General features: G+C 67.3%; 39 protein-coding genes and 9 pseudogenes (1 of these 48 only partly in view). 31 read left to right on the plus strand and 17 right to left on the minus strand.

Annotated elements, in window-relative coordinates; all coding sequences use genetic code 11:
* Positions 1-760, plus strand: a pseudogene (locus tag AB8O64_RS35930) (AAA family ATPase); its annotated part reaches 77 nt to the left of the window's first position; the annotation flags it as partial.
* A gap of 198 nt (positions 761-958) precedes the next feature.
* On the plus strand, positions 959-6,457 hold the full coding sequence (locus tag AB8O64_RS35935) for an alpha/beta hydrolase (RefSeq protein ID WP_370424162.1): 5,499 nt from the start codon (positions 959-961) through the stop codon (positions 6,455-6,457).
* A gap of 416 nt (positions 6,458-6,873) precedes the next feature.
* On the opposite strand, the gene AB8O64_RS35940 is transcribed toward AB8O64_RS35935, so the two are convergent.
* On the minus strand, positions 6,874-7,056 hold the full coding sequence (locus AB8O64_RS35940) for a hypothetical protein (protein WP_370424163.1): 183 nt from the start codon (positions 7,054-7,056) through the stop codon (positions 6,874-6,876).
* A gap of 229 nt (positions 7,057-7,285) precedes the next feature.
* Positions 7,286-7,597: a hypothetical protein gene (locus AB8O64_RS35945; protein WP_370424165.1), complete on the minus strand. Its 312-nt coding sequence runs from the start codon at positions 7,595-7,597 to the stop codon at positions 7,286-7,288.
* Between the two features lie 232 nt (positions 7,598-7,829).
* On the opposite strand from AB8O64_RS35945, the gene AB8O64_RS35950 reads away from it, so the two are divergent.
* Positions 7,830-9,455 carry a hypothetical protein gene (locus tag AB8O64_RS35950; RefSeq protein ID WP_370424166.1) on the plus strand — a complete coding sequence of 542 codons (1,626 nt, stop codon included), beginning with the start codon at positions 7,830-7,832 and terminating at the stop codon, positions 9,453-9,455.
* A 213-nt stretch (positions 9,456-9,668) separates the two neighbouring features.
* Here the strand turns inward: AB8O64_RS35950 and AB8O64_RS35955 are convergent.
* Positions 9,669-11,852 (minus strand): annotated as a pseudogene (locus AB8O64_RS35955) (ATP-dependent Clp protease ATP-binding subunit); the annotation flags it as partial.
* A 448-nt stretch (positions 11,853-12,300) separates the two neighbouring features.
* Here AB8O64_RS35955 and AB8O64_RS35960 point away from each other — a divergent pair.
* The 15 genes from AB8O64_RS35960 (at position 12,301) to AB8O64_RS36030 (ending at position 30,816) form a co-directional block, all read left to right on the plus strand.
* Complete coding sequence (locus AB8O64_RS35960) at positions 12,301-13,902, plus strand: phage tail sheath family protein (RefSeq protein ID WP_370424167.1); 1,602 nt, start codon at positions 12,301-12,303, stop codon at positions 13,900-13,902.
* Between the two features lie 53 nt (positions 13,903-13,955).
* Positions 13,956-14,414 (plus strand): hypothetical protein, encoded by a 459-nt coding sequence (locus tag AB8O64_RS35965; protein WP_370424168.1) that lies wholly within the window; start codon positions 13,956-13,958, stop codon positions 14,412-14,414.
* 32 nt (positions 14,415-14,446) lie between these two features.
* The gene (locus AB8O64_RS35970) at positions 14,447-14,884 is read left to right on the plus strand and encodes a hypothetical protein (RefSeq protein ID WP_370424169.1); all 438 of its coding nucleotides are present in this window, start codon (positions 14,447-14,449) and stop codon (positions 14,882-14,884) included.
* A gap of 2 nt (positions 14,885-14,886) precedes the next feature.
* Complete coding sequence (locus tag AB8O64_RS35975) at positions 14,887-15,060, plus strand: DUF6760 family protein (protein WP_370424170.1); 174 nt, start codon at positions 14,887-14,889, stop codon at positions 15,058-15,060.
* 5,524 nt (positions 15,061-20,584) lie between these two features.
* Positions 20,585-21,082, plus strand: coding sequence for a phage tail protein (locus AB8O64_RS35980; protein ID WP_370424171.1), 498 nt, complete (start codon positions 20,585-20,587; stop codon positions 21,080-21,082).
* 38 nt (positions 21,083-21,120) lie between these two features.
* Positions 21,121-21,603, plus strand: coding sequence for a hypothetical protein (locus tag AB8O64_RS35985; RefSeq protein WP_370424173.1), 483 nt, complete (start codon positions 21,121-21,123; stop codon positions 21,601-21,603).
* Positions 21,600-21,812: a LysM peptidoglycan-binding domain-containing protein gene (locus tag AB8O64_RS35990; protein WP_370424174.1), complete on the plus strand. Its 213-nt coding sequence runs from the start codon at positions 21,600-21,602 to the stop codon at positions 21,810-21,812. Before AB8O64_RS35985 ends, AB8O64_RS35990 begins: the two co-directional genes overlap by 4 nt.
* A 54-nt stretch (positions 21,813-21,866) precedes the next feature.
* Positions 21,867-23,666: a VgrG-related protein gene (locus AB8O64_RS35995; RefSeq protein ID WP_370424175.1), complete on the plus strand. Its 1,800-nt coding sequence runs from the start codon at positions 21,867-21,869 to the stop codon at positions 23,664-23,666.
* A gap of 48 nt (positions 23,667-23,714) precedes the next feature.
* Complete coding sequence (locus AB8O64_RS36000) at positions 23,715-24,008, plus strand: PAAR domain-containing protein (RefSeq protein WP_370424176.1); 294 nt, start codon at positions 23,715-23,717, stop codon at positions 24,006-24,008.
* A gap of 87 nt (positions 24,009-24,095) precedes the next feature.
* Positions 24,096-24,542, plus strand: coding sequence for a GPW/gp25 family protein (locus AB8O64_RS36005; protein WP_370424177.1), 447 nt, complete (start codon positions 24,096-24,098; stop codon positions 24,540-24,542).
* Positions 24,529-26,487: a putative baseplate assembly protein gene (locus tag AB8O64_RS36010; RefSeq protein ID WP_370424178.1), complete on the plus strand. Its 1,959-nt coding sequence runs from the start codon at positions 24,529-24,531 to the stop codon at positions 26,485-26,487. Before AB8O64_RS36005 ends, AB8O64_RS36010 begins: the two co-directional genes overlap by 14 nt.
* Before the next feature lie 37 nt (positions 26,488-26,524).
* On the plus strand, positions 26,525-27,166 hold the full coding sequence (locus AB8O64_RS36015; protein WP_370424179.1) for a phage tail protein: 642 nt from the start codon (positions 26,525-26,527) through the stop codon (positions 27,164-27,166).
* On the plus strand, positions 27,166-28,827 hold the full coding sequence (locus AB8O64_RS36020; protein ID WP_370424180.1) for a hypothetical protein: 1,662 nt from the start codon (positions 27,166-27,168) through the stop codon (positions 28,825-28,827). The genes AB8O64_RS36015 and AB8O64_RS36020 overlap by 1 nt, the downstream gene beginning before the upstream one ends.
* A complete protein-coding gene (locus AB8O64_RS36025; RefSeq protein WP_370424181.1) occupies positions 28,824-30,161 on the plus strand; it encodes a hypothetical protein in 1,338 nt (445 codons plus the stop codon). The genes AB8O64_RS36020 and AB8O64_RS36025 overlap by 4 nt, the downstream gene beginning before the upstream one ends.
* 4 nt (positions 30,162-30,165) lie before the next feature.
* A complete protein-coding gene (locus AB8O64_RS36030; RefSeq protein ID WP_370424182.1) occupies positions 30,166-30,816 on the plus strand; it encodes a DUF4255 domain-containing protein in 651 nt (216 codons plus the stop codon).
* A 239-nt stretch (positions 30,817-31,055) separates the two neighbouring features.
* Here AB8O64_RS36030 and AB8O64_RS36035 read toward each other — a convergent pair.
* From AB8O64_RS36035 to AB8O64_RS36045, 3 genes and pseudogenes are all read right to left on the minus strand, one after another.
* Positions 31,056-31,181: pseudogene (locus tag AB8O64_RS36035) on the minus strand (IS5/IS1182 family transposase); the annotation flags it as partial.
* Between the two features lie 223 nt (positions 31,182-31,404).
* Positions 31,405-31,626, minus strand: a complete 222-nt coding sequence (locus tag AB8O64_RS36040; protein ID WP_370424183.1) for a hypothetical protein — start codon at positions 31,624-31,626, stop codon at positions 31,405-31,407.
* 104 nt (positions 31,627-31,730) lie between these two features.
* Positions 31,731-32,501: a transposase gene (locus AB8O64_RS36045; protein WP_370424184.1), complete on the minus strand. Its 771-nt coding sequence runs from the start codon at positions 32,499-32,501 to the stop codon at positions 31,731-31,733.
* Between the two features lie 470 nt (positions 32,502-32,971).
* Between AB8O64_RS36045 and AB8O64_RS36050 the strand changes: the two genes are divergently transcribed.
* A protein-coding gene (locus AB8O64_RS36050; protein ID WP_370424058.1) for an IS5 family transposase occupies positions 32,972-33,768 on the plus strand; the annotation gives its coding sequence in 2 pieces (ribosomal slippage) (positions 32,972-33,317 and positions 33,317-33,768; 798 coding nt in all).
* Here AB8O64_RS36050 and AB8O64_RS36055 read toward each other — a convergent pair.
* Complete coding sequence (locus tag AB8O64_RS36055) at positions 33,747-35,117, minus strand: hypothetical protein (RefSeq protein ID WP_370424185.1); 1,371 nt, start codon at positions 35,115-35,117, stop codon at positions 33,747-33,749. The two genes, AB8O64_RS36050 and AB8O64_RS36055, sit on opposite strands and share 22 nt — an antisense overlap.
* Before the next feature lie 364 nt (positions 35,118-35,481).
* The gene (locus AB8O64_RS36060; protein WP_370424186.1) at positions 35,482-36,246 is read right to left on the minus strand and encodes a transposase family protein; all 765 of its coding nucleotides are present in this window, start codon (positions 36,244-36,246) and stop codon (positions 35,482-35,484) included.
* A gap of 248 nt (positions 36,247-36,494) precedes the next feature.
* Between AB8O64_RS36060 and AB8O64_RS36065 the strand changes: the two genes are divergently transcribed.
* Positions 36,495-36,713, plus strand: coding sequence for a hypothetical protein (locus tag AB8O64_RS36065; protein WP_370424187.1), 219 nt, complete (start codon positions 36,495-36,497; stop codon positions 36,711-36,713).
* A gap of 296 nt (positions 36,714-37,009) precedes the next feature.
* Here the strand turns inward: AB8O64_RS36065 and AB8O64_RS36070 are convergent, their stop codons facing one another.
* The gene (locus tag AB8O64_RS36070; RefSeq protein WP_370424189.1) at positions 37,010-37,933 is read right to left on the minus strand and encodes a sensor histidine kinase; all 924 of its coding nucleotides are present in this window, start codon (positions 37,931-37,933) and stop codon (positions 37,010-37,012) included.
* Positions 37,934-38,432: 499 nt separating this feature from the next.
* Here AB8O64_RS36070 and AB8O64_RS36075 point away from each other — a divergent pair, with 499 nt between their 5' ends.
* A complete protein-coding gene (locus tag AB8O64_RS36075; protein WP_370424191.1) occupies positions 38,433-39,185 on the plus strand; it encodes a response regulator transcription factor in 753 nt (250 codons plus the stop codon).
* Positions 39,186-39,192: 7 nt separating this feature from the next.
* On the opposite strand, the pseudogene AB8O64_RS36080 reads toward AB8O64_RS36075, so the two are convergent.
* Positions 39,193-39,960: pseudogene (locus tag AB8O64_RS36080) on the minus strand (transposase family protein).
* A gap of 678 nt (positions 39,961-40,638) precedes the next feature.
* On the opposite strand from AB8O64_RS36080, the pseudogene AB8O64_RS36085 reads away from it, so the two are divergent.
* The 5 genes and pseudogenes from AB8O64_RS36085 to AB8O64_RS36105 all read left to right on the plus strand — a co-directional run bounded on the left by AB8O64_RS36085 (position 40,639) and on the right by AB8O64_RS36105 (position 43,837).
* Positions 40,639-41,180: pseudogene (locus AB8O64_RS36085) on the plus strand (winged helix-turn-helix domain-containing protein).
* Entirely contained in the window at positions 41,177-41,464 is a 288-nt protein-coding gene (locus AB8O64_RS36090; RefSeq protein ID WP_370424192.1) for a hypothetical protein, read from the plus strand. Before AB8O64_RS36085 ends, AB8O64_RS36090 begins: the two are co-directional and overlap by 4 nt.
* A gap of 76 nt (positions 41,465-41,540) precedes the next feature.
* Positions 41,541-41,960 (plus strand): annotated as a pseudogene (locus tag AB8O64_RS36095) (ATP-binding protein); the annotation flags it as partial.
* A 61-nt stretch (positions 41,961-42,021) separates the two neighbouring features.
* Positions 42,022-42,330, plus strand: a pseudogene (locus AB8O64_RS36100) (transposase); the annotation flags it as partial.
* A gap of 97 nt (positions 42,331-42,427) precedes the next feature.
* Positions 42,428-43,837 (plus strand): IS701 family transposase, encoded by a 1,410-nt coding sequence (locus AB8O64_RS36105; RefSeq protein WP_370424194.1) that lies wholly within the window; start codon positions 42,428-42,430, stop codon positions 43,835-43,837.
* A gap of 558 nt (positions 43,838-44,395) precedes the next feature.
* Here AB8O64_RS36105 and AB8O64_RS36110 read toward each other — a convergent pair.
* The gene (locus tag AB8O64_RS36110) at positions 44,396-45,043 is read right to left on the minus strand and encodes a response regulator (RefSeq protein ID WP_370424195.1); all 648 of its coding nucleotides are present in this window, start codon (positions 45,041-45,043) and stop codon (positions 44,396-44,398) included.
* 108 nt (positions 45,044-45,151) lie between these two features.
* Here AB8O64_RS36110 and AB8O64_RS36115 point away from each other — a divergent pair, with 108 nt between their 5' ends.
* The gene (locus tag AB8O64_RS36115) at positions 45,152-45,802 is read left to right on the plus strand and encodes a DNA-binding response regulator (protein WP_370424196.1); all 651 of its coding nucleotides are present in this window, start codon (positions 45,152-45,154) and stop codon (positions 45,800-45,802) included.
* A 686-nt stretch (positions 45,803-46,488) separates the two neighbouring features.
* Here the strand turns inward: AB8O64_RS36115 and AB8O64_RS36120 are convergent.
* The 3 genes from AB8O64_RS36120 to AB8O64_RS36130 all read right to left on the minus strand — a co-directional run bounded on the left by AB8O64_RS36120 (position 46,489) and on the right by AB8O64_RS36130 (position 51,700).
* Entirely contained in the window at positions 46,489-48,042 is a 1,554-nt protein-coding gene (locus AB8O64_RS36120; RefSeq protein ID WP_370424197.1) for a hypothetical protein, read from the minus strand.
* Positions 48,043-48,236: 194 nt separating this feature from the next.
* The gene (locus AB8O64_RS36125) at positions 48,237-49,877 is read right to left on the minus strand and encodes a hypothetical protein (RefSeq protein ID WP_370424198.1); all 1,641 of its coding nucleotides are present in this window, start codon (positions 49,875-49,877) and stop codon (positions 48,237-48,239) included.
* Between the two features lie 29 nt (positions 49,878-49,906).
* Positions 49,907-51,700, minus strand: coding sequence for a hypothetical protein (locus AB8O64_RS36130; RefSeq protein WP_370424199.1), 1,794 nt, complete (start codon positions 51,698-51,700; stop codon positions 49,907-49,909).
* A gap of 197 nt (positions 51,701-51,897) precedes the next feature.
* Between AB8O64_RS36130 and AB8O64_RS36135 the strand changes: the two are divergent.
* Positions 51,898-52,603, plus strand: a pseudogene (locus AB8O64_RS36135) (IS6 family transposase).
* Positions 52,604-53,038: 435 nt separating this feature from the next.
* A complete protein-coding gene (locus AB8O64_RS36140; RefSeq protein ID WP_370424200.1) occupies positions 53,039-54,655 on the plus strand; it encodes a hypothetical protein in 1,617 nt (538 codons plus the stop codon).
* A gap of 4 nt (positions 54,656-54,659) precedes the next feature.
* Here the strand turns inward: AB8O64_RS36140 and AB8O64_RS36145 are convergent, their stop codons facing one another.
* A complete protein-coding gene (locus AB8O64_RS36145; protein ID WP_370424201.1) occupies positions 54,660-54,788 on the minus strand; it encodes a hypothetical protein in 129 nt (42 codons plus the stop codon).
* A gap of 77 nt (positions 54,789-54,865) precedes the next feature.
* Between AB8O64_RS36145 and AB8O64_RS36150 the strand changes: the two genes are divergently transcribed.
* Positions 54,866-55,003 carry a hypothetical protein gene (locus AB8O64_RS36150; protein WP_370424202.1) on the plus strand — a complete coding sequence of 46 codons (138 nt, stop codon included), beginning with the start codon at positions 54,866-54,868 and terminating at the stop codon, positions 55,001-55,003.
* Here the strand turns inward: AB8O64_RS36150 and AB8O64_RS36155 are convergent.
* Together AB8O64_RS36155 and AB8O64_RS36160 are read right to left on the minus strand one after the other, a co-directional pair.
* The gene (locus AB8O64_RS36155) at positions 54,957-55,706 is read right to left on the minus strand and encodes a zeta toxin family protein (RefSeq protein WP_370424203.1); all 750 of its coding nucleotides are present in this window, start codon (positions 55,704-55,706) and stop codon (positions 54,957-54,959) included. The genes AB8O64_RS36150 and AB8O64_RS36155 overlap by 47 nt on opposite strands.
* Positions 55,609-56,100, minus strand: a complete 492-nt coding sequence (locus tag AB8O64_RS36160; RefSeq protein WP_370424204.1) for a hypothetical protein — start codon at positions 56,098-56,100, stop codon at positions 55,609-55,611. Before AB8O64_RS36160 ends, AB8O64_RS36155 begins: the two co-directional genes overlap by 98 nt.
* 510 nt (positions 56,101-56,610) lie before the next feature.
* Here AB8O64_RS36160 and AB8O64_RS36165 point away from each other — a divergent pair.
* Positions 56,611-57,601: pseudogene (locus tag AB8O64_RS36165) on the plus strand (IS110 family transposase); the annotation flags it as partial.
* Positions 57,602-57,671 lie beyond the last annotated feature (70 nt).

Here is a 57,671-nt window from a genome sequence, read left to right on the forward strand (position 1 = left end):
CACCACGGCTGCACGTAACGGGACGCTGGACTCGGTCATCGGCCGGAACCAGGAGATCCGCCGGGTGGCGCAGGCCCTTTCACGGCGCACGAAGAACAACCCGGTGCTCGTCGGTGACCCCGGCGTCGGTAAGACGGCCGTCGTCGAGGGGCTCGCGCAGCGCATCGTCAAGGGGGACGTGCCGGAGCCGCTGAAGAACAAGCGGCGGGTGTCGCTGGACCTCGGCTCGATGTTGGCGGGCGCGAAATACCGTGGAGAGTTCGCGGGGCGGTTGAAAGCGGTCCCGGACGGGAGCAAAGAGAGCGACGGTGAAGTCGTTACCTTCATCGCTGAATTGCACCTGACTGTCGGGACCGGCGCCATCGGGGATTCGGCGATGGACGCGGGAAACATGCTCAAGCCGATGCTGCCCGGCCGCGAGCCGCGCATGATCGGCGCGACGACGCGGGACGGGCACTGTGAGCGCATCGAGGCGTACCCGGCGCCGGAATGCCGTTTCCGGCAAGTTCTCCACGAACCCTCGGCGGAGGACTCGAGCGCGACTCTGCGTGGCTTGAAGGGACGTTACGAGGCGCGCCGCAAGATGCAGATCGCGGACAGCGCTCTGGTCGCGGCCGCAGCGCCCTCGGACCGGTACATCGCTACGCGCTTCCTGCCCGACAAGGCCATCGACCTCGCGGACGAAGCAGCATCGCACCTCCGTATGGAAATCGACTCCTCCCCCGCTCAGATCGACGAACTCCAGTACTCGTTCGACCGGGCTGTGAGGTAAAGGACACACATGCCTCAGTACGCTCAAGCGCCGTCACCCCGGGGCGGGAAGCAGGAGCCCGCGCCCGCCCACAGGGCTGTCCCTGCGTCCGCGCAGAGTATTTCTGGGGCGGCGGGTGCAGCAGCGGCTTTGGGAACCTGGGCGGCGTCTCTGGCGCCCGGTACTGTGCATGAGGGGGCGCCCGGCGTGCCTCCTGCCGAGGTGATGGAGCCGGCCGACGAGTCCGCCCCCGCCCGGGCCCACAGCTTCGCTGCACTTCATGTGAGCAACCTGAGAGCTCTGGTGGCGGACATGAAAGAACTCGTGGCGAAATCGAAGCAGCCGACGCCGGAAGATCCCGCCTCTGTCGAGCCACAGCTCTCCCACCGCGACGTAGGGGACCTCGCGAGCGACGTTGTCGATGTGCTCGTCGGTAACGAGCCCGGCCTAGGCCGGGACACGTTCCGGTCCGGGGCCACTGCTGGAAAGCCAGCGCCCGCGGATCTGGAAGCTAACGCCGATCATCTCAGCAAGGTCGTCGCAGGCCTGACCGAATCCAAGATCACGCAGCGTATCCTGTCCTATGAGCGGGACTTCGAGGGTGTGGGCCGGATGGCCGTCGCCATCGGCGACATCGAGACCGCCACCCATGTCGGCATCCTGGTCCCCGGCATGGGCAGCGGTCCCTCCAACCTCCAGAAGTTCATCGACCGCGCCCGGGCCGTCTACGACGAGTGTCTCAGGGTCGCCCCTGAGACGAACGTCGCAGTCGTCGCCTGGCAGGGGTACAGGGCTCCCCGCGACATCCGCAAGGGCAAGGGCGAGGTCCTCAGCGACGAGCTCGCCCAGGCCGGTTCCAGGCTCCTCATCAGCGACCTCGCCCACTGGGGGACCCTGTGGAGGGACAGCGCCGCCCGCAAGGTCGCCAAGCTGCCCGAACGGCCCCAGATCACCCTCAACCCCCACAGCTACGGGAGTGTCGTCGTCGGCAATGCCCTCAGGAAGCCCACCGCGCCCGGCGGCATCGCGGGTGCGGCCAAGGGCGCCGTCAACGGCTTCGTCCGGGAATTGCTCCACCAGGCCGTTCAGATCAACCCTGTCACCGCTGGCGTCCAGACATACATGAAGAACGGCGACAAGACTGAGGCTGCGGCAGAAGCCTTGAAGAGGGCCGTGAAGGTGGCCCAGGTTGCGACGGACCCCTCCGGCTTCTCGGCCGGCCAGTTCGCCTGGAAGCCCGGGGGATCCATTTTCAAGCGCTCTCTCAACCAGGCCCGCGCCGGCTACACACGCGAGCCTCTGGGCGGCGGAGAGGCTGACTACCTCGTCCTCTTCGGCAGTCCCGGCACCGGCGGCACAGCCGAAGACCTCGCCATCGCCCCCTGGCGCATTTTTGCCGCCGCCCACACCAAGGACGACGTCAGCAACTCCAACCACTTCGGCCCCGACCCCACCCACGTCAACTTCGACCGCACCGGCCACGTCACGCGCCTCAAGAGCGAATACACCCCCAGCCCCGGCTCCAGCCGGACAGACCACCACACCAGCTACTACGACCCTGGCAGGGAATCGCTCACCAATCTCGCCCACATCATTGTCGGAAACCCCCACAAGGTCACCCGCTCCCCGAAGCGGGACTCCATCTGGGGGGGGCGCCAGAATCCCCTGGGATGGTTGGTGACCAACTCTCCCACCACAGCCAAGCTGCCCGACCCGGGCCACCAGGCACCACACCAGTCGGCGGCCGAACCAGAGACCGGGACACGCCGCAGCAAGCGCAGCACGGACGACCTCAGCGGCGGCCGGGAGGGATCCACGAAAACTGCCCCGGGGCAGGAGAACTCGTTCAAGGAGCTCGATGAGCAGCTTCGGGGAACCCGCATCTCCCCGGAGCAGCAGGCCACGGCCTCGGAGATGGTCGACCGGGCGATCCGTGAGGGACTGGAGGCAAAGAGCGGCCTGGCTGAAGCGCAAACAGTGAATCTCGACGCGCCGGTCAGCGTCTTGTACCGTCCAAGCAGCCCGGCCACGGGTCTGGAACTCCCGAATACCACGCGCCAGACACGCATCTTTACGGTGCGTCAAGTGGTGCTCGGCGAGATCCAGCGCGAGAACGACCTGACCCGCAGCGGATGGAGGCTCACTCTCGTCAACAGGCCGGGTGGCATGTCGACGGCTCTGTGGGAAGCGGTGCTCAGTAATGACGTACGTCAGCAGGTCGGTGACAGGATCCTGCAAGACGCACTCAAGGTGATCGATACGCCGCAGGTCAAGTCCCGCTTCCTAAGCTACGCTCGCCATCGCGTGATGGGTGCCCTCGCGCGGCATTTCGCCACATCGCGGGACGGCTCTCACCTGTCGAACGCGGTGACCGAAGCGATGGCCAGTGAGGAAGGTGAGGCTCGCCTGGTCATCTTCAATGGACAGGTGGTGCCTAACCTCGTCGCATTCCCGTACAGCCTCGACCTCTCACAGGAGAAGTACACGAGACGCACGGGCAAAACCTATCTGATCGTGTCGGTTGCCACTGGTGAGGCGAGGCTCCTCCCGGCGATGTCCATTCCCGTGGGGTGGGAGCAGTTCGTCCGGGCACACCTGTCCGCCTATGAGAGCGGTCGGGCTTCCAGCGTCGACTTCCGGCCGAGTTCTTCATGGCATTTCCCCCGGAATACCGATGACGAGCTCCCCACCGGGTCGAAGCGACTCGGCACGCATGGGTTCTTCCGCTACTATTCGGCTTTCTCCTTCCGCAAGTCGGGCCAGGTGTATGAGGACCTGTGGGAGGCGGGCCTGACCACGGTCCGCACGGACATGGACGCGCTGTCGTACACACCTGAGGAACAGCGGCGGGATGCGGACCTGCGGTTTAGGCGCAACCTGGCGTCCGCTGTGTGCAACCTGGCCACGCTCGTGGCGCTCGGCCTGACGGGCGGTGCGGCACTGGCCGTCAGCCTGGTCGCCGGCGGTGCCAGTATCGCCTCTTCCGTTTTCCAGCGGCAGCTGGGCGAGGTCGCCGACCGCGGAGAGGAGCGCCGCGCCGCAGAGGAAGACGCCGCCCTGGGCATGGTCTTCGCCATCGCCGGCATGGCACTGGACGTCGGCGCGACGGCGAGGTTGCTGGTCAAAGCGGCACCGGCGGCGAAGGCCGCCGCGGCCAAGAAGCTCCGGTGGGTGGTCACCACCGGCCGAGAAACGTGCCTGATCAACCGGATCAAGTGGGGCATCCCGGGTGGGCTGCCAGGGAGGACGCCCAGGGAACGCGTGGCCGGCTTTGCCTCAGCCCTCGCCAGCGACGAGACCCTGGTGAAGAAGGCGTTCCAAAAGAGCGACGTGTGCTGGGACGCGGTGCTCCGGGTGGAGGAGCTTTCCCAAGTCACCACAGCGGCGGAAGTTTCGCGGCTGCGTGCGGCGACCCGGGCGGACCGATTCAGTGAGTTCCTCGGTGGACCGGAGATGAAAGCGGTCGCCAACTCCGAGAGCTTGAGACTCATCCCGGTCGGCGAGCGGGTGGGGATCGTCAGCGCCGACGGCACGCAGATGCTGCACGCCATGACCTCCACGGGCCAAGGCCGGATGGCCGGTCTCAACAACGCAGGCGTCAACCCCCGTCTGAGCCCCGGCTACGTCGAGTTCGACCTTGACCAATTGGGCCTGAAGTTCGACGGGGACGGGGGGTGGACGCTGGCCGCCTACAGCGGCCGACCGGTGCAGGTAAGCCGCCGACCAGTGCGGGTATACGTGCACGCGGACGCCCCGGAGTTCCGCATCGAGTCCATGCACCGATTGGACGACGGACTGGCGGAACTCACCGTCAGTCAAAGCCGCCTGTCGGATAGTCTGCTGGCCTCCGCCCGCGACCACGGGGAGATCGGCCCATTGATGCTGAAGCCCAGTGAGAACTGCGAAAAGCTGATGAAGCCGGTCGCCGAGTTCGCAGAGAGTGAGGGCTTCACCAACATCCGCTACGCCGGTATGGACATCTGGGACAACGGCGGCCCCACCATGAACAACAATCACTTCGTGGTGATCGGCAGCAGGGTGGGAAAGAAAACAAGCACGGATTGGGTGTTCGACCTCTCAGCCGGCCAGTTCGCCGGCAAGATGGACGGGGTCGACGGCCCGCTCATCCTGCCCATAGACGCCTGGTTGGCCAGGTATCGGCAGAATCCGAGATCCAACAGACTGATCAAGATGGAGAAGTTCAGCACCAGGGACAGGGCCACTGCAGAATTCACCTCCCAAGCGCCACGCCATGCCCTCGACTACCGCGAAGGCGCCCAACTGGTGACCCGACCCTCCTGGTACGAACCGGCCATGAAGTCGCGTCCCGCCGATCGCACGGTGCGGTTCTCGGTCAGAGCCCCCGGCGTCCCGGAAGCGACGGCCACAGCGGCCGTCGGGGGCGCACCTACGGTGTCCCCGGTAGCGGGCCAGCCCCTCCCGACGGTCGACGTGGCCTTCCGCGGCCTGCTGGGCGAGGCCGCGGACCTGGTTCTTCACCCGCGCGTACGCTTCCACATAAAGTACGTCGGGCGGATTGTCAAAATCGCTATAACGCCGACGCGGGACACCTCCGCCACCCTGCTTGATGACAAGGGCAAGGTTCTTGCACATGCCCAGGCAGAGGAAACCAAAACCGTGGAATCCCCTATCGGGGTCCCCCTCACCCTCGATGTCGTCCCCGTCTACACGGTGCAGTCGGGCGACACTCTGCGGGACGTCGCGTACTACGAACTCTATGACCGGGACAGGTGGACGGAGATCTATGCCCTCAATAGGCACGTCATCGGCCCCTTGGAAGGTGGCCAGGAATACCTCCCGGCAGTCGTCGGGCAAGTGTGGCACATGCCCGAGCCGGACCCCGTTCATTCCCAGCTCCGGACCTCAGCGTGGGCTCCGCCCGGTTATGCGAACGCGACCGGCGCACCGGCCGGGGCCTCCCCCACCCTGGAAGTCGCCCCCACCTACACAGTGCAGCCGGGCGATACTCTGCGGTCGGTCGCCTATCGCGAACTCGGTAACGCGGCCAGGTGGCAGGAGATCTACGCACTCAACAAGGACGCCATCGCGAACCCGCCCCACCTTCACGGGCCGGCCAACCGCCAGGTGTGGCGCATGCCCGAGAAGAACGTCGCGCCCAACCGTACCCAGTCCAAGACGTATTGGGCCGGGCCGGGGCTGCCGCTGTTGCCGTCCCTGGCCGATAGCACCTTCGAGGCCGCAGTATTGAAACAGCAGCAGCAGCTGGACATCCTGGAGCAGCTCGACAAGCCGCGCCGCATCAGAGAACTTGCCACAGCCCTAAAAATCAGCTCCGCCACCGTCGATCGCCATCTTGCCGCGCTGCGGGGGGCGGGCCTGACCACCGAAACAAAATCTGGACGAAACACGACAAACTCCCGGACCCCGCAGGGGACTCAGCTCCTCCGACGCAGACAGACAATCGGTAGCATCGAGGCCGCAGTGCTGGAACAGCAGCTTCAAATCCAGCAGCAGCGGCTGGATATCCTGCGGCAGCTCGACCGACCGCGCAGCACCGGAGAACTTGCCGCCATCCTGAAAATCAGTTACGCCACCACCCAACACCATGTTGCCGCGCTGCGGACGAAGAACCTGATCCGTGAGGAAGGATCGTCACAGAGCACGACAAACACCCGGACCCTGCAGGGGACCCAGCTCCTCCAGCAGGTGGGTGTGTCAAGTTAACGGCCCTGTCGCATTTTCGTGGTAGCGGAACGTCATCAGGCTCGTTGACATCGTCTGCGAGGTGTCAACGAGCTTATGCGGATGGTGTTTTCGGTCTGGCGCCACTGGTCGTTGAGGGCGTGTCCGACGAGTGTGAGCGGATCTTGGTGTGGCCACGGACTCCGGAGGTGGCCGCGGTCTACCGGGTGTGCGAGGCTCCTTCGGAGCGCATGCACGGCTATCACTGCCGGACGTTGGCCGACGTGCCGGTCGACGGGCGGCGGGTGGTGGTCCTGTGCGGGTGCGGCGTCTGGTGAACCTTCCCCTTTCTGCTGCAATAAGCGAGTTGGGGCGCCGGCAAAACTGCGGACACACGGGATCTTGCTCCGACAATTCCGCTGCGGAGAGTTTCTGGGCCCTACTCAAGGAGGGGAAGTTCAGGCAGGGGTGATGTCGATGCGGCGATCGTCGAGGATCGGCAGGACATCGCGGGTCGCGTTCCAGAGGGTGCTCTTGCAGACGCCGAACAGTTCGGCGAGGGTGTCGAGTCCGCAGATGCGGCGGCGGTTGAGGCTCGTGGCGAGGATCCGGTCGCCGTCGCTGTTTTTCTGGCGGAACACACCGCCGCGGGTGCGCTCCCCCGCCGGATTGCCGGGGAGCGCTGGCACTGGCCCGATCGCCGACTGGGCTCGCGGCTGGCCTGAACAGGCCCTCCTCCCGCTTCAGCCAGCCCTTCGCGTGCAGGGCATAGGCGCGGTGGCGCACCCGTTCCACCGCGAGCTTTCCCGTCCCTGCCCCAGGGCGTCAGCGATCGTGGCCACGTCCACCAGGCCGTCGGCAGGTGCGCCGTCACCCGAAGACGGTCGCACGCCCCGTGCTGAAGCCGTCGAGCACCTCCAGCACGTCATGGCCCCGGCTCGGGTCGCCGGGATGATCGGCGGAGAGCGGCACGTCGGAGACGACCTTGCCACGTGTGTGTCCGCTTTCCGGCTGGCTTTCGGCGAGTTTCCGGCTGGCTCTCGGCGAGCAGGGCTCTGGAACGATCGACAAGACGTTCAAAGATCCCTCTGTAGCGCCGCCCTTCATCCAGCCGTCCGAAAATACCGAGGCCCAGTTGGCGCTGGCTTCCCGGGAATCCGCAGAGCGGCGTCGCATGAACACCGAGAAAGCCCGACCTGGCCACCGCGTTCGCCGCACGCCTGTCCCCGCTCGAGCGCGTGGCCCTACGGTACTGGACCGGCAAGCTCCTCGCTCTGCCGCCAGGCTCCGGGGAAGCCCGGGACCCCTACGGTGTCGGCGCAGACGGTGTTCCGTGATGAGACCACCGCGGTAATGAGTAGTGAGTAATGAGGGCCGCAGTTCAACAGGCACGTGGAAGCAGGAGAAAGGCAGCATGGGCGAATACGTCGGCACGCGACAGCCGCGGCAGCAGCGCGGGCACCTGAGCGCAACCGGTGGGGCGCAGTCGCACCATCAACTGATCCTCAGGCGCCTCGCCCGGGAGGACTGGGCCGCACAGGTGGATCACATCGACGCCCGCACCGCCGGGCTGATGCTCGCTCTGGGACCACAACCACGCGAGGGCGGTGTCCTCTCCAAGAGCGCCTGGCAGCAGGGAATGCTCCTGGACACCGCCGCGCAGTGGGGCGACCTCAACACGTTCCGAACCGCGGCCTGCGACTACGCCGAGGAGTTGGGGCGGCAGGCTGCGCGCCGGGACGCGGACAAGACCCTGTTGGAGCGGTTGTCCCGCTGGACTCGCTCCCGGGACACTCACGCTCACCGGGCCTTGCGAAAGAGGGAGGTGGCGCAGAAGTCTGCCGACGCCAGGAGCCTCCTCGCCGCGGTCGGGCGCACACATGTCTGCACCGACACCGAGCTCGCGTACCTCAAGGCCAAGCCGGTTGCGGACATCGCGCGCGCCGCCGTGAACACGGGGGCCGCAGCGCCTGATCTCAGCCGGTTCACTCCCGAAGCCGTCACCACGGCGCACCGGCTGCTCAAGGCCGCGCCGACGGCAGGAGCCGTATGGCGTGACCCATTCCACCTCCGGGACGGCATCGCGCGGGGACAGAAGGTCGTGGCCGTCACTAACTCGGTCGGGGCGTGGCTCGCGAAGGCGGCGGCGGATGAGGCGCACGCGGCAGAGCATGAGCGCCAGGCCGTGTCCCGAGCGGTCACGCTCTCCTTCAAGGCCGGGCTGTGGGGCGCGGACGAGGAACAGCTCACCGCCATACTCAACAGCCCGGCCCGCACGCACGACGAGCCCCGGGTGGAGGAGCGAGACGCGCTCGTCGCGGAACACCTGACCATCTTGCGCGCGGCCCGCGCCGGTGGCGCTGTGGCCTATCTGTCCGGCATCCGTGAAGAAGAGGCCAGGATCGAGCAGACCAAGCACACGGGCCTCAACAAATGGCTACGGCAGGGCTGCGTCTACGGCCGGAAGGGCACTCGTCGGGTGGAGGCGGCCTATGACCTGGTCACCCGCCGCGCCGAGGACATCGAGGTGATGAAGGTGCTCCTCGCCTACGGTCTTCACCCCGCCACCAGCCGGGCCGACACCGCCGTACCGGCCGTGCTGGGGCTGACCACGGCCCAACGGGCCAAGCTACGCGGCCTCCTGGAGCCCAAGTTGTCGCTGGCCCGGCCCGGCCCCGGCCGGGAGGGCCTGACCCGCATGATCTGCCGGATCGACGAGGTCCCGGATGCCTGGAGCATGCTCAAGGCGGTGCGCGACCACGGCACCGACCACTTGAAAGCCCGTAGGGCAGCCGCGGCGGACACCTTGGAAGCCTTGCGCCGAGGGATCGAGAAGCTGCAGCGGTCCGGAAAGGAGCAGCGCGACGAAAAGTACCGGAAGGCGATCACCGACGGAAAGGCGCTGGTGGCCGAAGCCGTGTCGGTCCTCGCCGCGCTGGACCGCCAGATCGAGCTCCAGCACTCCCCGACCTACGCCGCCCTGGTCCGCGTCATGGCCTGGCCGGGCCCGCCAGGGGCGCGGCACCTACGGCCGGCCTGAACCGGGGAAGAGCCGGAGCGGTCCGCCCCGGACGCCGCAGCGACAATTGCCCTACCGCGCTTCCGCGTTGTCCCTTTTCCAGGGCTCGCTGTCCGACCGCTTCGAATGCACAAGCCGGACCTCAGGGGTCAGGGCCGACACCGGGACGCCGGCCTTGAAACGGATCGTGACCAGGGTGCGGTCAAATCGGGCGGGAAAGAGGCGAGATCGGGCTCACGCGGCGTCGTCGGTCTCCCCGGCGCAAGCTCCGCCGCGCGTCATCAGGAGACCGTCCTCCGTGACATCGACGCGGACCGTGTCGCCGTCCTTGACCTCGCCCGCCAGGATCTCCTTGGCGAGGCGGTCGCCGATGGCGGTCTGGATGAGGCGGCGCAGGGGGCGGGCGCCGTAGGCCGGGTCGTTGCCCTCGTCGGCCAGCCAGGCCAGGGCCTCGGGGGTGACCTCCAGGGCGAGGCGGCGGTCGGCCAGGCGCTTGGCGAGGCGGGCGATCTGGAGCTCGGCGATGTGCGCCAGCTCGTCCTTGGTGAGCGCCGAGAAGACCACCAGGTCGTCCAGGCGGTTCAGGAACTCGGGCTTGAAGCTCGCCCTCACCACCTCCAGGACCTGCTGCTTCTTCTCGTCCTCGGAGGTCAGCGGCTCCACCAGATACTGACTGCCCAGGTTCGACGTCAGCACCAGGATGGTGTTGCGGAAGTCGACCGTGCGGCCCTGGCCGTCGGTGAGGCGGCCGTCGTCGAGGACCTGGAGCAGGACGTCGAAGACCTCCGGGTGCGCCTTCTCGACCTCGTCGAGCAGGACCACGCTGTACGGGCGGCGGCGGACGGCCTCGGTGAGCTGGCCGCCCTCCTCGTACCCCACGTACCCGGGTGGGGCGCCGACCAGACGGGCCACGCTGTGCTTCTCGCCGTACTCCGACATGTCGATGCGGACCATCGCCCGCTCGTCGTCGAAGAGGAAGTCGGCCAGCGCCTTGGCCAGTTCCGTCTTGCCCACGCCGGTCGGGCCGAGGAAGAGGAACGAGCCCGTCGGGCGGTCGGGGTCCGCAATGCCCGCCCTGGTACGCCGGACCGCGTCCGAGACCGCGCGGACCGCCTCGCTCTGGCCGATCAGACGGCGGCCCAGCTCGTCCTCCATGCGCAGCAGCTTCTGCGTCTCGCCCTCCAGGAGGCGCCCGGCGGGGATGCCGGTCCAGGCGCCGACCACGTCCGCGATGTCGTCGGCGCCGACCTCGTCCTTGACCATGCTGCTCTTGGTGTCGGCGGTCTTGGCGGCCTCCTGCTCGGCCTCGGACGCCGCCTCCAGCTCGCGCTCCAGGGTCGGGATCTCGCCGTACAGCAGCTTGGAGGCGGTGTCGAAGTCGCCGTCGCGCTGGGCGCGCTCGGCCTGGCCGCGCAGGTCGTCGAGGCGCTCCTTGAGCTCGCCGACCCGGTTCAGGCCCTCCTTCTCCTTCTCCCAGCGCGCGGTGAGGCCGCGCAGGTCCTCCTCCTTGTCGGCGAGGTCGCGGCGGATCTTCTCCAGCCGCTCCTTGCTCGCCGCGTCCGTCTCCTTGGACAGGGCCAGCTCCTCCATACGGAGGCGGTCGACCGCCCGCTGGAGCTCGTCGATCTCCACGGGGGACGAGTCGATCTCCATGCGCAGCCGGGACGCGGCCTCGTCGACCAGGTCGATCGCCTTGTCGGGCAGGAAGCGGGAGGTGATGTACCGGTCGGACAGGGTGGCGGCCGCCACCAGCGCGCTGTCCGCGATCTGCACCTTGTGGTGCGCCTCGTACCGGCCCTTGAGGCCGCGCAGGATCGCGATGGTGTCCTCGACCGTGGGCTCGGCGACCAGGACCTGCTGGAAGCGGCGCTCCAGGGCGGGGTCCTTCTCGATGCGCTCGCGGTACTCGTCGAGCGTCGTCGCGCCCACCATCCGCAGCTCGCCCCGGGCCAGCATCGGCTTGAGCATGTTGCCCGCGTCCATGGCCGAGTCGCCGCCGGCGCCCGCGCCGACGACCGTGTGCAGCTCGTCGATGAACGTGACGATCTGGCCGTCGCTCGCCTTGATCTCGGCCAGGACGGTCTTCAGGCGCTCCTCGAACTCGCCCCGGTACTTCGCCCCGGCCACCATCGCGCCGAGGTCCAGCGAGACCAGCCGCTTGTTCTTCAGGGACTCCGGGACGTCGCCCTTCACGATCCGCTGGGCCAGGCCCTCCACGACCGCGGTCTTGCCGACGCCCGGCTCACCGATGAGCACCGGGTTGTTCTTGGTGCGCCGGGAGAGCACCTGCACCACCCGGCGGATCTCCTGGTCCCGGCCGATGACCGGGTCGAGCTTGCCCTCGCGGGCCGCTGCCGTGAAGTCCGTGCCGAACTTCTCCAGGGCCTTGTACTGGCCCTCGGGGTCGGGGGTGGTCACCACGTGTCTCCTCGTCTCGTTCCGGCCGCACGGGAAGCGTGCGCACGCGTACACGGGTCTCAGTCTCGGGGGAGCGCTCCGTGGGGAGCTGTGAAGAAAGTTGACTCCTGTATCCAGCGGTCGATCTTCCATAATTCAACCTAATTCGGCGGCGAGTAACGACCCGTCGTAGGCCAAAGGTTGATCCGCGCGAGACCACGGAAGACAGATTCTCGTCAGGCGTCCCGGATCTCCGATCCCGTTTGACACGGCATAGAATCCACGACGATGCTTACGGACAGAATCCACGGTCCGAAGCTGGCAATGAGCAGCCAATCGTGCGGCAAGAGAACCGTCTCCAGCCCCGGCAATGGGTAGCAGTTTCCTTTTCTCACGGTTTCCCGTGACGGACAGATCAGGCCGCTAACTGGATTCACCCTCGGGATAACTCATCAAGAAGGAGTGCTGGATGGCCACCTACCTGTCCCCCGGCGTATTTGTGGAAGAGAGCACGAGCGGCTCCCGCCCCGTGGAGGGCGTCGGCACCGCAGTAGCCGCCTTCGTCGGATTCGCCGAGCAGGGCCCGCTCAACGAGCCGGTCCGGGTCACCAACTGGGCCCAGTTCACCAACACGTTCGGTGAATTCATCGAGGGCTCCTACCTCGCGCACTCCGTCTACGGCTACTTCTCCAACGGCGGCGGCACCTGTTACGTCGTCCGCGTCGGCGGGCAGTCAGCCAACGGCGACGCCGTCGAGGGCGCCCAGTCCGTCGGCTCCGCCCCGGCGCAGGTCCTCGGCGGCTTCCGGGTGGCGGCCCTCCCGGCCGCGACGGGCCGCGACATCTCGGTCGACGTGCAGAAGAAGCCCGCCGATCCCAAGGCCAAGCGGGCCACCGGCTCCGCGGCCGACAAGGCGAAGGCCGCCGACGGTGGTTCGGACGACGTCTTCACCTTCACCGTCAAGGTGGACGGTTCGGCCGCCGAGACGTTCGACGTCTCCGCCGACAAGGCCTCGGCGGCGTACGTGGTGACGCAGGTCAAGGAGCGTTCCAAGTTCGTCATGGTGGAGGAGGCACCGACGGCCGGCGCCGCGCTCGCGCTGCCCGACTCCTCTTCGCTGGCCCTGTCGGCCGCTGCCAAGGGCGGCGCCGCGGGCGGCAAGGTCGTGGCCAAGGACATCGTCGGCAAGTACGTCGGCAAGGTCAACGACCGCACCGGCCTGTCCGGCCTTGAGGCCATCGACGACATCACCATGGTGATGGCTCCGGACCTGATGGCCGCCTACCAGGCCGGCAACGTCAGCCGCGAGCAGGTCAAGGCCATCCAGATGGCTATGATCAACCACTGCGAGAACATGGCCAACCGCATGGCCATCCTCGACCCGCTGCCGGACATGGGCCCGACCGAGGTCTACGAGTGGCGCCAGAATGAGGCGGGCTTCGACTCCAAGTACGCCACGCTCTACTACCCGTGGATCCAGGTCGCCGACCCTTCCAGCGGCAAGGGCTTCCTGATGCCGCCGTCCGGCCACGTCGCCGGCCTGTGGGCCCGCAGCGACGAGGCCCGCGGTGTGCACAAGGCCCCCGCCAACGAGGTGCTGCGCGGCGCCCTCGATCTCGGCATTCAGGTCACCAAGGGTGAGCAGGAGCAGCTCAACCCGGCTGGCGTCAACTGCATCCGCAGCTTCCCTGGCCGTGGCATCCGCGTGTGGGGCGCCCGCACCCTCTCCAGCGACCCGTCGTGGCGCTACCTGAATGTCCGACGCCTCTTCAACTACCTGGAGGAGTCGGTCTACCTGGGCTCGCAGTGGGCGGTGTTCGAGCCCAACGACGAGCGGCTGTGGGCCACCATCCGCCGCAACATCGCCGCATTCCTCACCAACGAGTGGCGGAACGGTGCCCTCTTCGGCAGCACGCCGGAGGAGGCGTTCTACGTCAAGTGTGACGCGGAGACCAACCCGCCCGAGGTCATCGACGCGGGTCAGGTCATCTGTGAGATCGGTGTGGCGCCCGTCAAGCCTGCCGAGTTCGTCGTGTTCCGAATCGCCCAAGAGTCGCCGAGCGCGGAATAAAACGCAACAGACTTCTGTCGCCCGAAAAATAATCACCCGATCAAGGAGAAACCGTGGCCGATAGCTTCTCGATTCAGTGTGACGGCATCCAGATTGCCGCACTCACTCAGGTCAACTGGCCGGATAAGGGATTCAACCACAGCACTGTGACCTTCGTTGACAGCGAAGGTCGCCTGCGGACTAACTCTTTTGCCACCGAGGCCATGCATGGCGAAATTACCGTTACGTTCCTCGCGGGAGACCCTTCGAAGCAGGGCGACGACGCCAACCTCAAGGCCATGCAGCAGTGGCTGAATGACGCCGGCGCCACGGGCAACGACGAGAAGGCGTTCAAGAACATCTCCATCATCACAAAGGATGAGGTCGGAAAGGACAAGACTGAAGAAAAGCGCAGCTTCATCCAGGCCCGGTGCATAAAGATCAGCCCTCCCAGCCTCTCGGCTGGGCCGAACTCAGGTACTGAGACGTACTCGGCCACGATCATCCACAACGGCGAGAACGAGACCAAGTGAAGCGGGGGCGTGTGACCGAGGGGTCCATCGGCATGGCTGCTGTGGCACCATCGGCCGCGCCCCTCGATTCCCAGGTGACCGCAGGCCTGCCCAGCAGGTCTGCGACCCTCCAAACAGAATTCCCATTTACGCTTCCTCGCGGTTACGTGGATTCACAAGGAACGGTCCATCGCGAGGGATTCATGCGTCTCGCCACAGCGCGGGACGAGCTCCTACCCTTGACCGACCAGCGAGTGCGCGAGAATCCGGCCTACCTGTCCGTCGTCCTCATCGGTCGACTGATAACCCGATTGGGTGACCTGACGGACATTCACGCCGGGATCATCGAGGGTCTTTTCGCCGCAGATCTGGCGTTTCTGCAGAAGTTCTACGAGAAGATCAATCTGGACGGTACGTCACTCGCGTCCACCGTGTGCCCCGATTGCCGACATGAATTCGAGGTCGACTTGGGGAGCCGCCTGGGGGAATGACGGTGTACGCGACCGAGAACCTGCGTTCGGAGATCGCGTACATCGCCTACCACTTCCACTGGTCGCACAACGAACTGCTCGACATGGATCACATCCAGCGTCGTGCCTACATCCGCCAGATCACGCAGATCAATCAGCGTCTCGATGACCAAATCGACCGGCCTTACGGAACTTAGGGAATCAGCTCATGCACCGGACCACCGAGGCCGGTCGCGCTGCGGCGGCAGCCGGGCGTGTTCCGGTGGCGCTGATGGAAACGGTACGAGTGATCGCGGCCGGGGTGTACCCGGTCACCGACTCCCGCCGGGTGACGGACCGGCTCCCCTCCTTCCAGGATCACCGGCTTTCCGGGGAGCTCAGGACCCTCATCAGCCCTGAGCCACCGCTGGTGTTCAGGCCCAGGGCGACGGCTTGGAGCTCGACCGGGAACCCGGCCCACCGCGCGCCCGCAGCCCTGTACTGGCGTCCCGCCGTCCCGCGTGGGGCCGGGGCGCGCGAGGGGACGGATACCGCACCGGTAAGCGTGGGGGACACGGCCGTCCCGTCCATGTCCACAACCGAATCGTCGGCGGGCACAGGCGGCGAGCTCGGGGCCCCGGGCGCGCCGGTAAGTCAAGCGGGCGAGAACCCAGAGCCGGATCAAGGTCCGGCTCGACGACGCCGGTTGCTGTTCGGGCTCGGCAGCCGACCGGAGGAGGCGGCCTCGGGCGGGCCCCGTTTCCGCCGGAACCGGCGTCGCAAGGCCGACGCCGCGGCGACGCAGGTCGACGGAGCCACGCGTGTCATTCCCGAGGCCGACGGAGCTCCGCAGCTCGTTGCCGGGGCCAGAGACGTACCTCCGCACCAGAAGGACACAGCACGCAACCTCGACTCCGCTTCACAGGGAACTCTGTACCGCATGGTCGCGGGCACCTCGCCCCTCCCGGCACGCGATGTCGAATCGACACCGGCCACCACGACCCGCGAGCCCGCGTTCAGGTCTGAGGGCGGTACGGCACCATCGGCCACCCGCGAGCCTGCGGCGGCACGGGGCCCCAAGCCCGTGTCGCTGGCCGGTCGTAGGCCCGTCGACGCTGCTGGTGATGCGGCCGCGTCCTTGCGGAGTTCTGTGTCCGCGCGGACGGGTGTGAGCGACGAGGCAGTGGTGCGAGGCGATGCGACTGCGCCGAGGCCTGGCCGTGGGGCCACGCCGGCGCACGAGTCCACGGACACGCCAGGGTGCGAGCCTTCCGTGTCGGCTGATCGTGGTGAGTACGTGCCGCCGGTCGATCGTGGGGCCGCCTTCGTGCGGGACACCCAGTTCGTGGCGGTCGCCGAGCCCGCGTCCGTACGCGACGCCGAGCCCCCCTTGACAGCCGGAAGCTCGACGGCACATGCCTTTGAGGCCGCCTCGCCGGCCGAACTCGTACCCGTATCCCTTCCTGGGCCTAGGACGGTAACCGAGCCCTCCTCGATACGTGGCACCGCATCCGTGTCTCTGCCTGCCGGCGAGCCTGCTGCAGTGGACGCCGCTGCGCCCGCTTCCGCCTCTGATCGTGCACCCGCACCCACGCCGGGCGAGGAGCCCGGAACCGCTTCCGGGTCGGAGCCGGAGCAGAGGCAGAGATCCGCCCGAGACGGTGGCGAACCGCGCACCGAGTCGGGCACATCCCTGCCCCCGATCTGCGAGCAGTCGGTCGAACTCGCTGCCGTACGCCGTCATTCCCGGTGGATCGACGAGCACGGCCAGGCTGATGCCCTCTCTCCCACCGCTGGAGTCGACGGAGAGGAACCCGCCGACGACCGGCACGCGGGACCGAGCGCGCCCACCCGGGCGACACCGGGCCAGTCAGCACGCCGGGCTACCGAGACGGCCGTACGGGCGGAAGCCGCTCCTGCCCCGCTCCTCTTGAACGAGGCCGCACCCGTGGTGTTGGGCCCGGCGCGCAGGCCCTCTCACCGCGCGGACCCGACACGCGAGGCCACTGACCTCGGCGAAAGTGTCGACGACGCCTCCACCACGGCGACGGTCGACGCGCCCGCAGGTACCGACCAGGTCCCCGCGGCGTCGACTGCACATGAAGTGGCTGTTGCACAGAAGGAGTTCGCTGCTGGTCCCTCACGCGTGAAGCAGGGGATCGCCGCCAACCTCTCGCACGTACAGCAGGGGTTCGCTGCTGCCCCCTCACACAAGAGCAGCTTGCGCGAAGATGCCCGGAGTGCCCCCGCTCCGGCGACAGACCGGGCTCCCGCCGCTGTCAGTAAGACCGACGCACTGCCCACACAGCAGGCGTCCGCGCGGGGGGAAGCCACCGCTGCCCTCTGCGGCGATGCCTCTGACGCGGTTGCCGAAGCCAGCCGGGCTGCCGCCCGCACGAATTCCCGTTCGCACGGGCGGGAGGCGGGCCCGTGCGACACGCAGACGCAGGCCCAGGGCTCCGCACCCGGGACGGCCGCCCCGACGGACCGCAAGAGCCCGGTCGACACCGTGCCGCCTGAGGCCAACGCCCAAGACAAGCAGGCTGGTTCCTCGTCGACCGGGCGGGACGAGGCTCCGTGCTCGGCGGACCGGACCGCCAAGACGCAGGCCGTCCACAGTACGTCGTACGTCACGGCCGACTCCCTTACCGACAGCAGCACGCCTTCCGTACCGGACTCCGCGCCACCGCGAACCTCCCACGACGAGCAGGGGACGGGCACTTCCCGCCGGACTGCCACCGCCCCTGCCGCGCGGCTCCGAGTCGATCAGCCCACTCCCCCGGTCATGCGCCCGCGACGCAGCCATAAACGGAGCGAGCACCCGAACCACGATGGCGCCCCCGCCGCCGAGAACGACACCACCCCCCCGGCGGCGCCCCAGGCCATACCGTTCCAGGACGCGGCCGACCAGCCTTCACCCAGCACGACAGCCACGCCGCACGAACGGTCGGAGGCCCACGCCCCGGCTCCGGACGCCACGCCACGGCCCGCTCCCCAGGATGCCGCCCCACCCATGCGGCCCGCCATAGCCAACTCCGTTGCGAGCAAGCCGAACGACGCCGATACGGCACCTCAAGCGTCGGGCTCCGTCGGCATGCGCTCCGCCGCCCCGGGAACCCCCGACGTTTCCACCCCCAGCCCTACGCTGCCGCAGAACCCACCGCAACCCGGCACCACTCGGGAGGCTCCTCACGCACACGCACGGCTCGACGAGTCGGGCGACCTCAGCACCCCCGACCTCGGCACCCTCGATGCCGGGACGCCCCCGCTCCTGGTCGAGCCCACGATGCACGGGGGCGTCCAGTCGCAGGCCCCGATGTCAGCACCCGGCCGAGGAACTGCACCAGCCGGGCCGACTCCGGCTGATGTGCGTCCTGCAGATGGCAGCACACCTTCCGCCGTCCCTGACGCGCAGGGGCAATCGCGTCACGATGCCCCGCGCCACGAACAGGGACAGGAAACCGCTGCCCCCAAGCCGGTCACGTCCGCTGCGGCCACTCTGAAGTTCGACGAATCCACGCTTCCGGTCATGCGGCCCGCACGTCGCGCCCACCGCAAGCACACCCCGTCCGAGCGGAACCAGAACGCGGCTGCCCGCCCGGAACAGCCCCCATCGCCCGAGGCAGACCACTCCACCGCCACGGCACGTCCTCAGCACACCCCGGCCCAGCCCTCCGTCTCCCTCGCCGCCCAGCCCGCTTCGGCATCCGAAGGCAGCGACGTAACCACCTCGAAGGCAGCGCGCACCCACGCGGCCCAGGCGGAAGCAACCGACCGCTCCACCCCGCACACGCTTGAGCGCGGCACACAGGCCCCGGCAACACCGCACACCTCGGCCTCCCGTCCCGGATTCCCCGTACAAACCTCCCCGCACAACCCCGCATCCAAGGGAATGGGTTCAGCCGCTCCCACCGAACTCGACACCCAGGCCGCTCGCCCGGAGACCACCAATCAGCCCGGCCCGTGCACCTTGGCCGACCACTCCACACCCGGCATTCCGCACCAGCCGACTACTATCGCCCTGCCCGCGCCGACTGCGCTGTTGCCGGAGCAGTGTGCCCCTGACCGCGTCACCTCTGCGGGGCCGGTATCGCCGGAGCCCGAGGCAGCCCGTGGCTTCCAACACCTCAGCATCTCCACGGTCGATGGTGCGGTGGGCACCACGGCTCCAGCTTCTGAGCACCAGGCGCTGCCTGACGTGCCGAGCCCTGCGTACGGCCAGGACGTCTGCCGCGTGAACGTGCCCGCCCCTGCCGTCCCTCTCCAGCTCGACGAACCCACGCCGATGGTCATGCGCCCCGCACCTCTCATAGGTCGCACACCCAAGCAGCAGCGGGACCGGAGCCAGGACCACCGCCGCGAGACCGATGGCCCCACCGCGCCGGCCGCCGCGTCCTGTGCACCCGAGCCCCTGCTTCCCGAGGGAGCCGGGGCTCCACCAACTCGCCTTGTTCAGACGCCTGGTACAGGACACACGGGGAGCTCGCAGAGGCATACCGCGACCGATGGCGTACGGCACCGACGTCAGCCAGAGCCGACGACCGGAACTCAGGCATCTGCGCCTTCACTCCAGCAGACCACCGCCCTCTCGGCCCCCTCGGCCACAGCACCGGCAAGCTCCGGAGACCGCGCTCTGCCCTCAGGACACTCGCCCTGGCCGAACGGCACCACCCAGGGTGGCGGTCCTGAGAAAAACCAGGGCGAGGCCGCCCCTGCCCCCGCCCCAAACGGCCGTCCGGAGCACGCCGACGCCGATGGCACCGCGCCCGCTCCTGACCTTCCTCCCCTCGCCCCCGGAGCCGCGCCTGCCGAACAGCCCTGGGCGCCGTGCGTCAACGGGAACGATGGTCACGCTGCCGCAGGCCACCAGATCGCAGTCCCGGGTCTGGATGGCGGCTACGCCGGCAGGACGACGGAAGGCTCCGCAGAGTCACCCACGAGCAACCTCCCGCTGCGTCGCCGGGGCACCGCCCAACGCACGTCGGCGCGAGCGACCAATGCTGCGCAGCACCATGAGGACACCAACCGCCACGAGCCACGCAACCATGAGTGGACCGACCGCTCCGAGCGACGCAGCCATGAGGCCATCGACCGCTCCGAGCGGCGGACGTCCGACCACTCTCGGCGGCCTGCGGAGGACGCACGGACGCCCCCAGCCGGTCCGCATCCTGATGCAGCCAATTCTGCGCCGAGCCCGGAAGGACCTCGTCCACCGACGGCCGCAGCGCCGAACGGGCGCCCCCAAATCCGCCCGGTTCATGCCGGGCTCGACCGCCGCCCCTTCGCGCACCCAGGCATCACCACTTCAGCCGTTTCCGGCGCGGCGCCCGCGCGCGGCATGACGCCGCTCGACGGCGCCCAGCACCCTGCCGAGGCCCGCACTCCAGGTCGGCCGTCCGCCGCCACCGCGACCACCCCCGTCATACCGACAACAGATCCGGCACCCGCCCCGATGACAGGCACCACGCCTCCGTCCTCCGGGGCCACCGACGTGCCGGGCCATTTCACGGCGGCGCCGGTCACGAGGGCGGAGGTCTGCCCCCGCTCCTCGTTCCTCTCGCCTTTCACCCTGGTCGGCCCAATCGAAGGCGCCACGGTTGCGGCCACGAGCGCGTTCGCCAACGGGCATCCGGTCTTTCACCGGATCGCCGAACAAGCGGCGCAGCAACACGCCGTCGTTTCCCCCCGTGCAGAGCACAGCACAGCACGCCGATCGAATGACGAAGCCGCCCCCACCTCCGAGTGGGGCGTCCCGATGGGCGTTCTCTCACCCGAAGCAGAGGCACAACGTTGAGCAAAGACGCCCAGCCCCTCCCCACCCATCGGTTCCAGTTGTCCTTCCACGGGCCGAAGGGAGAAATATGCGACGACTTCACTGGATGCACGGGGCTCGCGATGTCCATGGAGGTGGACGAGGTCATCGAGGGAGGCCATAACACCTCGCCGACCTACCTCAACACCCGTATCAAATACACCCCTTTGACCGTCTCACGGCTCGTATCGAAGGACACCCTGCAGATGTGCAAATGGGTCCAGGACAACTTGACCAATCCGGATCCCAAACCGGGGTATGTCGCGATTCTAGGACCCGACGAGAAGAAGGTGGCGTCGTGGGAACTCCTGGACTTGCGGCCGGTCGCCTGGCGGGGGCCGACCTTGAACACCTCCACCAGCACATGTGCCGTTGAAGAGATCGACTTCGTCCACGGCGGCTTCTACTTCGGCGATACGCCCAAGTAATCACCCCGGACACACCCGAGAAAGGAGGCAAGGAGACCGTGGAAAAGGTGGAGAAGGCGGTCCTCGAGATCTACAAGCCGCCGATCGGCGGCCAGAAGCCGCCCGGCACGCTGGAGAAAGAGGTGCCGTTTCAGTTCAATCCGGCACAGATCACCCTGGTCAAGGAGACCTCATGGGTGCGGCACACCACGCGCCTTGCGCCGTACGCCGCCGTTCCCGAGTTCGTGGGAAGCCAGCCCACGATGCTCACCATGACCATCGTTCTGGACGCGACCAAGCCGAATGACGAATCAGTCGACAATCGGGTGCGCACGCTTCTCGAATGCTGCCGGCCAGAGGACAGGAGCGTCACCAACAACCAGTCGTCCCCGCCCTGGGTCATGCTCCGCTGGGGGCACTGCAAGGCGGCCAACTTCCATTCGGTGGTGCGGCGCCTCTCGGTCCAGTTCACCCGCTTCTCCAGCAACGGCTATCCGCTGCGCGCCGTGTGCGAGCTGGCCCTGGAGGAGGTGGGCACATGAGCGCGCAGAGCGCGGGACACGTGTCGGGATCGCCTTCGTCGCGCCAGTTCAGCGTAGTGGTGCGAGGGGATTCCCTGCAGTCGATCGCGGTGCGCAGCACGGGCCGCGCGGCCGATTGGCGGCTGATCGCCGAGCTGAACGACATCGACGATCCGTCGAAGGTGCGCCCGGGCACCGTACTGGTCCTGCCGAACGCCACGGACCGCTGACCCTCACCGAGCTCCAACCAGCCACCCACCCCACGCAAGGACAAGGACACCGACATGACAGGGCGCCATACCGCCGGGCTGATCGTCGTGGCCGGGGGCCACCGGATGCCTTCGGCCTGCAACACCGCCTTGGCATGGGCCGTCGTGCAGGAGAACAGCCACACCTCGGCCACGGCAGAGGTCGGCATCCGGGACCCGCACAACGCATCACTGCTGGCCGAGTGGGGTATCACCCTGGGCGGCGCGCTCAAGCTGGTCTCGGTCACCGCCGACGGCGAGCACCCCTTGTTCGAGGGTGAGGTCACCGACTGCGAGGCCAGAGCCAGTTCGGACGGCAGCGGCTCCCACGGGTTCGGCGGTGTGCTCACCGTCATCCGCGCCAGGGACTGTTCCCACCGGCTGCGCCGGGGCTACCGGGTCGCGTCCTATCCGAAGATGACGGCCGGGGACATCGTTCGCAAGGTGGCCAATGAGGCTGGCGTGCAGACCGGCACCGTCGACGACGCTTCGTCGACGTACGATTTCCTCACCCAGCCCGCCATGTCGGACTGGGACTTCCTGAGCCACCTGGCCCGCGAAAACGGGCGTGACCTGTTCTTCCGCGACGGCAAACTGCACTTCTGCCAGCCCGCCCCGGCCTCCAGCGCTCCCGCGAAGGGCACCTCCGCCCAGGACAGCCCGTTCGCCCTGCAGTTCGGCGCCAACCTGCTGAAGGTCGGCTCGGTGGCATCCCTCGACGACCAAGTGACGGGCGTCGCCGTGCGGGGCTGGGACCCCGAACGCAAGGAGCCGTTCGTCGCCACGGGCAATCCGGTCACGGCCCGGCACAGCACCGCCTGGACAGCGCCGTCGGGCGCGGTATCCGGGCCGCCGCTGCTGCTCGCCGGGCTCCCACGCGGCACCCAGGGAGAGGCCGAGACTCTGGCGACGAGCATGGCCCAGGAGGTCGCGGCGGGCCTGCCGCGACTGCGCGCCGTGGTGCGCGGCGAGCCGCGACTGCGCCTGCGTTCGGGAGTGTCGCTGACCGGTCTGGGCAAGCAGTTCGAGGGCCAGTACACGGTCACGTCCGTACGCCACGAATACCACCCGGACTCCGGATATCTGACGGAGCTGACGGTCAACGAGGGCGCGGACCGTACAGCCGTGGGACGGCCCGGGGACGGTGAAGTGGGACTGCGGCGCTTCTACGGGCTGATGCCGGCCAAGGTCGTCAACATCAAGGACGACAAGGATCAGGGCCGGGTCAAGGTCCAGCTCCCTTGGCTGGACGCCCAGTACGAGAGCAACTGGGCTCGCACCGTCCAGTTGAGCGGCAGCCGCGGGCACGGTGTGGTGGTGCCAGAAGTCGGCGACGAGGTCCTGGTCGGCTTCGAGCACGGCAGCCTCGACCGGCCCTACGTCCTGGGCGGGCTCTACAACGGCGTCGACAAGCTCGCCCCGCACGAGCTCGACCTGGTGGACGGCGGTCAGGGCAAGACCAACCGGCGTTCCTTCGCGTCGAAGGAAGGGCACCGTCTGGAACTGCTCGATGCCGGCAGTCCGGGCATGGGCGCCACGCTGATCACCGGTGACGGCAAGCTCCAGATCCAGCTGGATCAGCACAACACGCTCATCTCTGTGCAGAGCAACGGCACCGTCGAGATCACCGCCGAGCACGGCATCGCCGTGGACGCGGGCAACGCACCGCTGGAGCTGAAGGGGCAGAGCATCGACATCAATGCCCAGCAGAGCCTCAAGATCTCCGGCACCCAGGTCGAGATGTCCGGAACCAAGGTCGACGTCAGTGCGGCCACGGCGAAGTTCTCCGGCAGCACCGTGGCCGAGATCTCAGGGGCTCTCGTGAAGATCAACTAACCCGCGCCCACCTCTCATTCTGAAGCCCCTCCCGAAAGGAGACCCGACATGCCTCCCGCCGCACGTATCGGCGACCCCACCATCCACGGCGCTGCGGCCGGCGTGGTGACCGGCCCCCCGATGGCTGCCACCGTCCTCATCGGCGGGCAGCCAGCCGCCGTCGCCGGGTCACTTGCGACCTGCGTGGGGCCCCTGCACATTCCGCCGATCCCGCCCGTGCCGGTGGTGGCCGTCCGCAAGGTGCTCATCAACGGCATGTCGGCGGCCGCGATGGGCGACACCATCGCCTGCGGCGGCGGCATGATCGCCATGGGCTGCCCGACCGTCATGATCGGGAGCTGAGCGCGGTGTCAGGCCCGATCCCCTCCGCCACGAGCGCGAGCCGCGAGCGCCGCTCCATCCCCTCACTCCGGGCAGGAGTTGAGTGCCGTGGCTGACTTCTTCCTCGGCCGCGGCTGGTCCGCCCCCCTCGGCGTGAGCCCCTCCGGGGGCATCGCGATGATCGAGGGCGCCGCCGACGTCGAGCAAGCCATCCGTCTGGTGCTCGGCACCGAGCCCGGCGAGCGGCCCATGCGGCCCGAGTTCGGGTGTGCGATCCGTGACCGGGTCTTCGGCTCGTTCGACGCCGCGACCTGCGGAGCCATCGCGTACGAGGTGCGCCGGTCCCTTGAGCGGTGGGAGCCGCGGATCACCGTGGACGACGTGAGCGTGATCCAGGCCGCCGGCGAGCAGGAGGTCCTCGACATCCAGATCGCCTACCAGCTGGCCGGCACCAACAGCCGCCGCAACCTTGTCTACCCGTTCTATGTGATACCCGCCCGCGACGGCGAGGGACCGCACCCCCAGCACAGGAGGGACACCGATGTCGCTGCCTAGCCCCCACCTGGACGACCGCCGGTTCCAGGATCTCGTGGACGACGCCAAGCGGTTCATCCAGCGGCGCTGCCCGGAATGGACCGACCACAACGTCTCCGACCCGGGTGTGGCGCTCATCGAGGCGTTCGCGCAGATGGTCGACCAGCTGTCCTACCGGGTCAACCGCATTCCAGAGAAGGTCCACCTGGAGTTCCTCGACCTGCTTGGCGTGCAGCTCACCGCCCCGCAGGCCGCGCGTACGGAGTTGACGTTCCGGCTCTCGGCCCCGCAGGAGGCCGACGTGACGGTGCCGACCGGTACGGAGGTCGCCACCCCGCGCTCGGGCAGCGCGCCCGCGCGGATCTTCACGGTGAACCGGGAGCTGGCGATCGTGCCGACCTCGCTGAGCCACATCGGCTCGGCGGCAGCCGGGCACGCGCCCGAGCTCGTCACGGAGCGCTTCCTGTCCGGCGAGCCGGTGACGTGCTTCGCCGAGCAACCCACGCCTGGCGATGCCCTGTTCGTGGGTCTGTCGCAGGCCGCGCCGCGGTGTGCGGTGGCACTGCGCGTGGAGTGCGCGATGGACGGTGTCGGCGTGGACCCGCGGCGCCCTCCGCGGGTGTGGGAGGCCTGGTGCGGGGACAGCTGGGTGGAGTGCGAGGTCGAGAGCGACGGCACGGGTGGTCTGAACCGGCCCGGTGAGATCGTGCTGCACCTGCCCGACGGACATGCCGTCTCACTGATCGGGCGCCGCAGGGCGGGCTGGCTGCGCTGCCGCATCACCGAGGCAGGCCCGGGCCAGCCACCGTACTCCTCCTCCCCCAGGATCAGCGCCCTGGAGGCGTACACGATGGGCGGCACCACGACCGCCCTTGAGGGCGAGACCGTCCCGCACGACGAGATGGGCGTTTCGGACGGCACCCCGGGCCAGTCCTTCAGCGTGCACCGCACCCCCGTCGTCGCCGGGTCGCTGCGCGCGGTGGCGGTGGAGACCAAGGCGGGCCGGCAAGTGTGGAAGGCGGTGCCTTCCTTCACCGAGTCCTCCCCCACCGACCGGCACATCACCGTGGACGAGGCGAGCGGCACCGTCCAGTTCGGCCCGTCCGTGCGCCAGCCGGACGGCGAGATGCGGCAGTACGGCGCGGTACCCGAGATTGGCGCCAGGATCACGGCCGGTGCCTACCGGCGCGGCGGCGGACGCGAGGGCAACGTCGCCGCGAATACCCTGACGGTGCTGCGCACCCCGCTCGCCCTAATCTCGCGGGTCGACAACCGCACCCCCGCCACGGGCGGCGTGGACGCCGAGTCGGTGGACAGCGCGCGCCGCCGCGCGGGGCACTGGCTGCGCGCCCAGGACCGCGCAGTCACCGCGAAGGACTATGAGTCCGTCGTTGCCGCGGCCTGCCGCGACGCCGGTCGCATCGAGTGCGTGGCAGACCCCGGTGACTCCGAACGGGCTGGCCTAGTACGTGTTCTGATCATCCCTCAGGTACGGGATGTACGCGAGGAGGACAGCTGGCGCGAGCTGGTGCCCTCGGAGGCCATGCTCGCTTCAGCCGCCCGCGCGGTGGAAGCGGCCCGGCCCATGGGCGTCGTCGTGTCGGTCAGCGGGCCCGCCTACCAGGGCGTGACCGTGGTCGCCGAGATCGAGGCCGCCAAGGGCGCGGACCGGGCCGAGGTCAAGGAGCGGGTGCTGCGGTCGCTGTACGAGTGCCTCAGCCCGCTGCCGTCCGGCCACGGCGAACACAACCGCTCGGGCTGGCCCCTGGGGCGGGCGCTGCGCCTGAGCGACCTATACGCGGTCGCCGCACGCTGCGAGGACGTCGAGTCGGTGACCAGGCTCGAGATGTACCCCGCCGACATCGGCACCGGCGAGCGGCAGCCCGCGGCCGACAGGATCGACGTCGGCCCCGCGACGCTGTTCCTCTCCTTCCGCCACCAGGTCGCCGTCAAGAGCGCGCGCTGAACGGTCTCGCATGACGGACAGAGGGATGGGACGAGAAATGGAATCACCGCCACAGGCCGCGGCGACGCCGCCGGTGGCCCCGCCGGCACCCCCGCTGGTGCCCGGCAGCCGGTCGCTGCGTGCCATCCTGCCGGAGAGCTACCGGCAGGGTGACTTCGCGGACCGCTTCATCGCCGGGTTCGACGACGCCCTGGCACCCCTGATCACCACGCTGGACTGCCTGGACGCGTACTTCAGCCCGCGCACCGCGCCCGAGCACTTCGTGACGTGGATGCTGAGCTGGTCCAACACGGCGCTGCCCGCGTGCGTGGGGATGACGGGGCGGCGCAACGCGCTGCTGCTCGGCCACCAGCTGCACGGTCTTCGCGGCACCGCCGCGGGCCTGGACCTGCTCGTGCGGTACGTGCTCGGCGGCCGTCTGGAGCTGACCGAGTCGGGCGGCACACACTACGCGGCGAGGCCCGATGACCCCGCCGTCCGGGGGCCGGGTCCGGCCGGACCGCGCGCCCAGGTACGTGTACTCCTGCCGTACGGGACGGTCGCACGGCACCCGGGTGCCGTGGACGACCTGACGGAACTGGTCAGGGAGTGGATCCCAGCGCACGTGTACGCCGATGTGACGATCGAAGACGACGAGGACCCGCTGCTCGTGCGAGGCGCGGCGGGGGGTGCGTACTGATGGGCACCGCTTCATCCGGCCACCAGGGCTGGCACGTACCGGGTGAGCAGGACGTATGCCACGGCTGCGGAGTGGTGGCCTACCCGGGCGAGATGTTCTGCGTGCCGTGCGGAGCGTACCTGGGGTGGGACCGGACCGGGAGTAACCCGGTCGTGCCGTTGCGGCCCGGACCGGCCGCCGCGGCCAGCAGCGCAGACTCTGGCCGCTCCACGGCTTCGGGCGGTCAGGCGTACGGGGTCGCGGACTCCGGCCGTTCGGCTGCGGCCGGTGGTGCCGGTTACGGCGGCGGAGCCTCGGTGCCCGGCGGGTCCGGTTACGCCTCCGCCGAGGCGCCGGGGGCCCATGGACCGGTGTACGACGGCGCCGCGGCGCAGCAGCCCGCATTCGGTGGCCCCGCGGACACGGGCTCCCGGGGCGCGCGGGACTGGGACATCCGCGCCCTGTATCCGGAGGCCCAGCAGGGCCCGTCGGCGGCGGGGCACGCAGGTACGAATTACGGCAATACGGCGTCCGCTCATCCGGCACCGGGTGCCCCTGCTGCGGGCACCTGGGGATCCACGACGGCATACAGCTCCCACAGCGCATTCAGCAGTGGTAGGCGGAGAAACGGCAGCGGATTTCCCGACGGGTCGCGCGCCGAACCCGTATGGCCGCAGGGGCTCTCCGCGTACCCCGGCCGCCCGACCCCCGGCCTCTACGCGGCGCCCCCGGCCGCCGAACCCGCCGCCGGTCAGCCGCAGTTCGCCACCCCGGGCGAAGCCGGTCTGTACGCCCCCGCCGACATCCCCTACACCTCCGCTGCCCAAACCGCCCCGGCCGCCGCCCAGACCCAGGTGATCGACGGCGAAGTCGTGCTCTGGGCCACGCTGCCCGAGGGGCCCGCCGCGCCTTCGGCCAGCGTTGCGCCGTCCCCGCCGGAGGGCGTCCCGCACATGCTGCTGTGCCCGGAGTGTGAGGCACCCAACGCCAAGAGCCGCACGTACTGCCAGCCGTGCGGCGCCCTGATGCGCCCGGAGCCCGAGCCGCCCGAGCTCACCCGCTGGGAGCAGTTCCGCAATGACTACCTGGAGCGGCCCAGGGTGTGGCACTGGGACCACCGCTGGTCCATGGCGTTGGCCACGCTGCCCGTGTGCCTGGCGGCCGGAATGTCGATGGGCGGCGTGGCGGCGGTCGCCGAGCGCACAGTTCCGCTGGTCAAGGACCGCTTCGCGACCCAGTACGCGGTCAGCCCCAGGTCCGTGTCCGCGACCAGTTCAGCCAAGGGCTTCGACCCCCAGTTCGCGCACGACGGCGTCGACAACAAGGCCTGGGCTCCGCAGGGCACGGGAGACGCTGCGGTGGGCCAGGCCTGGACGGCCACGTTCCAGAACCCGTTCCGGCTGACCGCCCTGTCCCTGATAAATGGAGCCGCCAAATCCGCCGAGCAGTTCTTCGAGAGCGGTCGGCCCACGAAGATCACGGTGGTGGCAAACACGACTGATCAGGGCCCGGTCAAGAAGCAGCTCACGCTGGGTGGCCAGCCCGGCCCGCAACGCTACGACCTGGGCATCGACAACGTGGTTTCGGTGCAGATCCGGATCGACGCGGTTGCCACCGGCTCGAATGCCGACGCGCCCGTGGCGATGGCCGAGATCCAGTTCTTCAGCCGGCAGACGTCATGACCCTACGCGCCGAACTCACCGTGCCCGACGAGGCGATCACACCGGGCGCCTCGCTCACTGCGTACCTTCGGGTGTGGAACGAGAGCCGGATCGTCGATGCCTACCGGCTCACCCTGATCGGGCCGCCCGCCGACTGGCCGAACACCGAGGCCGACCTCGGTCAGCTGCCCGTATACCCGGGCAATTACGAGAAGATCAACATTCCGCTCACTCTGCCCCGCCACAGCGACCTGCCGCCGGGCCCGCTGACGTTCGCGGTCCGGGTCGCCTCCGTCGAGGACCCCCTCGCGGTGGCGGTGCCCGAAGCGACTTTGTGTGTGGGCGAGTTCCGCGACCTCGACGTGAAAGCGGTGCGCCCCCGGGTGGGCGGTGCTCTGTGGAGCACCAATCTGATCCTCCTGGAGAACACCGGCAACGCCACTACGACCTTCCGGTTGCGCCTCGCGCCGGAAGCGCCGGACGCCCCGCTGCGCACTAAGCTGCGCCGCACGCGTCTGGCGCTGGACGCCGGCGAGAAAGCGCGCGTCGGGCTCAGCGTTGGCGTGACCAGTCCGGTGCCGATCGGCACCGCGGCGGACTGGAAGCTGGGCGTGCGAGGCGGCTGGGGTGACGAGGAGGAACGGACGGCCGAGTTCGTCCACCGCCAGCGCCCGATCCTGCCCAAGCGGGCCATGAAGGCCTTGATCGCGCTGAGCGCGTTGGCAGTGGCGGCGGTGGCCCTGTGGCTCTCCCCGGTCGGCGGCAAGAAGCCGACGGTCAAGACAGAGTCGGCCAAGGGCCCCTCCCAGGTGCAGGCAGTGCAGCAGGAGGAGAAGAAGGCGGCCGACGCGAAGAAGAAGCAGGAAGACGACCAGAAGAAGCAGGAGGAACAGGCGCAGAAGGAGAAGGAGGACGCGGGTGCGCTGAAGAAGAAAACTCTCGACGGGGCGTCGCTGGCCGCCGACTCCAAGGCCAAGAAACTCATGGCCGAGTACAAGGTCCCTCGGGGCTACCGGCTCGTACTGAAGGCGCTCGGAATCACCGGGACTGGCCCGCCGACCGGCAACCTGATCGTGACGGCCGCCAATAATCGCCTGGTGACCCAGTCGGTGGCCGCAGCCAAGGACTTCCCGCTGACGACGCCCGTGTCCTTGAAGGTGGGCGAGAAGGTCGTGCTGGAGCTGCATTGCACTCCACCGTCCGGCGTCGCCCCCACCCCCGCCGGGCCGACCGACTGTCTGGCTACCGTCGTCCTCACTGGCGACCTGATCCCCCTCAAGGGCCCGAACGCCGAACCGGAGACGCCTCCGACCGGCGCAGCCAATCCCACCCCCACTCCCTCGACCAGGAGCTGACTAGGTGAGCATCGTCCAGCGTGTCGACGACACCCTTGAGAAGGAACTGCGCAAGGGCCCTCTGTACGGCGTGAACGCCCAGGTGGTCTTCGAGACGCCGAGCTCCGACTGGGCCGCCCGACGTTCGGGGCTGTGCGTCAACCTGTTCCTGCACAGCGTCGAGGAGGACGCCGCGCAGCGGCAGGTTGGTGAGACGAGTGTTATCGACGAGAACGGCCTCGTGGTGGGCTACACCTCGCCGGCTCGCCACTTCAAGCTGGCCTACGCTCTCACTGTCTGGGGCCACTCGCCGCGGGACGAACACCTTCTGTTCGGCACGCTCCTGGAGTGGTGCGTCGCAACCGACCACTTGACGCCGACGTCCGGCACGCCGACCAGCCCACTGACCCTGAAGCTACGCGACACGCCCGAAGGTGCGGAGCCGATAGCAACGAAGCTCTGGTCGGGACTCGGCACCCCGGCCCGGCCGGTGCTCGACCTGCTGGTGACGATCCCGGTCGCCAAGCCGAGCACGAAGGTGGAGACGGAGCCCATCCGCAGCGTGACCCTGCGGGCTCGCACTATGGAGCCGCCCGCCCCCGAGGACGATCCGTTCCGCCCGCCTCGCCCCCGTGGCAGCGCCCGGCCACGACGCCGGGTCGAGGAGATTGCCTGACTTCGGGACGGACTTGCGAAGATGAGAGTGCCGATGCTGATCGACTACCACGGCGGTCCACCTCCGGTACACCGGCAGCAGAGCCGTGACACGCTTGAGGCAGGCCGACCACCTCACCCAGGGACTGTCAACTGTCGGGCCCCGCTCGCTCTCATGGCCATCCAAAGGTGCAGTGTGTGCTTGGGCGATGGAGTGAAGTTTCGGATGGATCATGACGCACCACCGCCTAAGAAGGTGTCTCACGCGGTGATCTTGGCGAGTCTCTTGTGGCAGGTCAGGGCTGTGGCCAGGTCGAGGAAGGCAAGGAAAGTGGCTGCCCTTCGCTCATACCGGACGGTGAGGCGGCGGTAACCGAAGAGCCATGAGGTTGGGGCGGCCGCGCGGTGAGGCGCCCGCCGTGGCCGGTCCTGTTCCGCGCGGCCTCCCGCCGAGCCGGTCATGACGGTCTCCCGGTCATCCGGCTCTCCAGTGACTACTGCGTGTCTGTTTTGGCAGGCCGTTTTGAGTGGATTCGGTCATGGCAGGTGTCGCAGGCCACGACGGTCTTGCGGCGCCGATGAAGCATGACGCGCGCCCAGTCGAGGGCTGTCATCCGGCATGCTTCTGGGCTTCCTGCCAGACGACGCTGGTCTGCCCGCCGGGGCAGACGGCCTGGCGCTGATCCCAGTCGATGGTGAAGCGGGTGTTGTCGAAGATGTCTCCGGTCGCCTGTCCCTCCACGGTGATGGACTGGCCCGGGCCGACCAGCTCGATGTCGTGATCGCGGCGGGCGTGGTGGATCTGTTCGGCGTCGTTGTATCCGGCGTCCACCAGGTGCTCGTCCGGCAGCAGACCCCGTTCGGCCAGGGCGGTGTGGATGTCCTCCAGGACGAGGACGTCGTTGACGGGCGCCGGCGTGATACGGATATGGGTGATCAGATGCGGGGCGTCGGGCTCACAGGTCTCGCTGAGGTGGACTCTATAGCCGGGCCAGCCCAGTTCCCGCTTCGAACCGGTGCGGGCCTCGGGCTTGTAGGGGGCTGTAAGCGGATCAGGCCCGGCGGGAGGTCCCTCGTCCCGCGCCATCGCATGGTGTCCTCAATGTGGTGGAACTGCTGTACCCAGGTCTGCCGCAGGAACTCCACCGCGGGCAGGCTTCGCAACGAAGCCGGTGACGTGGCCGACCAGACGGCCTTCAGCAGCGTCATACCGTCGGTCCCGCACTGGTCGGCGTGTTCGACGCGGCCCGCCCACCGGGACGCGAAACGGTTGTCCTCCGGCCTGGCCGAGTAGCAGTCGAACCACTGCGGCGGTGACACAGTCACCAGCCAGTCCCCGGCCTCCTTCGCCACCTGGTTCAGTGCCGCCCGCGGGGTCTCGACCACGAACTCCAGCCGGTTCAGGTCCCTCGCCGCGGCCAGCACGTGGGTAACGTCCGTGCGCTGCCGCCAGCCCGCCTTGACCAGCCCCGCCTGGCCGGCCGCCCGGAGCTCCCCGTCGAACACCTTCTGGCCGGCCCCGCCGTCGACCAGCCGGGCACGGAACTCGCTGAGCACCGGGAAGTCGAATCCGGTGTCGGCCAGCTCCAGCGAGAGGGCATACTTCCAGTCCAGACACGAGCGGACCGCGTGCGCGGCCTGCCGGTCAGTGAGCCCCTCGGCGAACTGCAACACCGACACCAGCGCCAGTCGGGCCGGAGACACCACCGGCCGCCCCCTGACCGGGAACAGCTCCTCGCAATCGGCATCCGAGAACACCGGCCCGAGCGCATCCCGCACCCGCATCACCAGGCAGCCCTCCGGGAACACAGCACGTGCCAGCCGAGCGGTCTCCTCTGGGATCTCCCCCAGATCCACCCCGCGCAACGACACCGAACCCACCCCTCAACAGGACGACGGCCTGCACGACCCCAACAAGGTCGTGCAGGCCCTCATCACGCCCACACCCGATTTACCAAAAGCGTCCGCAGTGGAGCGGGCCGTCGGGTGTCAGGAAGCGAGACCGGCCTGGGAGAAGGAGGTCCAATTCCTCTCGGTTACCTCGCTACCCGCACCGTGCAAAAGCTGCGGGTCGGGCTCGTTGATCCTCTCGTACTGGCCGCCGCTGGCCGCCGTTGAAAGCCCAGCGCTTAGAGATCATCTCATTTGGATTTGCCCGGTAGTCTGTCTGGGTGTTGATGGTGGAGCGGTTGGTGCCGGACGGGTTGTGGGAGTTGTTCCAGCGGGTGGTGCCGGAGGCGCCGACTCGGCCGCAGGGCGGCGGCCGTCGTCGGTACGGGGACCGGGAGGTGCTCGCGGCGATCATCTTCGTGGCGACCACGGGGTGTACGTGGTCGCAGGTCCCGCCGGTGTTCGGGCCGTCCGGGGCGACAGCCCACCGTCGGTTCATGGAGTGGAGCCGGCTGCGGGTGTGGGCCAAGCTGCACCGCCTGGTGCTCGATGAGCTCGGGGCCCGGGGCGAGCTGGACTGGTCGCGGTGCGCGATCGACTCGGTGAACATGCGAGCCCTGAAAAAGGGGACCTGACAGGTCCGAATCCTGTGGATCGGGGCAAGTACGGCTCGAAGATCCACTTGATCACTGAGCGGACCGGCCTGCCTCTTTCGATCGGCATCTCCGGCGCGAACCTCCACGACAGCCAGGCGCTTGAGCCGCTCGTCCGCGGCATACCCCCGATCCGGTCCCGCCGCGGCCCCCGCCGACGTCGCCCCGCCAAACTGCATGCCGACAAGGCTTACGACAACCGCCACCTGCGGCAATGGCTCCGTTCCCGGCACATCACGCCCCGGATCGCCCGCAAGGGCATCGAGTCCTCCGAGCGGCTCGGGCGCCACCGCTGGACCATCGAACGCACGATGGCCTGGCTCGCCGGATGCCGCCGACTCCACCGCCGCTACGAACGCAAAGCCCTCCACTTCCTCGCCTTCACCAGCATCGCCTGCACCCTCATCTGCTACCGCAGACTCACCAAATGAGATGATCTCTTACTGGAGGACTCCACGTCGAGAGCCGCGTTGACCTTGTCGATCTTCAGGGTCTTGTCCGCGCCCTGCGGCGACGAGGCGATCAGGTTGCCTGAGGAGTCCACGGTGATCTGCCGGTACTTGTTGCCGGAGAAGACGGCGAAGTCCGCCGGGAGGGTGCGGCCGTCGGTGCTGCATTGGTCGGTGCGGGAGGTGACGTTCATGACCGCGTCGACGTGGTCGAAGCCCGCCAGGGCCGGTACCGTGGCGAGGTTCTGGGGACTGCCCTTGCCGTCGATGACGATGTCATCGCCGCTCATATGGGCGTCGACGGTGGCGTAGCGGCTGCCGCTGAAGACGTAGTAGCGGTAGCTGTTGCGCCCGGGGAGGGGGTTGCAGGTGAAGGTAGCGACTGTGTCAAAGGAGGGGAAAGCCGTCCCCGAAGTCAGCTGGCTCTCGGGACGGCTGCCCGCCACAGCCGTGTCCGAGGTGTCCTTGAGGCGGATGGCGGCGAAGCGCTCCTTGGTGAAGACGCCGTAGGCGTTGTCCGAGCCGGGGAGCGGGGCCGTGGCGGTGATCTCGGTGGGAATCTTGAACACCCGGTTCTGCTCACTGCCGTTGGCAGCTCCGATGACGTATCCCAGCTGCCCGGGAGTGGCGAGCTTGTCCGTGCCCAGAGCGGCCAGCAGCTGAGCCGCGAGCCCCTTGCCCTGGGGCTTTTGCTGGTATTCCAGCTGCGGGCCGGACCCCTTGGCCATAACCAGGTTCCAGGTGCGGCCCGAGAAGTCGGTGCAGTTCTGGTTCCAGGCGTACTCCGTCTTATCTTTCTGCTCCTTGGCCACGATGGCGTCCAGCTCGCTATGTTGGGCCTGGTCGATGGACCGGCAGATCCGCGCCTCGTGGTCGCGCGACGGCGAGTCGGAGGCCAGGTAGTCGACCTGGAAGGCAGGCTTGCCGGGGCCGTTGGCGTGGTAGCCGTAGGTGGTGGCCTTCTGGCCGGTGTCGGGGAAGCAGGCCAGCCAGGAGTGACCGAACGAACCCGTACCGAACGCCGTGGCCGCCGCGTTCAGCAGCGCCTCGGTCGCCGTCTTTTGGTCACCGTACTTGCCGATCAGGTACGCCATGACCTGCTCGAAGTCGTTGGTGTCGACGATGGTCTGCGGGACACTCAGCGGCTTGCTCAGCAACAGGTCTCTGAGGGTCTTGTCGAGGTCGTTCGGGGCGGACCTCCTGGTGTACATGCACAGCTTGCCCACCATCGGGTCGGCGGCGGACGCCTCCCCGGGGACGAGCGGCGCGATCAGAAGGGCCAGAGAGAAGGCGGTGGCGGCAAGGCCGAGCCGCCGGATGCATGCTGACATGAGAATTGTTGACTCCCATTACCCGCAGCCACCTCACCGCGCCGATGCGATGGGTAGTCAGATGGCAGCGTAGGGCTACATAGTGGGCGATTTGATTACCCATGTCCCCCACGACACGCTCCCGCCATCGGTCAGCCCATACGCAGCGACCTTGAGGCCGTGACGCGGATGGTCTCCAGGAACAGCGCCAGGGTGTCGCCGATCACTGGGTAGCCCAGGCGAGGTTCCCCGTTGACCGGAGGTGAGGATCAGCTCGGCAGGAGGGTTGACGGATCTTCAGTTTCAATTCTTCGGCCGCCACCTGGGCGGCGTAGTGCTTCTCCTCAAACTCGACGGGACTGAGAGGACATTCAATGAACTGTTTTCATCCTGAATAGCTGCAGGTCATCAGCGTGTGCACGGCTTGGACGGCGGTACCGATGCGGCGGGTGGAGCAGCGCGCTCGTCGTAGCAGTCGCCAGGACTTCAACTGTGCAAAGGCGCGCTTGCCTGGAGCCCGCAGTCGGGCGTGATCGCGGTTGAACTGCTGGTAGTGGGTGGGTTGTTCGCGGTGGTGGTAGTACGGGGTGCGGACGGTGGCGCCGGCACCCTGGTAGGCGCGGTCGGCCAGGACGAGGATCTGCCGGGTGAGGCAGGCCTGGACGATGCCGTGGGCTCGGGCCGCGGTCAGGTCGTGGGTCCGGCCCGGTGTGGCTCTGGAGAACCAGAGCGGTGTCCCGTCCGGGCGCGTGATGACCTGCACGTTCATGCCGTGCTGCTTGTGCTTCTGGCTGTAGTACGGCTGGTCCGCGGCGACTCGGTCGATGGGGACGAGGGTGCCGTCGACGATGACGAAGTCCCCTTCGCCCAGACCGACGAGGGCCTCGTGCAGGCCAGGTGCCCAGGAGGCCAGTACCTCGAGGGTCTCGTCGACATACCGCCACGCGGTCGTCGTCAAGACGCCGAAGCCGGCCGCGAGAGCCGGCAGCGTCTCGTTCTTGCGCAGGTGCACCAGAGCGGGCAGGGCTTGTTTGAAGCAGCCCAGCTTGCGCCACCGCGAGCCGCGTTCACACCTTCGGGCGTGGATGAGCCACGAGACGTGCTCGACCAACTCAAAAGGGACGTCGACTGTGGCACGATACGGGACCAAGCGAGGCTCCTCGGACGATGCGTGGTGCGTAGAGAACACCAGCGCAACGACCAGGAGCCTCGTCTTGTCACCCCACCCCACCGACCTGCACTTTCACCCCCGCAGGGCAGGGTGAAAACGGTTCAGTGACTTGTCGGACGAGCAGTGGGCGTTGATCGAACCGATGATCACGGCTTGGGAGCAGGACCGGGTGACCCGGTCGGCTACTGGGGACCCCGGGTCCTGCGACCTGCGGGGAGAAGGCCCTGGTGGACCAGGGCTTCAAGGACGAAGTCGTCATCCACAGCACGTTGATGGACATCACCGTTGAGGTCGTCCGCCGCACCCCCGAAGACCAGGGCAAAGGGTTCGTCCCGCAGCCGAAGCGATGGATCGTGGAGCAGATCAACGGCACGTTGATGTTGCACCGTCGCCTGGCCCGCGAATATGAGCACCGTCTCGACACCTCTGCCTCGCGTGTCTACTGAGCTTCCCTCGCGAACATGATCCGCCGACTCACCACACCGGGTCCCACCTGGCGCGACACCCCTGAACTGGCCGCGTGAACGTCATTGAGCCACTGGCCGCCTTCTCATACGAAGAAGGCTACTTGGAGCCCCAGGTCTCGGGGAACTCCAAGAACCGCTCGGTCGCGGCGGCCTCGGGCGTGTTCGTCAATCACGTGGGCCTGCCAGATGGGAACCGCCGCGGTCTCGTCCCACTCCAGATCGGCGCGCAGCCGCAACAGAGGCCATGGGGACCGCCCGGGCTCGCCCTTCGTCGATCACCGGCCGAGGGAAGGTGACGTCTCGGCGGTGTCCGGCGCGTTGGACGGTACTTCACGCACAGCAGGTCGCCGGGGCGGGGCGTCGTGCTCGCCAGGCCGTCCTTCCGCGCAGGCGGGCAAGGGAAGAAACGCTCTTACGGCGAAGCCCTCGCCGCACCGCTGGGCGGAGAAGGTGCCGCCGAGCAGGCTGACGCGCTCCGCGAGCCCGGAGAGCCCATGATGACCGGATGGCAAGGTCTTGTCCGGGGTGCGTCGTGCCCCAGTGTCAGACACTTCCACCCGCAGTCCGTCCGCCTCGCACTGGAGCAGCACGGAGACGTCGGCCCCCGTCGCATGCCGGATCGTGTTCGTCAGGGACTCCTGGACCACCCGGTAGGCGACCAACTGTATGGGGTCTGGGAGCACTTCGGGGTGCCCGTCGATCTTCAGGCATACGGTCGTGCCGTCCGAGCGGAGTTGGTCGGTCAGCGCAACGATGCGGTCCACGTGAGTGGCGGGCGTATGCACGGCAGCGGCGCGGGAGGCGAGCAGGCAGAGCGTATCGCGCAGTTCCTCCAATATCTGGTGGCCCTCCTTCCGGATCCGCTCGACGGCCAGGGCCGATGCCGCCGGGAGGCTGTCCGAGGCGGCAAGGAGGACGTTCGCGGTCAGGACGATGCCGCTCACCCGATGGGCAAGGGTATCGTGCATGTCCCGGGCGATCCGCGACCGCTCCCGGGCTGCGGCTCGCTCCTCCCACACCTCCCGCTCCCGCATCTGGCGCCGCGCGGTGGCGCAGCGCTCGCGCCGTCGGCCGATCGCGTACCCGACTAGCAGCGGACTGAGGACGAGTGCGGCGGCGAGCGAGGTCTCACGCACACCGCACGTCGCCGCCGTCCACCAGCGGTGCGGTGCCCGTGTGATGTTGGGTAGTTGGGGCACGCATAGAAGTAGAGCACGGCAGCAAAGACACCCCAGGAGGCAAAAGTCCCGGTTGGGAACTTCCATAGGTCCCAAGGAGTGGAGTACCAAAGCCCTACCGGAGTCCTATTAGCACCTCTGAGAGTCTTGCTTGGACATCCAATCGAGATGCTGTTTCCATGTCAGTCCACGGCGGCCGGGGTGATCACATCCGTGTCGGGATATCTGAGATCCGCCACCATAGCGTCGTATACGGGTGTATCGCTGGGCGTTGAAGGGGGGACAGACCGCCAGCAGCCCGGACCTCTGTCGAGATTGCACATGGCGTCAACCTTCTGCCGCGCGGCGAATTCTGACAGTGGGCTAAGGTACGCTGTCTTCGTCGCGTGAACAAATCCGTCGCGCGGAACCGAGACCGCGTGGGTACGCTGGGCTTCATATCCCAATCGATGCCACGAGTTAAGACTCTTTAGGGACGCGTTGGCCGACATGTAAGACTGTGTGCGCCACACTTGTCCTCATGAACTCGATAGCGGAACTTCACAGCGTGCCCCCAGACGACAGGCAGCAGCCGTTTCGGAACACCGTGCTCGTCGCCGACGGCGACCAGGTGTTCCGTACCCGGCTGTGCCGACTTCTGGAAAGCCTGGGTTACAACGTCGTGGCAGAGGCGTCGAACGCCGTAGAAGTGACGAAGCTCCTGCGCAGCACCGGCCCCGAACTCGTCGTCATGGACCTGCCGCTGGCGCGGTCTGTCGGACTCCGCACCGAGCGCCTGGGCGGTCTGCTCCGCCGCCCCCCTAAGGTGGTCCTGCTCACCGACGACGCCGCGCACGATGGGCTGGCGGAAGCGCTGGACGCCGGGGCGCGCGGGTTCATCACCAAGGACCTGGACGCAGCCCTCCTCGACCCCCTCCTCGACCATGTCCTCTCGGGTGGCTGCGCGATTGCGCCTGAGCTCTTCGGCTTGCTGATGGACCGTCCCACCGGCTCTGGCACTCGCTTTGCCCGCGTCCACCCCCGGCTCAGCCTCCTCAACGACAATGAGCGCCTCATCCTGCAACTGCTCGGCTGCGGCTTCGAGAACGCCCGCATTGCCGAGGAACTCCATCTGTCCCGGGCGAGCGTGAAGACATACGTGTCCCGGCTGCTCGGCAAGCTGCACCTCGAAAACCGCACCCAAGCCGCGCTCGTGGCCAATGAGACGGGCCTCGCCAGCCGGCCACCGTCGCCGCATGACCCGAACAAACGCAGGCGATTGATGACACAATGAGCCTCTTTCATCCCGCATAGCTGCAGGTCATGAGGATGTAGATGGCCTGGACGACGGTGCCGATGCGGCGGGTGGAGCATCTGGCCCGGCGTATGAGCCGCCAGGACTTCAGCTGGGCGAAGGCACGTTCGGCGGGAGCTCGCAGCCGGGCGTGGTCACGGTTGAACTGCTGGTAGTGCTCGGGCTGGTCGCGGTGGTGGTAGTACGGCGTGCGGACGGTGGCGCCAGCGCCCTGGTAGGCCTGGTCGGCCAGGACGAGGATCTGCCTCGTCAGGCAGGCTTGGTTGATGCCGTGGGCGCGGGCCGCGGTCAGGTCATGGGTCCGGCCGGGCAGTGCCCGGGAGAATCACAGCGGTGTGCCGTCCGGGCGGACGATGACCTGGACGTTCATCCCATGCTTAATATGGCTCGTTCGCGGCGATGCGGTCCGTGGGAATCAGGGTGCCGTCGACGATGACGAAGTGGCCCTCACCCAGCCCACGAGGGCCTCATGCAGACCCGGCGCCCACGAGGCGAGGACCTCAAGGGTCTCGTCAGGCCGTGGCCTTGAAGATCCCGAACCCGGCACCCACCTGCGCAAACCTTGCGTAGGTCCGCCAGCGCGAGCAGGGCCTGCTTGAAGCAGCCCAACCTGCGCCAGGGCGAGCGTAGTTCACGCCTTCGGGCGTAGATCAGCCAGGAGACATGCTCGACGAGCTCGTAGGGGACTCGAGCATGGAAGGGTACGGAACCAACAAAGCCCCCCGGCCGTCGGCGTGTTGAGTGAGATCACCACACCAACGACGAGGGGTTTCGCATGTCACCACCTCACGCTGACCAGCTTGTTTCTCTCCCCAGCCCCAGGATGAAAGAGGTTCAATGAGTTCGCACAGCGGGTCGTCTCACCAGCCGAGAACGCACGCGCCCTGCCACCGGGGCACGGCCAAGAACCTGTCCTGTGAATTGGCCAGCAGATCCTATCGAGAGGAGCGCCCAACCCTACGGTCCAGGCTCAGGCGGGAACTTCACTATGCCGAGCGGACGGATCACGCATCCGACCCTCCCCCACAACAAGATCAACCCGAGTTCTGAGTTGGCTTCCCGGCACGCGGAAGGCGGTATGGTTTTGCCAGTTGCCAGAATCCACAGACCGACAGAAGGCCGATGCCATGAGCAATATCGAGAGCCGTCCAGGACACTGGTGGCCTACTTCCCATTCTATGCCGAGCGATACACCAGTCTATGACGCTGTAGTGGCGGATCTTGGCTACCCGGAGATGGACGTCATCGTTCCCGGCCGTCTGGACGTGACATGGGAACAGCATCTCGGATACCTGCCCGCAGAGAATTTCCGGGAGTCTCCAGTAGACGACCCTGCCTCACTTTCGGTTGTGGCGGAGCGTGGTGTTACTGAGGTTGAGACGTGGTGTCGTTGAGGCCTGACGGAACATGATCGTCGCGGTACGCCGGTTGTGTGAGATATCCGCAAGGTGGTGGGCTGACGCCTGAACGGCAGGTGCTTCGTGAGCAGATCCGGATGCAGGCTGCCCAGCAATTCGCCGCAGGCGCCTGCAATGTGGAGGTCGCCAAGGGTTTACGGGTCAGTGTGCACTCGGTGCAGCGGTGGCGACGGGCCTGGGCGGACGTTGGCGCGCCGAGGGGCTGCGGTCCGCTGGGCTGGTCTCACCACCGAAGCTGAGCGACACGCTGTTCGCCGTGCTGGAAGTCGAGCCGGCCAAAGGCCCCACGGCGCACGGCTGGTCGGTCCAGACCTGGACCCTGGCCCGGATCAAGACGCTCATCGGGCGGCGGTTCCACAAGTCGTTCACGCTCTCGGGAATCTCGTTGATGCTGCGACGCCACGGCTGGAGCCACCAGATCCCCGCGAAGCACGTGGTGGAGCGGGACGAGGCAGCCGTGGCCAGCTGGATGGAGGAGACATAGCCCTCCGCGGAAGCACTGCAGCGGCACTCGACGCCTACCTCGTCTTCGAGGACGGGGCCGGTTTCTCGATGACGCCGCCTACCGCCCGCACCTGGTCCAAACGCGGCCGCACCACGATCTTCCGTGTCCACGGGCCCTCCCAGCGCCGCATCTCCATCGCCGCCCTGGCCTGCCACAAGACAGGCGAGCGCTCCCGTCTGATCTACCGGCCGATCGTCCATCCGGATCACAAGCCCGGCGGGCGCCGACGGGTGCCCGCAGCAGCCCACCCGTACTTGACCGGGTGCCGCAACACGACCAGCATGCACAGCAGCGGGGAAGGCCGCCTCTGTCGACGCCCCAGGCGTCTGACCTAAAAAATCATGTCCCTCGAGGACTCGTGAGGGACCTTCCCCGCCCTACTCCTACGCCTTGACAGACCATAGGAGCATCATCGCCGTCGCTCTCGCGGTCGCGGCCTGCCGGGCCGGCTACTCGATCTACTTCACCAGCCTCGACGACATGGTCCGCAACCTGAAGGCCGCCGAGTCTGCCGGGCGGCTGGTCAACAAACTCGGCACCTACCTGCGGCCGAGCGTCCTCGTGGTCGACGAGGTGGGCTCCCAGCCCCTCGAACGCGCCGAGGCGAACCTGGTCTTCCAGGTCATCTCCAAGCGATACGAGAAGGGCTCCATCATCCTGACCTCGAACAAGACCTTCAGCGAATGGGGCCAGGTCTTCGGCGACAAGGTCCTCGCCACCGCCATCCTCGACCGCCTCCTGCACCACTGCGAAGTGATCGCGACCAACGGCCCGAGCTACCGGCTCAAGAACCGCCTCCAGGCCATCGAGCGAGAGACCGACGTGGCCTAACAACTGGGGACGTTCAAACGTACCGGCCCGGCCCGAAGGGAGAGTACGCCGACACGGCAGGCCGATCGTCCTGGTCTGGGACAATCTCAACGTTCATCGCGACGGCCGATTGGTTGAGTTCATCGATTCCCACGGCTGGATCACCGTCCACTACCTGCCGCCCTATACACCACAGCTCAATCCCGTCGATGGCCTCTGGTCCCTCCTGCGAAGGCGCTGCCAGGCCAACACCACTTACACCGACCCCACTCACCTGATGCGCACCCCTCGACGGGGCCTTCACCAGGTCGAATACCGGCCCGACCTCATCGACGGATACCCCACCGGCACCGGGCGCACTATGACGACAACACGCCTCAAACCTCAGTAGCGGTAGTTCGTTAAACCAGGCGGTGGCGCGGGTTGAGGGCAGGGCGGGTTGGTCGTAGTCCGGTGAGAGGGGTGAACTGTCTTGCTGGGGGCCGAAGATGACCGCTCGCCGTCCATGTCCGCCCGCGCCGGGGCCGTTGGAGGAGTACACGGCCCGGTTCGACGACCTCTTCTTCAGCCTGGCTCAGCGGCGGGGGTTCCGCGAGTACCTCACGGGGCTGCTCGCGCCGCGGGACCGGAACAAGACGCTCACTTGTCTGGCCGGGGCGGAGCCGACGGCCGGCGCCGGGAGCCCGCTGGTGCAGCGGCTGCAGTTCTTCCTGTCCGAGTCCCCCTGGGAGGCCGCGCAGGTCAACGACCGGCGGCTCGAGCTGCTGCGCGAGCAGCCGGCGACGGCTCCGCACGACGGCGGGGTCATCGTGATCGACGACTCCGGGGATCGCAAGGACGGCACGGCGACCGCGCACGTGGGCCGGCAGTGGCTGGGCCGGTACGGCAAGACCGACAGCGGCATCGTCACGGTGACCACGGTGTGGACCGACGGCCGGATCTACTACCCGCTGCACACACAGCCCTACACCCCCGCCCATCACTTCGACCGCGGCCGGGCCGATCCCGCCTTCCGCACCAAACCGCAGATCTCCGCCGCCCTCGCGGCCCAGGGCAAGGAAGCGGGCTTCGCCTGCCGAGCCGTGGTGGCCGACTGCGCCTACTCCACCAGCGACGACTGGTACCTCGCTCTGCACGACGCCCAGCTGCCTTACGTCGTCGCGCTCAGACCGCACCGCGGCACCTGGGCCCGCGCCGACGAGCCCCACACCCCGATCGACGCCGCCCGGGCCCTGGCCGGCACCGACCCCGACCATCCCGGCGACTGGACGCCCGTCCAGCGCCACTTCCGCGACGGACACACCGAGACCTGGTGGACAGCCGACGCCCGCCTGGGCGGCTACGGCCCCGACAGCCCCTGCCGCCTGGTCGTGGCCACCACTGACCCGGGCAGACTGCCGGAGAACACCACCTGGTACCTGACCACCAACCTGCCCCACCCCGACGCACCCCACGCCGCCGCCAGCGCGCACCCGCCCGCCGACCTCGCCCAGATCGTCCGCCTCTACGGACTGCGCCCGTGGATCGAGCAGAGCTACAAGCACATCAAGGATGAACTCGGATGGGCCGACTTCCAGGTCCGTTCCGCCCGCGCCATCAAACGCCACCAGACCCTGGTCAACTGCGCGTTCTCGTTCTGCTGGGACCAGTGGTTCGCCCCACCCGGACCGCTGGACACCACCGCACCGGACCCCCGCCCCGCCACCCGGCCGGAGAGGGGGACCGGCCACACCCCACCCGCCCCAGCCGCCCTGCTGGCCCAGGGCGTTGCGCGCCGTCCGCTCCTGGCTCACCCCCGCCACCACCCTGCACCGCTGGTGGCAAGCCTGGACGGACAAGGACCCACCCACCGAACTCCAGGCCCTCCTCGACGCCGTCACCTCCGGCAGACCCCTTGACCTCTATCGCCGGGTTTAACGAACTACCGGTAGTCGACATCGGACAGGCTGCCTGCCATGACAGACTGGGGCACGCCGGGCCGCTGCTCTCAGGAAAATCTTGGCCGGTCCCTGAACCAGCGCGGGTCCCGCCCCTTCTTCCCCCGCCCATCGCCCCCGTTGACGTAGCCCAACAGCCCTTAACTTCGCGGCATTGCTTGATCGTGAACACCTGGAGACTGGGATCTTGACGTTCCAGAGGAAGTAGCACCAGGTGGGAAGCAAGTACACGAGACGGTACACAGAGGAGTTCAAGTGGGGCGCTATCGCGCCGAGGTCTTCAACTTCATCAAGACCTTCTACAAGCAACGCCGCCTGTGCAAGCACAAGACCTTCGGCTACCTCACCCCAGCCGAGAGCAGGCCACGGCACCAGCACACCCTCGCGGCACAACCATCGAGTTTCCAAGATCACGGACAAGCTTCACTCTGGACATCGCCCCCGCGATCGTCCGCAGACGGTCCTCTAGAATCCGCTGCGCCCGCGCGTGGAGCTGGAGCGCTCCGAGAGCGGGGTGCCTCAGTCGGCGAGCCCCACGCGGTTGACGAACCGGGCCAGTTGAACGCGGTTCGCCAAGTCCAGCTTGGTCAGGGCATGCGTGACGTGGTTCTTCACCGCCGCCTCGGTAAGGCCCAGCTCGCGGCCGATGGCGGCGTTGGTCAGGCCGGTGGCGAGGAGCCGTAGGACGGCCTGCTCCCGGTCGGTCAGGGCGGCGACTCTTTCGAGCTCCTGCGGGGAGGGACGGTCGATCCGACGGAGCGAACCGACCAGGTGCCCCGCAACCTCGGGGTGCAACACCGCGTGCCCCGCGTGGGCGGCCCGGACGGCCTCCAGCAGGTCCTCGACCGACAGGTCCTTGAGCAGGAAGCCGGACACTCCGCCAGTGAGGGCCTCGCGCACTAGGGCGCCGTCGTGGAAGGCAGTCAGAATCAGCACCCGGGGCGGTTCGGGCAGAGCCAGCAGGCGGGTGGCGAGCGAGAGTCCGCTCTCGTCTGGCAGCCCCAGGTCTACCAGGGCCACATCCGGGCGGGTATGGAGCACCGCCTCGAAGCCTGACGCCGCGTCAGAGGCGGTTGCGGCCACCTCGATATCGCCGCCGGAGGGGACGATCTGCTGCAGCCCCGTCCTGGCGATGACGTTGTCCTCGACAATCACTACCTTGATCATCAGGTGGCTGACTCCCATCATCGGTCGACATACCATCAACCTATGCCATCATCTGTTCCCATTCGTCCTACACCTCCTTGTCCGGCACCTCCCATTGGAGCAACGGGAATGATCACGGTCCTGCCGGTCAGCGGCGACCGGCACATGCGCCGGGTCCTGAGGAAACATCTGCTTGGAGGCCGCGGGATCAACACCGTTGAGGAAGCCTGGAACGCCACCACCGCCCGTGAGCGCGTCCGCGTCCTGCTGCCGGATGCCGTTGTCGTCCACGCGGGGCCGGGCGGCGAAGGGCTGGCCATCGTCCAGGGGATCGGGCACGAGCCGCATTCCCCGCAGATCCTTCTCATCGGCTCGCCCGAGGACCGGCTTGCGGAAGCGGCCATTTCCACCGGCGCCTCAGGACTTCTGTCCGTCAATTCCCTACACAAAGACCTGGTTCGCGCGGTACGAGCCGTTGCAGCGGGCCAAGCGTTCTTCTCCAGCGAAATGACGAAGGACATCGTCGAACTCGTCTCGCGCCGCATATGGACCCAACGCGTTCCCGCCCGGGGAACGGCTCTCAACGCCTTGACGAGCCGTCAGCATGAAGTCCTCGAACTCCTCGCCGCTGGCATGTCCAATGCCGAGATTGCCGATTCACTGGGACTCCGCACTGGAACCGTCAAAACGCATGTGAGTCAGGTGCTCGCACGCCTCGGGGCACAGAATCGCGTCGAGGCGGCCCGCATTGCCTTCGAGTCCTCTACCGCCACACTATAAGGGTCGAAACCACGCCATCGGATCAACTTTCAGCCGATGAGGGCAGCCCATTAGTCGAGCGAGTGCCATCGGAACGGGCTGGGACGGCCCTATTCCACTTCCCTGCCCTCTCTATCAAAGTAGCGTAAGCCAGGCGCACTGGATGATTCGTTGAACCTCTTTCATCTTGAATAGCTGCAGGTGAGGAGGGTGTGGCTGCAGGGTCTTTGCGTGAAGCGAATCGGCCCGGTTCGGGTATCTCGTCTGTGACATGGCGTCATGTCCCGGTCCGGGCCAGCTATTGAGCCGAAGCTGTCTGGTTGCCTTGCTCGTCGAGGGTGTGTGATCGAGCTTGGGGCGCGGTGTCTGGGGCCTGCCGTGCAGGAGGTGGTGCGGCTGCGCGTGGTGGCTGCGCTGGAGTCGGGACAGGTGCGGACGCACCACTGGGCGGCCGAGGTATTCAGGATGTCGGAGCGGTCCGTGGGTACTTGGTGGCGCAAGCACAAGACTGCGGGCAGGGTGTCGGCGTACTCCGGTGCGCCTCACCACCAAGTACGGAGATATGTGCACCAGCGGGGCCGCTGTGCCAGTCGTGTCATCAGCGGCAGGTCGCTGATAAGAGCAACGAGATGACTCCGTTGGTGATCTTGTCAGGGGTTTGTGGCGGCGGGGCAGAGGGTGTGGAGTCGGGTGGCCCGGCGGCGGGCCTAAGTGAAGGAGGGCGGGGAAGGATCCGCGGGTTTCGCTGGATTGTTGTTCGGGCCCGCTTCGCGGATGAGTTCCTGTGCGGGCTGCACGAGGCCCGGTGCAAGTTTTCCCGCGTCGAACGGAGTGGGCTTGCTGGAGGCTTTGATGCGTGCGCCCGTATCTGTCAGGGCGGTGCACAGCTCGATGTCGGTAATGTTGGGGCCGATTCCTCCTGATTTCAGACAGTCGATCTGCTGGGTGATGAGTGCCACGGATGGGGGGTCCTTGGCCAGAAGGCGGGAGAGTTCCTCCAGTGCCTGGAATCCCTCCTTGGCGCCCTTCCATGTGTCGCCCACCTGGCTGCGGGAAATGGGTGGCCGAAGCATTTTGGTACACCCTGTGAGGGGGACGTACGATGACCGGGGCTTGAATCCCATCTCCGCGGCAATCACTGTCTCTGTGATCCCGTGGACCCTCTGTCTGGCGGACAGGCAGGTCAGCGCCACGGCCGGTTTCATGAAGTTTCCGTTCTTCTCTGCTTTGCCAAGCGTCTTCTTTGCGATGCTGATGGCTTGAGCCAGCTCAGGATATGGCGGGAAAAGACGTGTATCCTCGTCCCGTTTGACAAGAGTGCGACGCCATTCCAATGTTACCGGATTTCCATGTGTTTCGTGCTCTTCCCATTCGATACCCCCGACGATGAGATAGCCCGCCTCATCTTCTCCGGGTTCGACGGCTGGCACCGGGCAGACAAGACGGTTGAGCTGCCTGCGTTCCCACCTGGCACGCTTATCCAGGTACTCCGCGTACTTTCCGGCGGCCCTGACTTTGAACATCGCCAGCGCTCCGTCCTTGATTTCCAGCTCATCCAGTGCTCTCCGGCGGGCCTCCTTGCGGATATCTTCCCAGAGATTCATGAACTGCGGGTCGCTCTTGATCTGTTCCATCTCGTGACTCGCACTGGTGCGGACGACCGCCCCGGCGAGCGCATGCAGAGCGTGACACAGTTCGTGTGCCAGTACAATTTCTGGCGGGCTGATCCGGTTGTCACACAATGACCAGAGGCGAGGATCGCAGATGACGAGAGACGATGATCCGAGCCCATTGCAATGGGCCTTGTGGAGATTTTTCCCTTCCTGTGTCCTGGTGTCGGCGAACATGCTGCTAGCGCAGGAGGGAGACCCATCGATACACGGCCCGATCAGGACACGAATCGGATAGTCCTCCCCCCTTGCATCCTCACCGAAGTAAGCGCGATTGTTGACGCCATGGTCTGGGCTTCCGAAACCGCCGCTTTCATTCGGGATGGTGGGAAATTCTCCGAATAGGGAGACGAGCGTCCTTCCCGTCGGTGTTTTCTCGATCAGTTTGAGAAGATAGTCGATCTCGGCGATGAATTCCGTTGGTTCAAGCTCTCCGTACTTCTTCGAGCCGGGATCCGGCATCCCCTCGCTGTTCCTCATGAAGCCATTGTAGATTTCGGCGTAGTTCTCAGCATGGATCGCGATGCCAGGGCGGATGAGAGCGACTTGATGCGGATATGAGCGACCGTCCCGGTATTTGGCGCTGAGCATCTTGGGGGACTCTCCCGGGCCCGCCGCGGTTGCTCCCCGCTGGGGAGCGTTGACCGAGCGGGGAGGGGGGGTGACGGCCGGCATACAGGTCTCCTGGTGTCATGGCTGCTGAGGTGGGGGCGTCGTCAGGATTCGATGAAGGGCCGCTTTGAGTGCCGCCTGATCGGTGCCGCCGAAGGATTCGGCGGCACCGATCAGACATAGGTGGGAGCCGATGGTGACGCGGCCTTCGGCGGTTTGTTGTGCGGCCCGACCCTCTTGATCAACTCGTGTGCCTCCTGGACCAGATCTGGGGTCATAAGAGCATCGGAGAACGGGACGGAGCGATCAGTTGCAGGAGTCCGGTACTCGGTACACAGGAGAAGCTGATAGGCCCCGGCTGTGGAACCTCCCCCAGTCGGCATGGGGGCGGCTCTGTGGCATGCGAGGTGAGCATCGATTTTTTCGACGAACTTCGCTGCGTCCTTGCCGGGATGCGCCGTGAATGTCGCACGTAGCGTCTGGATTGCCGCGACCTTCGTTGGCTGCCGCTTCCAGTCGTCGGGAATCTCATCCCGCACGATGGGAGACCAAGCCATCTGAGCACAGTCGCGTTTGACCGGGTCATAGGTTGGGCGGCCCACGAATTTCATGTCCTGTGCGATCGCGACTTCAGTGATTCCATTGATTTTCTGGCGGGCCGTGTAGCAGTCATGGAGATCTTGAGGCGTGAGATGACTGCCGTAGTCCCGTGGTGATCTCATCGCGGCACGTGCGAGATCGATGGACGCTTTGAGCTCGGGATGAGGGAGAAGGACCAGGTTTCCCTGCTCGTCGAATCTGCTTTCCCGGATCCAGGCAAGGGTGACGGGATTGCCGAGCGTTTCATGCTCTTCCATTTCGACCCCGCCCATCGTCAGCGTGGCCCGCTCAGGATCACCAGGATCCGAGATGAGTGCGGGGAATGGATTGATGTGACGCTCTTCATTCTTCCTCGTGTATTTGGCACGAAGATTTTTATACTTGGCCCACTTTTGCGGGGTCTTTCTTTTGAGGGTTCCGATCTCCTCGCCAGTCAGCCCGAGTTCTTCGCGGGCTTGCGCTTCGGCGCTTTCCTTCGCCTGCCGCCGCTTCGCCGCGTATGCATCATTTTCCCGGAAGTCCAATTCGGCGGTTCTCGGGATGAGCGCACCCGCCAGAGCGTGGACGGCGTGGATCATCTCGTGGGCGAGGATCAGCTCAGGCGGGCCGATGCGTTCATCGGAGAAAGAGAACAGCCGCGGGTCCATCAGGATGAGAGAAGCCGCGCCACGCCCGTCGCGAGCGGCTTTGAACTGGTCTGTTGTGTCCCTGGGGTGGCGGTCGAGCATTCCCCCGAGGGTTACCGGGCTCCAGCCCCAGGCAGGGGCGATGAGAAGCCGGATCACGTGATCGTTATCCCCGTCGGATCCGAAGAAGTGGCGGGCATTGACGGGGTCTTTCAGATCCACGGCGGGGCCGTAGTCACCCTTGGGGTCGGGAAGCGTCGGCATCCGCGCGAAGAGCTTGACCAGCCGTTCCCCGATCGGCCCGTGCTCGATGCGTTCGATGAGTTTGCTGATCTCGGTGGCGAACTTCTCTCCGGACAGCTTCGGATGCTCAAAGTGGTCGTCGGGTGGATCGAGCTTGAATCCCGAGTAACCGTCCTCGTCGCCGTCGGTGAGAACCGCGATAGCGGCCCGGATCATCACGGCCTCGCAGTGGTGGCCCGTCCTGTTCCGGATCTCGATACCGAACGGGTACTCCATGCCGCTTCGGGGCGGAGCGCCCCGGGATCCGGCTGTGGTGGATGAGGGCGAGGGCAGCGTGGCCGGCATGACGGTGTCCTTCGACGGTTTCGCGGTGCTCAGGATTCGATGAACGCTGCCGTGAGCGCTGCCTGCTCGGTATCGACATCGACCGTCATGAGGCGTTCCGTCACCGTGCCCCCGTCGTTCCTCTTCACCGAGTAGGTGAACGCTGCGTCGTGCAACGAGATGTCGTCCAGTACCCCGATGTCGGCCCGCCAGCCGAGTTCGTCGACCGCCTGCCCGAGCGAGAGCCCGTTCTCGCTCTTGAAAGCGCCCGTGATGACGGTGCTCCCCCCGCCGTTCTCGTAGGACGCGTCGAACGAGATGGGCAGGACGAGGTCTTGTGCCGGCCTGGGGTCGGCAAGGTTGCTGGAGATCGACAGGATGCCGCTGGCGTACGTGGTGCCCGCCTCGCGGGTCAGGAGCGAGTCCAAAGTGGTGTGTGTGTCGCCGAGTTGCATGTCTACCGTCGCGGTCCAGGACAGCGAGGCGTCCTTGGTCGCGTACCTCAGGGACATGGAGGGGACGGAGAGGCCGTCCAGGGCCGCGGGGAGGGTAACGCCGAAGGTGCTGTGGAGGAAGCCGTTGAGTTCCTTCACCTGGGCGTTGGCGAGGGTGCCTTGCAGGGTCCAGGTTGCGTCTGCCTGTTTGGAGGCCGCGAGGGTGAGGGTCGCGGACCCGATGTCGATGAGGCCGACCACGGTGAAGCCGAACTGGCCGGGGTAGCTTCCCGCGACTTGCAGCAGGATCGTGTCCAGTTCAAACCCTTGGGCGATGGTCCACTTCACGGGCACGGTGATGCCGGCCAGGAAGTGCTTGTTCCTCAGGTCCGCGTAGACGTCGACCTTGAGGGCGGTGGCGGGGGGAACCTCGACGGGCAGTTCGCCGTGGACGTGGGCCAGGACAGGGGTGGTGTCCGCGATGTTCCCGGTGATGATCATGTCTGGGAGGCTCATCGTCACCTGGGCTTCGGCTCCGAAGCAGGTGAGTGTGGCGGTGGCCTCGGCGACGGTGGCGGACTGCTTGTAGAGCCAGTTGGTGGCGAATTCGACCGTGAGTTCCTTGAACACGATGCCGTCGGCGAGGTGCATCTGTGCGTGGAAAGCGACCTTGCACCACAGGCGGGCGATGTCCCAGCCTCCGGCGTCGTCCTTGGCCAGCTCCAGGCGCAGCCCGTTGAGGGAGAGCTCGTTGAAGACGCCTTTGAGCAGGTCGGGCAGGACGAGGTGGTCGGCTGCGTCCGGGCCGATCATCTTGCGGATGAATGCGGTGCTCGCGAATTCGGTCAGGTCGGTGAAGGACGCGCCGTGGTCGGTGGTGATCGTCGCGGCCAGGTAGCCGGGGTCGGCCTGGTCCACGATCACGCACACGGCAGTGTCGCCGACTTCGAGTTCGGCGGCCGGCACGATCGTTTCCGTCCAGCCCGCGGGATCAGGTGGGATGGTGGGAGCCAGGGCGAGGAGCACGAGGGGCTTGGACGCCCCGCCGCGGTCCCGCAGGGGCGTCATGTCGGTGGTGATTCCGTTCGGGCCGTGGAAGATCCAGTCCGTGGCTTCTTGGACGAGGCAGATCCCTTCGAGGGCGTCGCCGTCCGCGGCGAAGCGGAAGGAGCAGCCTCGTGGGGTTCCATCGAGGGTGCGGGTGCCGCTCACGGTGAGGGCGTCGGTGTCGTAGGTAGCGCCGGTGATGCTGAGGGGCAGTCCGCCGTGGGTGCTGAGCAGGTTCTCGAGTCTGCGGGCCGCATCGCGGTCGCTGTCGCTGGTGGCGGCTTGTTCGATGCCTTGTCGGGTGATCTCGAATGTCGGCGGCTTGCCGTCGAGGATCTGGTGGAGGTAGCTCGCGATCGACATGGGTCCACCCTGAGAGCTGGGGTCAGCGTCAGGCCCAGTGTAGGAGGAGTGACGGGTTCCCGTGATCACGGCGTGCCGTTGTTGGGTGTCCTGTCGGCGTACGAGTGAACGTGCACCCGTACGGCTCTGTCAGGTTGAGTGAAATCCTCTCCGAACGGCATGATCGTCGGATCGTTTGCTGCCAGAGGGGCCTGCTCGTGGATACGCCGTCGTGCAGGGGCTACCGGTATCCGGCGGAGATCATCAGTCACTATGTGTGGCTGTACCACCGGTTCAACCTGCTGCTGCGCGATGTCGAAGAGCTGATGCTGGAGCACGGCATCGAGGTCACCTACGAGACGATCCGCCAGTGGTCGATCACCTTCGGCCCCGAGCACGCTCGTCTGCTGCCTCACCGCCGCCCTGCCCCGGGCGACAAGTGGCACCTGGACGAGGTCTTCGCCAAGATCCAGGGCGCCCAGAAGTACCTGTGGCGAGCGGTCGACCAGGACGGGATGGTGTTGGACATCCTGGTCCAGAGCCGACGGGACAAGACTGCGGCCAGGCGTTTCTTCAAGAAAGCTCCGTAAGAAGACCGCCTCGGTGCCCCGGGTGGTGGTCACCGGCAAGCTCCGCTCCTACGGGTCCGCCCTGCGCGAGACGATGGCTTTGGTGGAGCACCGCTCGCACAAGGGCCTGAACAACCGGGCCGAGAACTCCCACCAACCCACACGGCAAGGAGAACGCGCCATGAAAGGCTTCCGCAGCGCCGGCGCAACGCAACGGTTCCTCGCAGCGTTCAGCGGCATCTCCCCGCGCTTCCACCCACGCCGCCACCTCATCACAGCCCGTGACTACCGAGAGGAAATGAAGACCCGCTTCACCGAGTGGAACACCGTCACCGGCCTATCCCCGACCGGCTGACCCAGCATGGGCCGACGGCCAGACACGTCCCGATCCGGATCACCCCGCCCGCCCCAGAACAACTTGACGACGCCCCGCATCAAGATCGCGACGTGGATCATCAACTGGTACAACCCACCGCCGCCACTCCACCTGCGACTGGCTGTCGCCCATCGACTACGAGAAACGACACGCCGTCAGAGAACAGCAGTCCCAATCTGCTTAATGAAACCCTCCACATACAGAGGGGATGGACACCGAACCAACTACACTTCGTCAAGCCGCATAACCCCGTGTCCCACATCCGGGGTTAGGGCCCCGGATTGTCGCTGGTGTCCGTCGTGGTGCTTCCGCTCGCCAGCTCGGCGCAGAGGAGAAGTCGGGTCATGGAGGTGTGTGGTGCCGAAGAGGTCGATGCCTGAGCCGGGGTCGGTCGGCCGGCCGAAGCGGGGTGCTGTGTCGATTTTCGCGTTGGAGTATCCGGCTGATGCGGAGATCACCTGTCCGAAGGCGAATGGGGAGCCGCCGGTCAAGTTGGATGTCACGTTTGTGCGGCCGGGTATCGCGGTCCTCAATCAGTACGTCGAATCGCTGTATCAGTACTTCGCTCCTGCGTTCCTCTCGCTCGAAGCGGGCCATCCGCGGCTTTCGGAGGATGACTTTCTCGATGAGATGACGCGTCTGATCAAGCGTCTTGAAGCGAAGCCTGTGGGTAGGCGGCTCATCAAGTCCTTCGGGGACATGCTGGCGTTTCCTGATGCGCGCGATGGAACGTTCGGGGAGCCGGATCCGGATGGGTTCAATGGGCGGCAGTGTGTGGCGTTGTTGGACAGGGAGCGGGTGGAGGTTCCAGTGCGGGTGTTGATCGCCCCGAGCCGTGGCTTCTCGGCGGTGTGCATTGCGGGGATGCGGCTAGAACCGCTCGCCGTTCACACCATCTACTCAATGAATGGGTGGGGAGTGTCGTCACTGGTGTTGAGTGATCCGCGGTACTTCCTTCTGGTGGATGATCGGATTCTTCCCCCAGAGTTGCTCTTGGCGCATGAGCTGATCCATGCCGCGCACAATCTCGCGGGTGCGTATTCGTGGATCCCGCCCGACCCGAGGGAGCAGGCTGCCAAGAATCGTGGTGACTTGGACATGCAGGCGGCGGTAAGGTCTTTGGCCAGTACCGAGGCGGCGGCTTTGATGGGGATCGATCTGCGCGATCTGGCGAAGTTGCGGGATCGCGAAGAGGACCGGTATGAGAGGTTCAAGGCGCTGCGGGATCAGACGCTTCGGCAGATGCTCACGTGCATGGCTTTTCCTGTCCCGGTCACGGAGCCGGGGGCGCCGGAGGCCGGGTATGTGGTGACGGGCGGGATCAGTATGGAGGAGCACGAGACCCACGGAAATCCCGCGACGTTGGAATGGTTTCGCCGCGTCGGGGAGGTCGAGCCCGGCGTGAAACGATTCATGAAGCGGGGCCGCTTTCAGGAGCAGTCCGTGGCGATTGCTCAGGTCTTTCTGGATCAGACGATCAGCCACGGTGAGGCTCCCTATCCCGGGTGGCCGACGGTGGAGGACATCGAGCGGTGCATCGTGGGCCGCGCAGCCTTGAACGGCATCACCGAGGTGGCTATCGCGAAGGAGATGGGATTCAGCACTCGGATCTCGTACGCGCCCATCACCCGCTGCTCTACCACGGTGTACTCGCCCGCTCCGCGGCGGGAGGTGTCGTCGGCGTGGAAGAAGGCCACGACGCCCGCCGACCGCCTCAACGCGCTCAAGGCCAACTTCGATGGAGGCGACCCAGTGTCCAAGAAGGCCGTCAAGAAGATCGAGCAGCATCTCACGTGCTTCGAAAGGGGAGGAGACGGGGACAACGTCTATGCGCGGCAGCTGTGCACCGACTTCACCGCTGATGGTGCTCTGATCCCGGCGGAGGATCAAGCGGTTCCGTTCACCAAGCGATTGCTGCCTCCTGGTCTTCAGGAGTTGGCGGAACGTCAGCTGAGGGAGGTCGGTCCCCAGAACAATCCTGCGGAGTTCGCCGCCCCCTCCGCGCCCTCGTACGTCTCGTCCGGGAGCTGACGGGTCAGGCCGGGCGCGTGTACTGGTCGGGGGCGCGGGGGTCGACCTTGAGGACGTGGACGCGTGTGGCGGCGTCCTTCGCGATGATGAGGGCCTTGAGGGGCGTCGTCAAGGGCTCGCAGAGAACCAACATGTCGCTTCGATCTTTGTGGGGCTGTTGCTTGTGAGGAACGCGGCGACATCAGCGGGCGTCCGGAACCGGAAGCGCTCATGACGGAGCAGCGCACCGGTGCCGCCGACCCCGAACGCCTGCGGGTGCTGAAGGAGGGGCTGGCGGCGTGTGCCGCCGACCAGCTCGCCCTTAAGGACACCGCACCGCGCGAGGGGGCCCGGGCCGGGGCCCGCTAGGCGGCGCGCCTGCAGGAGCTTGATGGCCAGTGCCGGTGCGGTGCCACGGCAGGGGCAGCGGGGCGGTGACGATCGTTGAGGCGAGGGTGTGCGGCCGCAGGCACGCGGGCATCAACGGCAGGCCAGCGCGGCGATCTCGACGAGATCGTGCAAGTACTGCTGCAGCACGCCCTGGGCACGCTGCAGCAACGCCAGGAACTGAGCTGCCTCCGCCTGCGTATAGGGGCGGTGCTGCTCCGCCGCCACCACGTCTGCGCCCCTGGCTGGGGCGGCCCACTCCCCGGCCAGGGTGCGCTCGTTGCGGTAGGCGGCGCTCATGTCCCGGCGCAGCACGGTGACCGAGTGCACGGTGTGCGGCTCGTGCTCGGCCGCGCGGACCACGGCGGCCAGGAGGCGGAACGTCGCGTCGTGGGCGGCAGCCGTCGTGAACCGGGGGGGCGACGCTGAGGCGCGCCAGCTCGGCGCACCGGGCTGCGGTGCTCAGGCGGCTGTCCGCGACGCGCGCCCCGATCACCACCAGCTCCACCCGGTAGCCCGACCGCTGGTGGCGGCGCGCCCCGTCCAGGAAGTGGCCGGGGCTGTCCGGGGCGATCTCGATCAGCAGATCATCGCGGCGCTCCCGTACGTAGGCCTCGACCATCTGCTGCCAGCGCCTGTAGTCCGCCCGAATCCGTGCCGAGGTCGTCCGCGGCTCCTCCTCCAACGACCGCCGGTAGTCGGGGTGCAGGGCCTTGAAGGTGCCACCCTCGATCCGGGTCGGGCGGCGCGCGCAGCGCCCGGAGCAACGTGTAGGCCGTGTGACTCTTCCCGGCGCCTTGCACACCCATCACATACAGCGCGACCGGTGCGTCCTGACCGGTGATATCGCCCAGGTACATCGGGACGACCAGCTCGGTGAAGATCCACGCGTGTTCGCTGGCGGACAGACGGTGGTAGTCGCCCCCGGGCGGCACCGCGAGAAGCTGCGCGAGGCGCCGCACGGGCTCCGCCAGCGCGGCCGCCCGCTCGGCATCGCGGCGCACCACCAGGGCCCAGTCCTGGGGCAGCCGCAGGTCGTGGGTGCGCCGGTCGGCCTCGGCGAGGCGACAGCGGAACACCCCGGTCTCCGCCGCCCCCCCAGGGCCGTGTCCGCTCGCCCAGCAGCGCCTCGCGCGCGCCCGGCGGGCGCATCCACTGCCCGTCGGCGCCGAGGGTGTTGGCGTACACGACGTCGGCGCCGCGCCGCACCACGGTGACCCGGTCCACCAGGCGCCCGGCCTCGATGCCCGCGAGGACGACGGGCAAGGACGCGGCGCACGGGTCGTGGTTGAGCCACCACCCGTACCGCGCCCGCCCGTCCTTCGCCAGGCACAGGTAGCGCTCCAGCCCCCCGTTACCGTCTTCGTGGCTCCGCAACGGGGCCTCCGGCCTTCGGGTCCGGCATGACTTCCCCCTCCTGTTGTTGATGATTCGGGGGGTGGTGTCACCGGGCCCGGAGGCATCGACGGACCGCTGATGAGGGGCTTGAGTACCGGCTTCACCCGAGCCGGAAGAGCTCTCCGTAACGTGGATGTGGCAGCTCGATGCCCAGGCAAGGCCGGACGAAAGCGTGATGGAGGGGCCTGCACGTGATCGACACCGGCGACATCGACGTCTTCCTCAGCCTGGATGTCGGCAAGGGCGAACACCACGCTACCGCCGTCACCCCGGCCGGCAAGAAAGCCTTCGACAAGCGCCTGCCCAACACCGAACCCAGACTCCGCGAGCTGTTCGCCAAGCTGCAGGCCAAGCACGGAACGGCGCTGGTCGTGGTCGACCAGCCGGCCTCGATCGGCGCCCTGCCGCTGGCCGTTGCGAGGGGCATGGGCTGCCCCGTGGCCTACCTTCCGGGTCTCACGATGTGGCGGATCGCCGACCTCTACCCGGGCGAGGCCAAGACGGAGGCGAAGGACGCGTTCATCATCGCCGACGCGGCCCGCGCGATGCCCCACACGCTGCGAGCGATCGACGGCGAGGACGAGACCATCGCCGAGCTGGAGATGATCGTCGGGTCCGACGACGACCTGGCCGGCGAGGCAACCAGGATCGCGAACCGGCTCCACGGCCTGCTGATCCAGATCCACCCCTCGCTGGAACGGGTGCTGGATCCACGGCTGCAGCACCCGGCCGTCCTGGCACTGCTGGAGCGGTTCGGTTCACCGCGCCCAGATCCGCAAGGCAGGCCGGCAGCGGCTGGTCACGCTGTTGCGGCCGAAGGCCCCAAGGGTGGCCGAGCGGCTGGTCGAGAACATCTTCACCGCCCTGGACGAGCAGACCGTCACCGTTCCGGGCACCGAGGCAGCCGCGCTGATCGTCCCGAGCCCGGCCGGATCCCTGACCGCAGTCCTTGACCAGCGCAAACTGCTGGCCGGGCGGATCGAGGAACTGCTGGAGGCCCACCCTCTTTCCAAAGTCCTGACGTCCATGCCGGGCATCGGCGTCAGGACCGGAGCCAGGATCCTCATCGAGGTCGGCGACGGCAGCACCTTCCCGACCGCCGGCCACCTCGCCGCCTACGCAGGACTCGCCCCCGCCACCCGCAGTTCCGGGTCCTCGATCCGCGGCGAACAGCCCTCCAGGAGAGTCGAGTAGCCGAGGGGGATCTCACCCCTCGGCTCTCACAGAACCGTGCGTAACGGTTTCCCGTTAC

Origin of the sequence: Streptomyces sp. QH1-20, from assembly GCF_041283565.1 — a bacterium.
Classification (GTDB): Bacteria; Actinomycetota; Actinomycetes; order Streptomycetales; family Streptomycetaceae; genus Streptomyces; species Streptomyces syringius.

Excerpts from the sequence above, each read along its gene's own strand:
- AB8O64_RS36015 (WP_370424179.1), top strand. The coding sequence starts at position 26,525 with ATGGAATCACCGCCACAGGCCGCGGCGACGCCGCCGGTGGCCCCGCCG.
- AB8O64_RS35960 (WP_370424167.1), top strand. The coding sequence starts at position 12,301 with ATGGCCACCTACCTGTCCCCCGGCGTATTTGTGGAAGAGAGCACGAGC.
- AB8O64_RS35990 (WP_370424174.1), top strand. The coding sequence starts at position 21,600 with ATGAGCGCGCAGAGCGCGGGACACGTGTCGGGATCGCCTTCGTCGCGC.
- AB8O64_RS36115 (WP_370424196.1), top strand. The coding sequence starts at position 45,152 with ATGATCACGGTCCTGCCGGTCAGCGGCGACCGGCACATGCGCCGGGTC.
- AB8O64_RS36120 (WP_370424197.1), bottom strand. The coding sequence starts at position 48,042 with ATGCTCAGCGCCAAATACCGGGACGGTCGCTCATATCCGCATCAAGTC.
- AB8O64_RS35995 (WP_370424175.1), top strand. The coding sequence starts at position 21,867 with ATGACAGGGCGCCATACCGCCGGGCTGATCGTCGTGGCCGGGGGCCAC.
- AB8O64_RS36125 (WP_370424198.1), bottom strand. The coding sequence starts at position 49,877 with ATGCCGGCCACGCTGCCCTCGCCCTCATCCACCACAGCCGGATCCCGG.
- AB8O64_RS35950 (WP_370424166.1), top strand. The coding sequence starts at position 7,830 with ATGGGCGAATACGTCGGCACGCGACAGCCGCGGCAGCAGCGCGGGCAC.
- AB8O64_RS36105 (WP_370424194.1), top strand. The coding sequence starts at position 42,428 with ATGACCGCTCGCCGTCCATGTCCGCCCGCGCCGGGGCCGTTGGAGGAG.
- AB8O64_RS36150 (WP_370424202.1), top strand. The coding sequence starts at position 54,866 with ATGACGGAGCAGCGCACCGGTGCCGCCGACCCCGAACGCCTGCGGGTG.
- AB8O64_RS36090 (WP_370424192.1), top strand. The coding sequence starts at position 41,177 with ATGACGCCGCCTACCGCCCGCACCTGGTCCAAACGCGGCCGCACCACG.
- AB8O64_RS36025 (WP_370424181.1), top strand. The coding sequence starts at position 28,824 with ATGACCCTACGCGCCGAACTCACCGTGCCCGACGAGGCGATCACACCG.
- AB8O64_RS36000 (WP_370424176.1), top strand. The coding sequence starts at position 23,715 with ATGCCTCCCGCCGCACGTATCGGCGACCCCACCATCCACGGCGCTGCG.
- AB8O64_RS36130 (WP_370424199.1), bottom strand. The coding sequence starts at position 51,700 with ATGTCGATCGCGAGCTACCTCCACCAGATCCTCGACGGCAAGCCGCCG.
- AB8O64_RS36055 (WP_370424185.1), bottom strand. The coding sequence starts at position 35,117 with ATGTCAGCATGCATCCGGCGGCTCGGCCTTGCCGCCACCGCCTTCTCT.
- AB8O64_RS36075 (WP_370424191.1), top strand. The coding sequence starts at position 38,433 with ATGAACTCGATAGCGGAACTTCACAGCGTGCCCCCAGACGACAGGCAG.
- AB8O64_RS36020 (WP_370424180.1), top strand. The coding sequence starts at position 27,166 with ATGGGCACCGCTTCATCCGGCCACCAGGGCTGGCACGTACCGGGTGAG.
- AB8O64_RS36010 (WP_370424178.1), top strand. The coding sequence starts at position 24,529 with ATGTCGCTGCCTAGCCCCCACCTGGACGACCGCCGGTTCCAGGATCTC.
- AB8O64_RS36145 (WP_370424201.1), bottom strand. The coding sequence starts at position 54,788 with ATGTTGGTTCTCTGCGAGCCCTTGACGACGCCCCTCAAGGCCCTCATC.
- AB8O64_RS36110 (WP_370424195.1), bottom strand. The coding sequence starts at position 45,043 with ATGATCAAGGTAGTGATTGTCGAGGACAACGTCATCGCCAGGACGGGG.
- AB8O64_RS35970 (WP_370424169.1), top strand. The coding sequence starts at position 14,447 with ATGGCTGCTGTGGCACCATCGGCCGCGCCCCTCGATTCCCAGGTGACC.